The sequence below is a fragment of the Alloactinosynnema sp. L-07 genome, from assembly GCF_900070365.1.
Taxonomy (GTDB): Bacteria; Actinomycetota; Actinomycetes; order Mycobacteriales; family Pseudonocardiaceae; genus Actinokineospora.
Genome location: NZ_LN850107.1, coordinates 6,275,674 through 6,333,344, shown reverse-complemented (window position 1 = coordinate 6,333,344; position 57,671 = coordinate 6,275,674). Strand labels below are relative to the sequence as shown.

Below are 57,671 nucleotides of genomic sequence, written 5' to 3'. Positions count from 1 at the left end.
GTCGCGGCGCATGACCGCCAGGAGTTCGCGGGCGATCTTGGCGAGCACGTCCTCACCCTGCACGGTGACGGCTGACTCGTTGTCGGAGACCGCGTCGTAGAAGGCGAGTTCGTCCTCGGACAGCGGCGGGTCGAACTTCTTGCCGCGGTCACGTTCGTCGGCGATCTCCTTGGCGAGCGCCACGAGTTCGGCGATCACTTCGGCGGAGGTGAGTTGCTGGTTGGTGTAGCGACGCATCAGCTCGGCGATTCGTTCGGAGAACGCGCGCTGCCGGACCAAGTTGTGGCGGCTGACCTTCGCCGACTCCTCGGTCAGCAGTGCCCGCAGCGCCTCGATAGCCAAGTGCGGGTGCGTGGCGGCCTGCGCCTTGGCGAGGTACTCGGGACCGATGTCGGTCAGCGACGGCTTGGGCATCCCGGCCGCCGCGTAGATGTCGATCACTTCGCCGGTCGCGGTCGCGGAGGCGACCAGGGCGGACAGCAGCCGCTGGATCTCCTCGGGCACCGGCTTACCCTCGGCCTGCCGCTGCGCGGCGTCGAACTTGCCCATGTAGATGAGGACTTGCTCGTAGAACTTCGCCGGTGCGCGCAGGTGCTCGACAGCATCCTTTTTGGAGCATAGCGACCAGGCGCGGCCAAGCTGGCTGGCGTACTCACGAAAGCTCTCCCGCAATGGCTTCTCCCCCTCGGCCGCCTTGTTGCCGGGGGTGTCGGGGGATCGCAAATGGTTGGTCAGGCCGATGGCCGCATTGACGTATGACCGGGGGCCGCCGTCGAGCTTCTTGCGCCAGTGGTAGCCCTCGGACAGTTTGTCGAGGCGGGTGATCAGGGCGTTGACGATCGCGACTTCCTCGTCGGTGTCGCGGCCGACCGGCTTGTTCACCTGGTCGGTGTCGGTGTATTCGGCGAGGGCGGCGCTCAGGTTCTCGGCGAGGGGGGCGTAGGCGACCAGTAGGCCGTTGGGCTTGCCCCGGAAGGTCCGGTTCACCCGGGCAAGCGTCTGCATCAGCAGTGCGCCCTTGAGCGGGCGGTCGAGGTAGAGGGTGTGCAGGGGCGGAGCGTCGAAGCCGGTGAGCATCATGTCTTTGACGATCACCAGTTCCAGCGGGTCGTCGCCGGTCTCCTTCCGGATGCGCGCCTGGATGGACTTGTTCAGTCCTTCGCGGCGGACGTGATCGGACACCGGTGGTTCGTCGGTCCGGTCACCGGAGTAGACGACCTTGATCTTGCCCTTGTCGATGGCTTCGTCGTGCCAGTCGGGACGGAGCGCAATGATCTCTTTGTAGAGCTTGGCGCAGATTTCCCTGGTGCCGCAGACGATGAACGCGCGGCCGGGCATCTCCAGGTACTTGACCATCTCGTCGCGGCGGGACTCCCAGTGGGCGACGATGTCGGCCGCGAGGGTCCGCAGACGTTCGGGGGCGCCGTAGACGGCGTTGATCACGGCGACGGACTTCTCGATGCGGGCGCGCTCGGACTCGTCGAGGCCGAGGGTGGCTTCGTCGGCGGCCTGGTCGAGGTCTTCGTCGCTGATCGTGCTCGTGACCTCGATCAGGCGCGGCTCGAAGTAGACCCGAACGGTTGCTTCGTCGTTGACCGCGCGGGTCAGGTCGTAGATGTCGATGTAGTCGCCAAAGACCTCGCGGGTGTTGCGCTCGGCCAGCGAGACCGGGGTGCCGGTGAAGGCGATGAGCGTCGCGTGCGGGAGCGCGTCTTTGAGGTGGCGGGCGTAGCCGTTGAGGTCGTCGTAGTGCGAGCGGTGCGCCTCATCGACCACGACGATGATGTTGCGGCGGTCGGACAGCAGCGGGTGGTCACGGCCCGCTTCCTTTTCCTGCTTGGTGAGGCTGAACTTTTGCAACGTGGTGAACAGGATGCCGCCGGTGTTGCGCTCGGACAGCTTGGCGCGCAGATCGGCACGAGTGATGATCTTCTCGGGCGTTTCGGGCAGCAGCAGCGACCGCTGGAAGCCGTTGAACAGCTGGTCGTCGAGTTCCTTGCGGTCGGTGACGACGATGATCGTCGGGTTCCTGAGCTTGGGTTCCTTGCCGACGCGGTGGGCGTAGAGCTCCATCTCCATCGACTTGCCGGACCCTTGGGTGTGCCAGACGACCCCGGCTTTGCCGTGGCTCTCCACGGCCTGAACCGTGCATTCCAGCGCTTTGCTGACGGCGAAATACTGATGCGGCTTGGCGATGCGTTTGGTGTAGCCGCCTTCGTCCTGGTCGAATGCGGTGTAGTTGCGCTGGAGTTGAAGGAAGCGCTGACGGTTGAACACACCCTCGATCAGGTATTCCAGGGGGGTGTGGAGGTGATCGTCGCCCTCGGGTTCGCGCAGTTCGACCGGTTTGCCGTCGTCGTCGATGTTCCAGGGCGAGAAGTGGTTGAACGGGGTGAAAGGCGTGCCATATCGGGCGAGGATGCCGTCGGAGATCACTGTCAGCAGCGCGAACCGGAACGCCATGGGGAACTCGCGCAGGTAGGTGGCGAGCTGGGCGTGAGCGGCGGCGATGCCCGCTTTCGCGCTGGCCTTCTTCAACTCCATGATCGCCATGGGCAGGCCGTTGACGTAGAGGACGACGTCGAACCGCCGCTCGACCTCACGGGTGCGGACCGTGACCTGACGAACGGCGAGGAACTCGTTGTCCGGTTCGCGGGGGCTGACTAAGCGGATCGTCGGGTTCTGCTCGATGCCGTCGCCGTCGACGTAGGTGACGCCCTGGTAGCCGTTGACCAGGATGGCGTGCAGCCGATAGTTCTCGGCCACCGGGTCCTGGGATCTGGGGGCGAGGATCTCGGCGCGGGCCTGGTCGAGGTACTCGGGTGGAACAAGCGGGTTGAGTTCGCGCATCTTGGCCTGGAGGCGGGCGGGAAGGACAAGGTCCTGCCACGATTCGCGGCCGTTCGGAGCGCCGGGGGCGATATCCGGCCCCCGCAACGGCTCCCAATCCAATTCGGACAGTGCTTCCAGGGCGATGGTCTCCCACTCGTCCTCGCTCACATCAACCCGCTCCCCCATCACACAACCCCCTCCACAAGTCTTTCCGCGTCCCTGACCCGAACCTTCCCCGACATCAACAACGGCAACAACTCATCCCGCGCCGCCGCCAACCGCGCCGACTCCAAGCGGTGCTGGTGACATACCGCCCCAAGGTGCGTGACAATGGAACGCGCACGTCCACCAAGACTCGCAGGATCGCCCACTTGGATTCGCAACATCTCGGCAGGCCTTACACGCTGATGACTACCAGATGTCCCAGCGACAAGGCCTTGCAACGTCACCTCGAAGGACGACTGTCGGAGCAGCGCCCACAGTACAGACGTGCTGAAATTGCGCGGTTCCAGAACAACAAACTCTGTAGATGCCAGCGACATGACGTGGTTGACATCAACCACATCCCACACCCGCGGAATACGTGGATTCAACTTGGACAATAGAACACACGGCCGACTGAGTCGAAATTTGTTACTCTTAATGAGTGCGCCATCAATCACTTCCGGCAGGCCGTTGTCGTCAAACGCAGGCAAGCTGAAATGCGCCACAATGGACGGAAAGACCTCAGGCTTGAGCGAAGCCGTCGACTGTGCTGCGATATCACCCAACGCAACGACACGGGTTGTGGACTCCGCGAGGGTGATCATCGATACCTCGGCGGCAGAAATAAGGCGATCGTTGGCGACGATCTTGTCGTCGAGCGCCCCCAACACCTCCGCAATCGCCCGCTGCGCCACTAGGCCCGGGAAGGTGATTTGAATCCCTCTGAGCGATTGGAGCGGCTGCCCGATACCGGGAGTTCCAACAGTCGAGGCTCGCGCCAATAGTTCATTCTTACCGGGACCACGGAAGTAATAGAAGACATACAGGGGGTCAACAATTCCCGCATCGCATGTCACCTTCATCATGCTAGACGACAGGAGGTAATTCTCGTCGCCGATAATCCCAACCCTGCCGATCGCGCCACGATGAGGGAACACGAGGTCTCCACAACGGACAATACACGCAGGAAATCGAGCCGCAACAGACTCGGGGACATACACTCGATCTGCGGCGCCGACTAGTTTACCGTCACCAATGTCTTGCCCTCGAATAATCGGAACTCCTGACACGGAGTACATGTCGGACTTCAGGGATGACCCGAAGGGCCCGATCGAAATCGCTCGCTTATCAGGTGCGGCGATCTGAGCAATGGTCGATACCGTCCAGCCGTCCACAGTTCCCTCAGCCATCGATGCGCTCCAACTGTTCGCGGACGACCTTTTCCAGCCTGGCCGACTCGTCGAAAGCAGACAGCAGTTCCTTGGTGAGGCGTTCGATCTTCTGGCCGATCGGCTCTCCGTCGTCCTCGACCTCGGCGGCGCCGACGTAGCGGCCCGGGGTCAGGGCGTAATCGGCGGCCTTGATGTCTTCTAGGCCGACCGACTTGCAGTAGCCCGGAACGTCCTCATACGTCAGGCCCTTGGTCGCTGCCGACCTTGTTCCCCGCCACGCATGGAAAGTGTCGGCGATCCTCGCGATGTCCTCATCGGACAGTGCGCGTTCCGCGCGGTCGACCATGTAGCCGAGTTCGCGAGCGTCGATGAACAGCACCTCACCGGACCGGTCCACCGCCCCCTGCTTCCCCGCCTTCTTGTCCTTGGCGAAGAACCACAGGCACACCGGAATCCCGGTACTCCTGAACAACTGCGTCGGCAGCGCCACCATGCACGACACCAGGTCCGCCTCCACGATCCGACCCCGGATGTCCCCCTCGCCGTTCGAGTTCGAGGACATCGAACCGTTGGCCATCACCACACCCGCACTACCGCCAGGCAGCAGCTTCGACAGGATGTGCTGGATCCACGCATAGTTCGCGTTGTTGACCGGCGGCACACCATAGATCCACCGCTTGTCCTCGGTGTTGCGGGCCCAGTCCTTGATGTTGAACGGAGGGTTCGCCATCACGAAGTCCATCTTCACGTCCGGGTGCTGGTCCCGCGCGAACGTGTCACCCCAGGTGGCACCCACGTTGTCGTTGCCGATGCCGTGGATCGCCAGGTTCATCTTCGCGATCCGCCAGGTCTCCTCGTTGAGTTCCTGGCCGTAGACGGCGACGTCCGTCGGATCGCCGTCGTGCGCGTAGATGAACTTCTCCGTCTGCACGAACATGCCGCCCGACCCACAGCACGGGTCGTATACCCGCCCACTCGACGGCTCCAGCACCTCCACGATCACCCGGACCACACTCGGCGGCGTGAAGAACTCCCCGCCCCGCTTTCCTTCCGCGCGCGCGAAGTTGCCCAGGAAGTACTCGTAGACCTCCCCCATGAGGTCGCGCGCCTTATGCTCACCCTGCCTGCTGAACTTGGCGCTGTTGAACAAGTCCAGCAGCTCACCAAGCCTGCGCTTGTCAACGCCTTCCCTGTTGTAGAGGCGGGGCAGAGCACCTTTGAGAGCGGGGTTCACCTCCGCGAGCGCGACCATCGCCTCGTTGATGAGCTCGCCGATGTTCTTGAACCTGCCGTCCTCCTCCAGCCCCTTCGCGTTCGCGGCGAGGAAGGACCAATGCGCCCTGTCCGGCACCAGGAACACCCCGGCACCCTGGTACTCGTCCGGGTCGTTGATCAGCTCGGCGATTTGCTCGTCGTCCATGCCCTCGGCGGCCAGGTCGTCGCGAAGCTGCTCCTGGCGCTCATCGAAGGCGTCCGAGACGTACTTGAGGAACACCAGGCCGAGGATCACGTCCTTGTACTGGCCCGCCGAGAGGGACCCGCGCAGCTTGTCGGCGGCCTTCCACAACGTGTCCTTCAGTTCCTTCATCGTCGACGGCGCCGACGAATCCTGCCTCTTGCGAGGTGGCATTCCCGTTGTCCTTCCTACAGTCCCACAACGTCCGCTCGAACATTCCCCTGCGCCGTCACCGACACCGCCCCAGCCGCGACCCCCTCGATCAGCGCCGCCATCAGCTCCCCCGCCGCTTCCCGCCGCGACCGCAGCCGCTCGTCGTACTCCGCCGCGGCGGCGATCACCGCCTCCAGTTCCTCGGCGTGCGCCTTGTCGAGAACCGGCAGCGTCCATGTCTGCCACTCCCCGGCGTCGGCTGGCAGGTTGTTGATGATCGCAGCCACCGTGCGTGGGCCGATCCCCGCGTTCGCGTCCAACCGAAGGATCTTCGACGGCGACGCCACCAGCGAACCACCGACCAGGTCCACCCGCGCGGCGGGACGCGGCGTGTCCCGGAAGACGACGTCGCCTGCCTCGGTGCGTTGGGCGCGCGAGTAGTGATCCATCGCGTCGAACGGGTCCAGCACCAGCATCGGGTCAACCGCATCGGCTGCCAGCACGGGCACGGTTCCCCTCGCATAGGCGTGGGCTGGGTCGATTCGGCTGCCGCGAACGACACGCGCCCTGCCCGCGTCCTTCAACTCGGCCAGCGACCGGCGGCTCAGCACCACCAAGCCCGGACCTGCCGTGGCCAGCACATCGAACCCGGAGAGTGGCTCGCTGGTGATCACGGTCGCCGCGTGAATCCGCTCCAGGTGCGGGGCCGCGTCCGGCATAACCCACCGCACGGCCCGCACCCCGCGCGGCACGACCGGTTTGCCGCTGAGGATCGCGGTCAGGTCGTGTGGCCTGGCGTAGCGGTAGGACCGGGCATCGTCGGCGGTCAACGCCGCCACGACATCGCCGGTCAAGTCGTCCAAGTCCAGCTCGCCCCGAGGCACGGCGCCGAGATCAGCCACGCGGGGCCTGCCGATCGACACTCCGCCCACGCACACCCACAGTCCCAGTGCCATGCGGTGGGCATCGCGCCACAGACCGCGCGGCAAGCGAGCCGCCAGCGCCAGCCCGCCAGGCCGCAACGTGGTGGCTCTGGCCCGCTCTTCGTCCCGGCGAAGGTCGTCACACAACACGGCTGCCGGACCCAGGATCACCGCGATCTCGCCAGGCGCGAGTTCCAACACCGTGTTGTCTAGTTCGTCCAACACGGCGCCGCGCTCACGTCCGAGCAACGACAGCAGCCGAACCGACCGTCCAGGGTTCCACGTCGTCGTGGCGATGCCGTGGATCGCGGCTCTACGCCGCAGTGCACGCGCCGCCGCGCCGTCACTCGGCACCACCAACTCTGAGAACTCGGCGGCGATCGAGACCGCCAGCGCCGCATCCTCCCCGGCGCTGACCAGGGGCACGCCCTCCGGATCGAGGTGGGCACCGCAGGCGGCAACCACCGTGCGTATCAGGTTCACGGCCTCGGCGTTGAGGTCGCGGTCCGCCGCAGCTCGGCCGATCTCGCCACCTTCCAGCCTGCCCAACGCGTCGTCCAAGCTGAAGGCGGCTTCGACCAAGTCGTCGACGAACCGCAGGTCCGCCTGGTCCACGGTGAGCGCGGTGACCTCGCTCAACAGGAACCTGTCCTCGCTGTCGACCTGCTCCGCGAGGCTGACCCGATGGTCGTGATCGGTGTCGGCCATGTCCTCCTCGGTAAGCGCGCGCAAGCACAGCAAAGTCGTGAGCGCGTCGAGGCCCGCCGTCGCCAAGCCGCCGAGGGCGGGCGCGTCCAGCCTGGCCTCGTCGTTGTTGCCGCGACCCGAGCGCTCCAGCCAGTCGAGGACCGCGTCGCGGCTGAACCGCTCCACGCCGCCCTCCGTGCTCACGGGGAGAGGGAACGGGACGAGCTTTCCCCTGGCCATGGGACGCTTGCGCCACATGCTGACCACCGGCCTGCGCACCCCGGCCAGGGCGGCGATGTCGCGTAACGTCACAGTCACCACCGGCCCTGATCACCCCCTCGCTCGTGGTCCCATGACCATATCGACGACTGGTCGTCGATATCACGTCGGCGCCGATAAGCGGGGTTATCAGTGTTTCGCATTCCGCAGTTGGAGTAATGAGGCCACGCTTGCGGCACGGTCGATCAAGGAGGTCAACGTGCCCACCACCAGCGCAGCCCGGTTCAGCCAAGACGTGACGGCGATCGTCATCGACACGGTCCTCGATGAGGCGGACATCGTTCGCGAGGCCCGCCGGTGGACCACCGGCGAACGCGGTCCGATCGTCGACGACAGCGACGCCCTCCGCCGCGCGGACCTGCGGCCGTTCGTCACCGAGGCGATGCGGATGGGCGCGCACGCCCTGTCCGTGCTCGGCCAGGCGCACGAGGCGCAGGCGGTCGGGCGGCTGCTCGACTCCGTCGGCGACAAGACCACCGAATCGGTGGCGCGGGCGGCCGAACTCACCGACCACGCTATCCGTGCGGCATCGGACACCGTCAGCAAGGCCGCCACAGACGCCAGGACCGCGATCCTGGAAGCCGACGCGACCAGCCGCAAGGAGTTCACCACGGCTGTCGCGCAGGCCAAAGCCGACCTCACGGGCGAACTGCGCAGGCTGTTCGGCGGCGAGCGCCCCGAACTGGTCGACCGCATCCAGCCGCTGCTGGACAAGTTCGGCAGCGACCTGGACGCCAAGGTCGGGTCGAGCGCACGGGAGCTGCTGGACCAGGCGGTCAAGCAGCTCGATCCGGGCGACCCGTCCTCGCCGATGGCCAAATACACCGCGCACCTCACGGCCAACCAGACCGAACTGGCCGATCGGCTCACGAAGAGCCAGGGCGAGCTGACGGCCAAGATCGACGAGCTCGCGACCGTTGTGCGGGTCCGGGAGGCGACCTCGGCGCTGGCGCAGGTCACACCGCTCAAGGGCGAATCGTTCGCCGCGCGGGTCAACCTGGTGATGGCAGGCATCGCGGCCGGGCTCGGCGGCGAATACCTCGACACCAGCACGACCGTGGGCGCTCTGCCCCGCTGCCGCAAAGGCGACGGCCTGCTGAGCACCGACGACGGCGCGGCTCGCGTCGTCATCGAGACCAGCGACTCCACCCGCCGAGACTGGGGCGGCTACCTCGACGAAGCCGAACGCAACCGCGGCGCGGCGACGTCCCTCGGGATCGTCCGCACCCCGGAGCAGAACGGCGGCGCGACCGTGCGCCTCATCGGCAGCCGCCGGGTGGTCTTGGCGTTCGACCCGGACACCGACGACCCCGACCTACTGCGCACCGTGGTCCAACTCCTGCGGATCGCCGCGCTGTCGGTCACCGCGCGCACCGGCGACCAGGAGATCGCCACGGCCGAGGAGAAGATCGGCGAGGCCATGGACCAGTTGGAGCGGATCGACACGATCAAGCGGGCGGCGGGCACCATCAAAGCCGGCGCCGAGAAGATCGACCGCGAGTGCGCGGGCGTGACCTCCGCGATCAGGCGGACCCTGGGCGAAGCACTCAACGCGCTCGCGGGCACCAGCGCCCCGGCCACCGACAGTGCGGCGTGACCGCACAGCAACGCCCATTCGAGTGAATGTTGAAACATCTAGCACCGCGCCCACGACATGAAGGGCGCATCGTGCCTGGCAAACGAGTCTGGGGTAGACGTGCAGGAACAGCGGGGCGTATCCGCCGACATCATCCAGAAGGCCAGGAGCCTGTTCCAGTTCCTCGCCCAAGCACAGGCCCAACGCACGAAGCCGGTGCGGATGGTCGAGAACTACGAATCGGCCCTGTGGTGGCACAGCACCCCAGAACACCCGGCGATCGAGATCGCGGGCCGCCGGGACGCGCCACGGCAGGACGATCCGATCCTCCTGGTACGGCGAGTGCCCCGCGAGCACGCCCCGGAGCCCAACCCCGAGCTGCGGGTGTGGCTGGTCGGCGACCTGGACAAGCCGACCGAACCACCGCGACTGCGCACAACCATCACCGAGCCCGACCCCGACCAGCCCGCCGACGAGGAAGCAGGCCAACCGCTGCGCCGGATCGACCTGGCTGATCGCCCGGACATCCAGGACGCACACCGGGCTTGGTCACGGCGCTGGGAATCGTGGGCCGAGCGAGAACTCATCGACCGACCCGCGCGGGAGTTCTATCAGGCACTGTTCGGCCTGTACATGAAGGCCACCGGGCATCCCGAGGAGCTCGAGCTCGTTCTCGGTGTCGGTCTGCTCTCCTGGCTTCCCGAGAACCACAGCGAGGTCCAACGGCATCTGTTCACCACGCCGGTCGCAGTCCAGTTCGACGACGACACCGCCACTTTGACCGTCGAGCGGGTCGACGCGCCTGACGGTGCGCGGCTGGAAACCGACATGCTCGATCCCGCGTTGACGACCTCACCCCTGCTCGCAGGCGTGCGCGAGGACGCCAGCGCCTACCGCGACCACCCGCTCGACCATGAGTCGGTCGGTGCTCTGGTTCAGCGGGCCGTGCACATCCTCGATCGCGCAGGCGGCTACGCCGACGATCTCACGGTGCCCGCTCCTGATCAGGACGCGGTCGCCGTATTCGCTCCCGCCTTGGTGCTGCGTCGGCGTTCCCAGCAGGGCCTGATCGACATCTACAATACGATCGTCGCGCAAATCACCGAATCCGGTCAGGTGCCCGGCGGGGTGATCCCGCTCGTCGACCCCAATCACGAACCAACGGTGCCCGCGGCGAGCGGGGACGGCGCCTTGGTCATGGTGGAGGACGAGCCGTTCCTCCCGCTGCCTGTCAACGACAAGCAACTTCAGATCCTGCGCAAGGTCGACGCCAGTGCGCACACGCTGGTGCAAGGCCCTCCTGGCACCGGCAAAACCCACACGGCGGCAGCACTGCTGTCGCACCTGCTCGCCCAGGGCAAGCGGGTCCTGGTCACCGCCCAGACCGACCGGGCGCTCAAGGAGGTCCGCGACAAACTCCCGGAGGAGATCAAGCCGCTGGCGGTCTCCGTGGTCGGCTCGTCCCGGGAGGACATGGCGGACCTCAAAGTCGCGGTCAACAAGATCAGCGACGCCGCGGCCAACCATGACGCTGATCGCAACCAGGCGGACATCCGCCAGGCACTCGAGGAGGTCGACCGCCTCGAACGCCTCCGAGCACAGTTGCGCAATGACCTCCTCACCGCACGCACCGCCGAACTCGACGCGCACGAGCGGGCCGGCTACAGCGGGACGCTCGCCGCCATCGCCCAGCAGCATCAGGCCCAGGCGAGCAGCTACGGGTGGGTCACCGAGATGTTCCAGGGCGGGCCGGACACCCCAGCCCCACTCGACGGCGACGAGATCCGGGAGCTGCGAGCGCACCTCACCGACACCCAGTTCCTCGCGGACAAGGGCGAAGCCCAGCTCCGACTCGTCAAGCTCGACAACATCCCCGAACCCGCGGTGTTCGCCCGCCAACTCGAAGCCGAACGCGCCGCCCACGCCCACAGCGCGGGGTATGCGAGCGCTCGTGCCGACGCGCGCTACGCGGGCCTGCGGGCGCTGTCGCCGCGGCAGCGCCGCGACATCCGCGCTTGGGTCAACGAGATCGGCGGGCGTGTCGCCGCGCTCGCCCGCAGGCCGGAGCCGTGGCTGCCCACAGCGCTGCACGAGGCGATCACCGGCCATGGCGCGCGGTGGGTCAGCCGTGATCGACAGATCAGCGAGCTGATCGGCCGATGCCGGCCGCTGGTCGCCTTACTTGGCCCGATGGACCGAGTCGCGGTCGCCGGCAACATCGACCAGTTCCGCCACATGGCCGAGACGCTGCGCGCTCATGTCGCCAAGGCCGGACCGCTCAAAGTGGACGCTGGTGGCCATCCCAAGATCGGCCTGACGACCAGCAAGGTGGTCAAGCAGTCCGCGTCGTTCTTCACCGGGGTCGCCGTGAACGGACTGCCCGCGACCACCGAAGCACAGCTCACCCTGTTCATCGCCTGGGCCCAGGCCAGCGCCGCGCTCGACGCACTGGACCGCGCCTGGCCGGAGAACACGGTGATCCCGGCGGAGGACACGGTTCAGGAACGGCTCACCTGGCACGTGACCGAGTCCGAACAACTGCGTGCGGTGCTGGTGTTGGGCCACGACATCGACCAGCGACGGAAGTTCATCTCGACCATGCCTGGGGTCGCGATGCCCGCCTGGGAAAACCCCCACGACCTCGCGGCGTTCAGTGCGATGATCGAAGCCGCGGACGCCGAGGACGCCGCCGAGCTCGCGGCCAAACCGGTCACCCTCGCGATCGACACCCTGGCCGCGGAATCGAGGTGGGACTCCGCCAGCCCAGCGGTCAAGGCGTTGAGCCAGGCCGCCGCCGACCGCGACCAGAACAGCTACGCGACCGCCTACGAGCGAGTCCGCCGCCTGCTTGACGTGCGCGCGATCGAGCTCCGGACGACTCAGCTGAACCGCAAGCTGATCGCCGGGGCGCCCGCGCTCGCCCGTTCCGTGACGGAGAACCCCGCTGACGCCGTGTGGGATGCCCGGCTTCGAGAGTTTGACCAAGCGTGGCGGTGGGCGGCCGTAGCTCGCTGGATCACCGATCGGACCACTGTGGATGTCAACGCGATCCAGGCCGAGATCAACCAGATCGAAGACCGGCTGCGCCGAGCGGTGGAACACATGGCGGCCACCCGAGCATGGGGGCACGCCGTGTCGAAGGAGCGCCTCAGCCGGGAAGCACGCGCCGATCTGGTGGCCTATAGCCAGGCGGTGAAAAGGGTCGGTCGTGGAGGCGGGAAGTACGCGGCCCAGAAGCGTGCTGAAGTCCGCGAGGCGATGGATCGGTGCCGAGGGTCGGTGCCGGTGTGGATCATGCCGATCTACCGGATCGCCGACCAGGTTCGTATCAGTCCCGACATGTTCGACGTGGTCGTTGTCGATGAGGCATCGCAGGCAGGCATGGAGGCGATGTTCCTCCAGTACCTCGCGCCCAAGATGGCGATCATCGGCGATGACAAGCAGGTCTCGCCCGCCGCGGTCGGCGTCGACCAGCAGATGTTGCGCGATCTGGCCAACACGTGGATTCCCCACGACAAGTACAAGGCCAACTGGCAGGATCCGAAGCGCAGCCTGTTCGAGGAAGCCAGGATGCGCTACGGCGAGGTCATCACCCTGACCGAGCACCGACGGTGCATGCCGGAGATCATCGGGTTCTCCAACAAGATCGCCTACGCGCCTGACGGCATCTCCCTTGTCCCGGTCAGGCAGTACGGCCTCGACCGACTTGACCCGGTGAAACCGGTCTTCGTACCCGATGGGTACACGCGCGGGGACACCAATCCCGCTGAAGTGGACGCGATCGTCGACCAGATCGAGAAGTGCCTCGGCGACCCCGCCTACGACGGCAAGACTTTCGGTGTCATCTCGCTGCGCAGCGGCAGGCAGGTAGCGGCACTGGAGAAGGCGCTGTTGGACCGGATTCCGGAGAACGAGCTGATCGCCCGCGACCTGCGCTGCGGCGAGTCGGCGGACTTCCAGGGCTCCGAGCGTGACGTGATGTTCCTGTCGATGGTCAACGCCCCGGACCCGGACAAGCGCCTCATGCCGTTGACAACGGAGATGTACGCGCAGCGGTACAACGTCGCGGCGTCGCGGGCCAAGGATCAGATGTGGGTCTTCCACTCGATACCGCTCGGGGAACTCCGCAACACCCAGGATCTGCGATTCCGCCTGCTCGACTACTGCTACGGCGTCAGTGCCCGCACCCGCGATGAGGACCTGACCCATCCGAACCGGGTCTCCGACGACATCCGTACGGCGCCGTTCGACTCGTTGTTCGAGCAGCGCGTTTTCAACAAGCTGATCGACCAGGGTTACATCGTCCATCCGCAGTACGAGGTGATGGGCTTCCGCATCGACATGGTCGTGCTCGGCGCCAGCGGACGACTGGCCATCGAATGCGACGGCGACCATTGGCACGGGCCTGAGCAGTACGCCTACGACACGGCTCGGCAACGTGAGCTGGAACGGTTGGGGTGGACTTTCTTCCGGATCCGCGAATCGGACTTCTACATCGACCAGGCAGCGGTGCTCGACGAACTGTGGTCGGCACTGCACGAGCACGAGATCCACCCGTCCGGCTGGATGCCTCCGGAGCCGGAAATCGTCCCGACTCCGGCGCCGGAACCCGCCCCTGTCGCGACACTGCCCACCCCCGAGGTGCAAACGGTCGATGATGAACCCCAGCCCGAAGAGGATGAGCACGTCGTCGAGGACTTTGTTGCCCGCGCGGTGGTCGCCGAGATTCTTGTACCCGCGGCGCCTGCGGCGCGCGCTCGGTTACCCCGGCCGGTCGTGCGGCCCTATACGCCGTTCCTCGGGTCGAATCCACCCGTCTCAGACTCCCGGCCGCTTGGATTGGCCGAGGGCCTCGTCGCCATCGTGGCCGTGGAGGGCCCGATGCTCATCGGAAGGCTGCATTCGGTGTACGTGCAATCTTCCGGCGGGCAACGGGTGGGCCACAACATCGCCGCGACGTTGAACCAGGCGATCGAGAACGCCCTACGCCGTGGTCTTCTGGTGTCAGACAACCCGCTTTACGAACGCGAGATGAGGTCCATGACTGTTCGTCTGCCCGATCAGCCCAAGGCGATCATCAGGAAGGCCGGCCCCCGCGACTTCGACTTGATACCGCCTGCGGAGTTGTCCGAACTGATCACCGGCTTGGCCCACGCGACTGGGCGCGATCACGGCGACGCCCTCCATGGCGAGACACTGCGCGAACTCGGACTGGTTCGACTCACTCAGTCCGTCCGCGCCAGGTTCGATGCTGTGGTCAAGGCGATCGGCCGGTCGCTATGACCTGTGCTCAACGGCTCGTTGCCAGGTATTGACACTGGTCAGAGCTTGATCGACTAGGACCCACGTTTCCACTGGTAGAACGTGGAGCTGGTGAGGGGACTTGAACCCCTAACCTTTCGCTTACAAGGCGAGTGCTCTGCCAATTGAGCTACACCAGCACGACGCCGCGAGGCGCCGGGGTAATCCTAAGCCGACAGTCGACCCGCTTGCGGTCGGCCCCTTGCTCCACCACCGTGGGCCCCCAGGAGGTCGATCACTGTGTGGTTCACGCACCGGGGCAAGCGGCAGGTACCCGGCAGGCTCACCGAGCAAGAGCGAAGCCCGAAGCAAGGCCCGGCCCTGCCCGACGAGCGCACCGTGCACTTCGTGCTCGACCTGGCCCTCAGGATCGGCGAGGTCCAGATGTCCTCGGGCGCGGGCGCCGCCGACGTCACCGCCACGATCATCGCCGTCGCGAACGCCTACGGGCTTCCGCACTGTGAGGTCGACGTCATCTTCACGTCCATCACCGTGGCGTGTCACCGGGGCACCGAGCTCTCCCCCGTGACATCCCTGCGCGTGGTCCAGTCCCGCAGCCTCGACTACACGCGGCTGGCCGCCGTCGAGACGCTGGTCGGGCGCATCACCAGCGGGAAAGCCGAGGTCGAGCAGGCCCACCTTGACCTCACCCGCATCACCGAGGCCGACCATCCCTATCCGCGCTGGCTCGCGACCCTGTCCTACGCCGCCCTGGCCGCCGCCGTGACGGTCTTCATCGGTGGCAACGCGTTGAGTGCGCTGTTCGCGGCGGTCATCACCGCGGTGATCGACCGGGTGGGGCGGATCCTCAACCGGCGGGCGCTTCCGTTCTTCTTCCAGCAGGTGGTCGGCGGCGCGCTGGCCACCGGGGCCGCTCTCGCGCTGCTGGCCAGCGGCCTGCTTCCCGACGTCAAACCGACTGTCCTGGTCGCCGCGGCGATCACCGTCCTTCTCTCGGGACTCACCGTCGTCTCGACAGTGCAAGACGCGATCACCGGGTTCAACGTCACCGCCGCGGGTCGCACCATGGAGGTCTCGCTGATGACCGCGGGCCTCATCGCGGGTGTGGTGGGCGCCCTCAACATCGCCGTCGCGCGGGATGGCTGACACGCCGCTGGCCGACCCGCTGCCGCCGAACGCGCTCAGACTGCCCGTGCAGACCCTCGCGGGTGCGGCGGCCTCGGCGTGTTTCGCGCTCGCCTCCTACGCCACCCCGCGCGCCGTTCTCATCGCGGGTGTCGCCGGGGGTGTGGGGACCGCGGGGTACGGCGCGCTTGTCCTCGGGGGCGCCGGGCCGATCGTGGCCTCGGCGGGCGCGGCGGTGGTGGTCGGGTTCGCCGGTGGGCTCATCTCACGCAGGCTGCGGATGCCGCCGCTGGTGGTCGCGGTGTCCGGCATGGTTCCGCTGCTGCCCGGTCTCACGACCTACCGCGCGCTCTACGAACTCGCGATCGTGCGGACCACCGGTGGCCTCTCGACGCTCATGATCGCCGCCGCTGTCGCGTTGGCGCTGGCAGCGGGGGTGGTGCTCGGCGAATACCTCGCCCACCCGGTCCGCACCGGGCTTGGCAGACTCGAACGGCGCTTCCAAGGTCCCCGGTTGGCCGGGCCGTTGCGCCCCAATGAACATCACACAGAACCGTAGACATTCGCATCACGCGGGACTCGCGCGGAGTGACTAGCCTCAGATCCACCGCATCAGTTCCGAGGAGGCATGCCCCGCGTGAGCGAGCTTGCGAGCGAACCAATGTCACAGTGCGCAGGCGAATTCCACCGAGCGTGCGAGGTGGTCTCATGAGCAGCAACAATGGCTCCGACTTCATTGTCGCGGCCAACCGATTGCCGGTCGACCTCGAACGTCTGCCCGACGGCACCCAACGCTGGAAGCACAGCCCCGGCGGGCTGGTCACCGCGCTCGCACCCTTCCTGCGCAGCCACACCGGTGCCTGGGTCGGCTGGCCCGGGGTCGCCGACGTCGAGGTCGACGAGTTCACCGAGGACGGGCTCCGGCTGCACCCGGTCACCCTGACCGCCGACGAGGTCCGCGACTACTACGAGGGCTTCTCCAACGCGACCCTCTGGCCGCTCTACCACGACGTCGTCGCCCCGCCCGAGTTCGACCGCGGCTGGTGGGACAGCTACGTCAAGGTCAACCACCGCTTCGCCGACGCGTGCGCCAAGGTCGCCGCCCCGAACGCGACGGTGTGGATCCAGGACTACCAGCTCCAGCTCGCCCCAGCCATACTCCGCGAACAGCGCCCTGACCTGCGGATCGGCTTCTTCCTGCACATCCCGTTCCCACCGACCGAGCTGTTCATGCAGCTGCCGTGGCGCGCGGAGATCGTGCGCGGCCTGCTGGGCGCCGACCTGGTCGGCTTCCACCGGCCCGGCGGCGCGCAGAACTTCCTCTGGCTGGCCCGGCGGCTCCTCGGGCTCGAACCGACCCGCGGCGCGGTCGGCGTGCGGACGCGGCCCGGTGTCATCCAGGTCGGCGACCGCGCGGTCCGGGTCGGCGCGTTCCCCATCTCGATCGACTCCAACGGCCTCGACGCGCTGGCCCGCAAGCGCGAGACGGTCGCGCGGACCGCCCAGATCCGCTCCGACCTGGGCAACCCGAAGAAGATCCTGCTCGGCGTAGACCGCCTCGACTACACCAAGGGCATCGACCTGCGGCTCTACGCGCTGCAGGAGCTGCTGTCCGAGGGCCGGATCGACCCGTCCGAGGTCGCCATGATCCAGCTCGCCACCCCCAGCCGGGAGCGCGTCGAGCACTACCAGCGCATGCGCAACGACATCGAGCAGGTGGTCAGCCGGATCAATGGCGAGTTCGCCAAGGTCGGCCGACCAGTCGTGCACTACCTGCACCAGTCGGTCGACCGCGCGGAGCTGGCCGCGTTCTTCTCCGCCGCCGACGTCATGCTCGTGACGCCGGTCCGCGACGGGATGAACCTCGTCGCCAAGGAGTACGTCGCCTGCCGCCACGACCTCGGCGGCGCGCTGGTGCTGTCTGAATTCGCGGGGGCCGCCGCGGAGCTGACGAGCGCCTTCCTGGTGAATCCTCATGATCTTGACGGTGTCAAGAACGCCATGCATGCGGCCCTCACGATCGATCCAGCAGAAGGCCGCCGTAGGATGCGCGCTTTGAGACGTCAGGTGCTGACCCACGACGTCGACCGGTGGGCGCGATCGTTCCTAGACGCGCTGAACCCTGAGCACAGTCCCTAGGAGGTGTTGGAGAGGTGGCGCACGCGATATCCGCGCCGAGGCGGCCCCTGACGGCACGGCCGGATCGCCCGAATACGCCCGGTATGAGGACGATCCGGCCGCACCGCCAGGAACCACCTCGATCACGGATCTCACGCACGCCACCTCTCCAACACCCCTCAGCCCCTCAGGCCACAAGGAGAAGGCGTTGACCGCCGAGTCCCTTCCCGCCGACCTGCGCAGAGCCATCGTGCAGGTCGCCAGGACCCCACGTCTGTTGGTCGCCTGCGATTACGACGGCACCCTGGCCCCCATCGTCGAGGATCCCGAGCAAGCCAGGCCGCACTCCGAGTCGGTGGGCGCGCTGCGGTCGCTGGCCGGGCTGCACGAGACCACCACCGCGGTCATCTCCGGCCGCGCGCTGCGGGATCTGGCGACCCTGTCGCGGCTGCCGTCGGAGGTGCACCTCGTCGGCAGCCACGGCTCGGAGTTCGACGTGGGGTTCGTCCACGCGCTCGACGAGCAGGCGCGCTCGCTGCACCTGCTCATCGAGACCGAGCTGGAGCAACTGATCGAGGGCGCGCCCGGCGTGCACCTGGAGGTCAAGCCCGCCAGCATCGCGGTGCACGTGCGCCGCGCGGACGCCGAGGTCGGCGAGCGGGTGCTCGCCGCGGTCCGCTCCGGGCCGTGCACCTGGGAGGGTGTGCAGGTCACCGAGGGCAAGGCCGTGGTCGAGCTGGCGGTGATCCACACCGACAAGGGCCACGCCCTCGACGTGCTCCGCCACCAGGTCGGCGCGACGGCGGCGGTCTTCGTCGGCGACGACGTCACCGATGAGAAGGCCTTCGCGCGGCTACACGGCCCGGACGTGGGGATCAAGGTCGGCGACGGCGAAAGCCTTGCGGTGTACCGGATCAACGATCCGGTGGAGGTCGCGACCGTGCTCGCGTTCATGCTGGAGGAGCGCCAGAACTGGCTCTACGGCGAGCAGGCGCCGCCGATCGAGCGGCTGTCGATGCTGTCCAGCGAGCGCTCGGTCGCGCTGGTCACCCCGGACGCGCGGCTCACCTGGATGTGCCACCCCGAGCCGGACTCGGCGGCGGTGTTCGCCGACCTGCTCGGCGGCCCGTCGGCCGGGCACTTCTCCATCTCGCCGGAACGCGGTGGCCTGCCGCTGGGCCAGCGCTACCTCCCCGGCACGATGACCGTGGAGACCCGCTGGGCCGGGCTCCTGGTCACCGACTACCTCGACCACGCCGCGCTCTCCCACCGCACCGACCTGACCCGCGTGGTGTCCGGCACGTCGCCCGCGGTCGTGGAGTTCGCGCCGCGGCCGGAGTTCGGGCAGGTGCAGGTCCGGCTCGTGGAGTCCGGTGAGGGCCTGCTGGTGCGCGGGGTGTCCGACCCGATCGCGCTGCTAGCGCCCGGGGTGACGTGGGAGATCACGTCGGACGGGATGCACGACTCCGCACGCGCGGTGATCCACCCGGAGCACGGCCCGGTCGTGTTCGAACTACGGTGCGGCACCAACGATCTGACGCCGCACTCGACCGTCGAGGCCGACCGCAAGGCGATCGCCGGTGCCTACTGGTCGGAATGGCTGGACACCCTGGTCCTGCCGCCCGTCGAGAAGGACCTGGTGGCCCGTTCGGCGCTGACCCTGCGCGGCCTGTGCCACAGCGAGACCGGCGCGATCATGGCCGCCGCGACGACGTCGCTGCCGGAGGAGATCGGCGGTATCCGCAACTGGGATTACCGCTACTGCTGGCTGCGCGACGCGTCGATGACGGCGAAAGCGTTGGTGTCACTGGGTTCCACGGCCGAGGCGGAGGCGTTCCTCGGCTGGGTGCACGGCGTGCTCGCCACTCTGCCCGGCCCCGAGCGGCTGCACCCGCTCTACACAATCGCGGGCACCACCCTCGGCCCCGAAGCCGTGATCGACACCCTGCCCGGCTACGCGGGTTCACGCCCGGTGCGCGTCGGAAACCTCGCCAACCAGCAGGTCCAGCTCGACGTGTTCGGCCCCGTGGTCGACCTGGTCGTCGCGCTGTCCCAGGCGCGCGGCACCCTCACCGACGACGACTGGCGCATGGTCCGCGCGATGGCCGAGGCCGTCACGCGCCGCTGGCACGAGCCCGACCACGGCATCTGGGAAGAGCGGCACCGCCCGCGCCACCACGTGTACTCGAAGGTCATGTGCTGGCTGACGATCGACCGCGCGCTGACCCTGGCCGCGACCTACGGCCGCGAACCGGAGCCCGAGTGGGCCGCCCTGCGCGAGCAGATCTCCACCGACGTGCTCACCAACGGCTGGAACGACGAGGTCAAGTCCTTCACCACGGCCTACGACGGCACGGATCTGGACGCGGCGACCCTGCTGATCGGGATGGTCGGCCTGATCGACCCGACCGACGACCGCTTCCACGCCACGGTCACGGCGGTCGAAGCGGAACTGCGGTCAGGCTCAACGGTCTACCGCTACCACCGCGACGACGGCCTCCCCGGCGACGAGGGCGGTTTCCACCTGTGCGCGGCGTGGATGATCGAGGCGTATCTGCTGACGGGTCGACGCCCGGAGGCGGAGGACCTGTTCGCTCAGATCGTGGACGCGGCCGGTCCGACGGGTCTGCTGCCGGAGGAGTACGACCCGATCGCCGAGCGGTCACTGGGCAACCACCCGCAGGCGTACTCCCACCTGGGCCTGATCCGCTGCGCGCAGTTGCTCAGCGTTTGACGGTTGTGAGGAACGCGGACCATCCGGGGGTGTCGACGGCCAGTCGGGGGCCGTCGACATTCTTGGAGTCCCGGATACCCGCGTGATCATCCTTAAGAGAGATCTCGACGCAGTCGGTCTGCGAGTCGTTGCTAAAGCTGCTCTTCCGCCACCCGCCATGGGTCATCCCAAGTGCCTTCCGCCCGGTCGTACTCATCCGCCAGCGCGGCGATGAGCAACCGGGATTCTTCCTCATCGAGGGCGACACTGACCATCTGCCGAAGGAGTGCGCGCTGCTTGTCCAGGAAGTTGGCGTCTTCGACAAAGAATCCGCCACAGACCCCTGGACATACGTCAGCGGCAAGGACTTCTCGTAGTCGTAGTAGACGAAGGGACCGCCGAAGATGCCGCGATGGCGTGCGACAGCGGGGATCACGCGGATGCTGATGTTCCATCGGTCGGCGAAGAACAGCATCGCGAGTAGCTGCTCTGCCATCACCTTGTTGTCACCTACCTCCAGCCGCAACCCGCGCTCGTGGATGATGAAGGTGAACTTCGCGGGGCGGTTGCGGAAGAGGACCTTCTGTCGTTCAAGGCGGGCGTTCACCCGCTCCTGGCGCTGATCGCTCGGGATGTCCTCGCGGGAAAACAGCGCTTGGATGTAAGGCTCAGTCTGCAGCAGGCCGGGGATCATCTCCGGCTGATAGTTGACGATCCGGGTGGCCCTCGCCTCATGGAAGACGAGCGAACGCAGCGAATCACACATCCATGGACCGGTTGTGGCGAGCCAATATCCCCGGTTGACGTTGACCTCTTTGCAGAACCGAACCAGATCCTCGACCTCCCGGTGGCTCACGCGGCAGGAGGCGAGGTAGTGCACTACCTCGATTTCCGAGGTCTCAGTGCGCTCCCCAGTCTCCAGGCGGTGAAGGAGGGTGGCGGATCGTCCGACCAGCTCCCCCAGGTCTCGAAGGGTCAGTCCGGCCTTCTCACGATGGGCTTTCAGCAGACCGCCGAGTTCACGAGCCTGTCACGATTTCTGTGTAAGCCAGAGGTGAAATGCTTACATCTGTAGGTTATCAGAAAAGTATGCGACCTGGGAAGAGGTTGATCAAGGTGTTGAGCGCCACTTTCCAGCCGTGCGTCCCGGTTCCTGAATCGCCTCCTCGTTGGCTGGAGATGTTACGGAGTCCGAGGTAGAGCAGCTTCATCGCGGCTTCTTTGTCGGGGAAGTGGCCGCGATTCTTGGTGATTTTGCGGAGTTGGAAGTTGATGGACTCGATCGCATTCGTGGTGTACACGATCTTCCGGAGCTCGGGCGGGTAGTCGAGGAATGGAATGAACTCGGCCCAGGCGTTCCGCCACACGTCGACCGCGCCCGGGTACTGCGCGCCGAACTGTGTGTCGAATGCGGCCAGGCCGAGTTCGGCGGCCTCCAGGGTGGGCGCGGTGTAGATCTCCTTCATCGCCTTGACGATCTTCTTTCGGTCGCCGTAGGACACGAACCGCATCGCGTTGCGGATGACGTGGACCACGCACGTTTGCACCACGGTGTCGGGGAAGATCGCGTGAATCGCATCGGGCAGCCCGGTCAAACCATCGCAGCAGACGATGAGGATGTCCTTGACGCCGCGATTCCGCAGGTCCGCGAGGACCTTCTGCCAGAACTTCGCGCCCTCGGTGTCCTGGATCCAGCAGCCCAGGGCGTGCTTGCGGCCGTCCACGTCGACGCCGATCGCCAGGTAGGCGACCTTGGTCGTCACCACGCCGTTGTCCTTGACCCGGATCCGGATACCGTCGACATAGAGAATCGGATACACCTCGTCCAGCGGGCGCGATTGCCATGCCTTGATCTCGTCGACCACCACATCGGTGATGTTCGAGATCAATTCCCGGGACGCGTTCACCCCGTACACTTCCCGCAGGTGTGCCTCGATATCGCGGGTCGTCATGCCCCGCGAATACAACGACAGGATCATGTCGTCGATGTTGCCGATCCGCCGCGCCCGTTTCGGCACGATCGTCGGCTCGAACGAACCATTCCGGTCCCGCGGTACCTCGATATCGACCGGGCCGTTCCGGGTCGACACCGTCTTGGTCGACCGGCCATTGCGCGAATTACCGGTCCCACGACCGGCCGGATCGCCAGCGTCATACCCCAGATGGTCGGTCATCTCCGCCTGCAAGGCACGCTCCAGCACGGCCTTCGTCATCTGATTCAGCAAGCCATCCACACCATCGATCGGCGTTCCCGACGATTTCGCGTCTTTCAACAATGCGTCGATAGCATCGGACGAGAATGCCTCGGCAAGTCGCCGTGCCGCCGCCGTGTCATCCTGACGCGACGATGTGTCCTGAGTCACTCGGTGTCCCTTCCGACCGCCAAACTGGCGAGTCGATCTTGGTACACCTCCGGCTTACACGGTTGTCATGACACGCCCGAGTTCCGTCCGCCCGCCCGACTTTTCGCGTGCATTCCTCACACGGTAGGGAATTCCCGTCTCGCCGCGCGACCGGTGGGCGTCGAATCCACCTGATCGCGGCACGCTGTTTCCACACCTAAAAACGTACGGCGGACAGACAAACGTCGCACGCGACATGCCCTCGGGTGATGTCCGCTACCAACAAAGCACCACAGAGAGCGAACTCCGACTCGCCATCCCGAATGTGCGCACGACGGACATCAAGGACAGAAACTCCCCACGCTGATAGTCGTGCTTCTTCTTCTGAGCGACTCATCAACCTCACCAATCCTGGGCCCCGAGGATGATGTTCAAGCCGCCCACATCCGAATCTCCAGTGCCCGATCGGGCGACACTCGTTCGGCGGCACGGCTCGTGAAACCCAGAACCCCCGACCGACGTCGAACCTGTTGCACAGAACGCAACACACCGGCTCCATAGAGTCGGTAAACTCCGTCGCGGTAGCCAGCAAGGGGGAGCGATGCCAGAGGGAGCCACCGGACCCGGCACGACCGAGCAACAGCTCAACGCCGAAGTCACCGTCGGCCGTGTCATCAACACCGTCAACGACCTGATCCCGTGGGGCACCGGCGGCCACGTCCAAGCAGGCGGCGGCGGCTCAGGCGGCCACTTCAAACTCAGCATCGCCGAACTCGACGCCCTCGTAGCCCAATGGACCGTGGTTCGACAGAAGATCACCGTCAGCAGCCGCAAGCTCGATGATGCCTTCGACCTTGTCGAGGCACCTGCCGACGACGAGATGAGCGACCTCGAAGCCAAGGCCACCCGCGACAGCCTGCAGAAGGCGATCGAGCACAATCGCGCGATGCGCGCCTACGCGCAGGGCTACATCGACAAGCTGACCGATGCCCGCAACCGCTACGAGAACACCGAAGGCCACAACACCTCGACGGTGCGCGCCTCGGATGGAGCCTGAACACCATGCGAACCCGCATCAATCTGGCAATCATCGGTGCCGTTCTCGCTACCTCCGCGCTCAGCGGGTGCACTGAGAAGGGAACCCCGGTCGCGAGAGACACGGGGACACCGACGACCTCGGCCACCAGCCCATCCAAGGACGACGACCCCAAATCAGCGCCCAAGGTCACAAAGCCGCTCGACGCTGCCGGGTTCATCGGCAAACCCTGCACCCTGCTCGCCTCCACCCAATCCACCGGATTGGGCCTGGAAGCCGAGGGTGCGCAAGACCAGGGTGTCGGCGATCCGTTCTGCTCGTGGTCGGACAAGGAAAGGCGGGCGGACTACACGGTCGGGTTCATTTCGCCCAATCGAAACGGGCTGTCCGACACCTACCGGGCCATGCAGAAACCGGGGGAAGCTGCGTATTTCGAGCCCACCACCGTAGCCGGCTACCCCGGAGTGTTCGTGGATGGCCTCGATGACCGCGACCGAGGACATTGCAAGGTGATTGTCGGCGTTCGTGATGAACTGGCGTTCCATGTGTTTTCGCAAGGTGGGCCGGGGCGGGCGGCTTGTGACAAGGTCAAGGACATCGCTGGTGAAGTGATCACCACCCTGAAGGCGGGGGCATGACATGGCATTCATGTCCGGCCAGCAGATCTACGAGAACTTCCACAACGGCCGAGGCGGCGAACGCCTGAACCGGGCCGCCTCAGTCATCAAGCAGGTCGAGACCGAGTACGGCGAGTGGGCTGCCGACATTCGCGCTCTGACCGTCAAGATGGAATCCGCCTGGCAGGGCGACGCGGGTGGGGCGGCCAGGCGTGGGGCCGGTCCTCTTGTCGTGGAACATGAACTCGCCAAGCCTGAGTTGAATACCGCTCAGGATCTCACCAACCGCCAAGTCGGCTCCTACGACCAGGCGCGCAATTCTGTGCAGCCGGTCCCCAATGAGCCCACCAAGCCCGGTTTCTGGGACAACGTCACCTCCCTCGGCGGCGCCAGCACGACTTACGAACAGAAGACGCAGCAATACAACGACGCCAACGACAACAACGCCAACGCGATGCGCGTCTACGAGGACGCGTCGAACTACAACGCCAGCGGGATGCCGAGTTCCTACGGCAACCTCACCCCCGACCAGTCCGCGATCGTCATCACCCAGCCCACCAGCAAGCCGGACGACGGCGACAGCGGCGATGACGGCAACGGGGACGACGGCAACGGCAGCCGCCGGGTTCCGAACGTCGGTGGCCCTGGAAACGTCGACCCCGGCGGCAACACCGGTCAGCAGGGCACAGTCGGTCCGGGGAAGACCTCACCGAACTGGGCGCAGCCGCCGATCGTGGAGCCGGTGCCAAGTCGGCCGGTCCCGCCCGGTCCCGTGCAGCCCCCGATCGGCGGCACGCCGCTGCCGCCCCCACCGATCGGTGGGCTCCCGCCCAACCGGCCCGGCACGCTGCCGCCCGGCAGCCGTCCGCCCGGCGGCACTCCCCCGGGCACGCGCCCGCCCGGAACCCCAGGTACCCGACCGCCCGGCGCTGGCGGTGGGCCTGGTGGTGGGCCGCGAGGCGGTCCCGGTGGTGGGCCGCGCGGCGGATTCGGGCCAGGTGGGGGCACTCCTGGCGGTGGCGCGCACGGCGGGGCGGGCGGATCCGGGATGCGCGGCGGCGCGGGCGGATTCGGGCCCGGTGGCGGGTCGGCGGCGGGTGGCCGGGCAGGTGTGTTCGGCGGCGGTCTCGACCACGGACACGGCCAAAACCGTGGCGGCGCAGGCGGTACCGGTGGTCGCGGCGGGGCGGGCGCGGGCATGGGCGGCGGGATGGGTGGCGGCGGCGGTCAGGGCGAGGACGACTACGAACACCAGACGCCTGCCTACCTGCTCGAACAGGATCCGGAGAGCCTGTTCGGCACCGACGAGATCACCGCGCCCCCGGTCATCGGGGAGTAGCCGTGCTCGACAGACCACTCGTGCTCTCGGCGTCGGCGCTGGCCAGGACGATCGCCGCCGAGAACCTCGGTGAACTCCACATCACCCTGGCACCCACCAGAGGATGGCGGCCCCGCGCCGAAGAACACGCAGCCGACACGGCCGCGCGGGCCGAGATCGCCCGGCACGGCGGCATCGACCGCAGGGGCAGGCTCGACGCCGACCTGGCGGCCACCTTCCGCCTGCTGTGCTCGCCGCACATCGAGTACTACGGCTGGCTCAACGAAGGCGACCGCACCATCGGCGTACTGGTCGCCGCGATCGGGCGCGACACCATCCTCGCCATCCGCGACGGCGACACCGTGCACCTCGCCCAAGCCCAGCCCGATCGCCTGCCCGAGCTGCTGGTCGCCCAGGCCCCGGACATCCCGCCAGGCCGGGGCCACACGCTGACCGTCGCCCTCGCCGACCTGGCACCCGCGCCCAGCGCCCGGCTGTCCGTCGGGGTCCGGCCGCGCAGTGGGCCGCCCGAAGTCCAACAGGCACTGCGGCTGGCCGAGTTGCCGACCACCGGCGGCGGCGAGCTGTACGCGGCCGTCCGCGACAGTTCCGGGCGACGGCACTCGTCGCCGAATCCCGTGCGGTACGCCGACACCGTGCAGGGTCGGTGGCTCAACGTCACCCTCCCCGGCTCGGAGCCGCGTGTGGTCATCGCCCCCGCTGACCGACGCGCGCTGGTCAGCAGGCTCACCGATCTTCACGGAGCGCTCACGAGACGCTGATCGTTCACCCGATATTCACCACGGATCGGTGAATTCCCGCGTCCAACTCCTGGTGCGCCCGAGAAAATCAGGTCACTTGGAGGGGGTTGCATGAAGCGTCAGCTGAGCATTGGCTTGGCCGTGGTCCTGTTGGTCGCCATAGTGATCGTCATCGTGCGCGGATCGGGGGACGACGACCCCGCCGTCGCCGACGGCAAGACCACGGTCCGTGGCGTCATCGGCTCGGAGAAACTCGCGTTCTTCCAGGACAAGCGGGTGATCGACGCCTTCGCCAAGCACGGCCTCACCGTCCAGGTCGACGCGGCGGGCTCGCGGCAGATCGCCACGTCGGTCGACCTCGGCAAGTACGACTTCGCCTTCCCGGCCTCAGCCCCGGCGGCGCAGAAGATCCAGCAGGACAAGAAGATCACCACCGTCTATACCCCGTTCCACTCACCGATGGCGGTCGCGACGTTCACCCCGATCTCCGATCTGCTGACCAAGCAAGGTGTGGTCCGGCAGGGCCCCGGCGAATACGAGGTGCTCGACCTGGCCAAATACCTGGAGCTGACCGCGAACGGGACCCGCTGGGACCAGATCCCCGGCAACTCCGCCTACCCGGCCCGCAAGAACGTGCTGCTCACCACGACCGACCCGCGCAACTCGAACTCCGCGGCGATGTATCTCTCCGCGGTGTCGTTCGTGGCCAACGGCAACAATGTCGTCAGCACCCCGGCCGCCGAGTCCGCCGTGCTGCCCGCGATGAGCAAGCTGTTTCTCGACCAGGGCTACGCGCAGAACAGCAGTGAGGGCCCCTTCGAGGACTATCTGTCCGCGGGCATGGGCAAGTCGCCGATGGTGGTCATCTACGAGTCGCAGTTCCTCGACCGGCAGACCCGCGGCGACGGCTCGATCCAGGCGGGCATGCGCCTGCTCTACCCGTCGCCGACCGTGCTGTCCAAGCACACGCTGATCCCGCTCAAGGGCGCGGGTGACCAGGTCGGCAAGCTGCTGACCAGCGACCCCGAACTCGCCAAGCTGGCCGCCGAACTCGGGTTCCGCACCAACGACCCGAAGTACTTCCGCGAGGTCGTCGGCGACCGTGCCCCGGCCGACCTGATCGACGTGGTCGAGCCACCCTCGTTCGAGACGCTGGAGCGCATGCTCGACGCCATTGGGAAGCAGTACGGATGAGCGAGCTTGCTAGCGACCGCCGAGCGTGCGAGGTGGCCGGATGACCGACTTTGTCCTTACGCCGCCCGATCCTGTCGAGCCGGTGCCGGTGGAACGTGCCGCCGGGCTGATCCCCCTGGACGACAAGGTCCGGGCGGCCGCGGTCGTCCGCGCGGAGAAGTTCACCGCCGACCTCGCCGCGCTCGACCCGCGCTCCCCTGACTTCGCCGACCTGATCGACGGCCTGCTGGCCGTCGGCGAGGCCGACATGCGGGTGGCCGCGTCGATCGCGTCGACCCTGCTCGACCGGTCCCTCAAGACCCCACCCGGCGTCCAGGTCACCACGACGCTGACCGAGTTGCGCCGCACGGTCACCGACCTCGATCCGTCCGGTTTCCCCACCACGCAACGGAAACTGCTGGGTCTGATCCCGTTCGGCAACGACGCCAAGCGGCTCCTCGACCGCTACCGCGCCGCGAACACCCCGGTCAACCGGCTCGTGCTCGACCTACGCGCGCGCCAGGACCAGTTGCTCCGCGACAACGCCGCGATCAAGGGCGAACGGGCGCGGCTGTGGGAGAACATGACGAAGCTGTCCGAGTCCGTCGCGCTGGCCGAGGCCGTGGACACCGCCGTCGACCGGCAGGCGGGTGTGCTCGACTTCGCCGATCCGCTGCGCGCCAAGGCGTTGCGGTCCGACGCGCTGCATCCGATCCGCCAGCGCCACCAGGACATCCTGACCCAGCTGGCCGTGTGCGCGCAGGGCTATCTCGCGCTGGACCTGGTGCGGCGCAACAACGACGAGCTGATCCGTGGTGTCGAGCGGGCCGCGTCGACCACGGTTTCCGCGCTGCAGGTCGCGCTGGTCATCAGTGCCGCGCTGGCCAACCAGCGCGAGGTCCTGGACGAGATGAACGCCTTGCGCGGCACCACCGAAGGGCTGATCAAGGCCAACGGCCACCTGCTCTCGCTGCAGGGCGCGGAGATCCGCAAGATGAGCTCCGACCCCGCTGTCGGCGTCGCCGCGATCCGCGAGTCGTTCGACCAGATCTACCAGGCCATCGACGCCATCGACGACTACCGCGCGGGTGCCACCGCGAACATGGCCACGACCGTGTCGGCGCTGCAGGACGAACTGCGCCGCGCCGAGACCCGGCTCAGCCGGTCGCACGAGGGGGACTCATGAGGAAGCTCGCCACCATCGCGGCGCTCGCGCTGGCGCTGACCGCGTGTTCGGAGGACAGCGCCAAGCCGATCTCGCCGCCCGAGCCGGGCAAGCTCCGGATCCTGGCGGGCAGCGAACTCGCCGACCTCCAGCCTGTGCTCGACAAGGCGGCCCAGGCGACCGGCGTGCGGGTCGAGTTCACCTTCTCCGGGACGATCGAAGGTGCGCAAGCGCTTGCGGGCGGTTCGACCGACGGCCGTTACGACGCGGTCTGGTTCTCCAGCAACCGCTACCTCGAAGGGCTGCCCGACGCTGCCCGCAGGCTGGGCAATCAGACCAAGATCATGGCCTCGCCGGTCGTGCTCGGCTTGGCCGAGTCCAAGGCGAAGGCGCTGGGCTGGATCGACAAGCCCGTCACCTGGGCCGACATCGCCAACGCCGCGGGCGCGAAGTCGTTCAGCTACGGCATGACCGACCCGTCGTCGTCCAACTCGGGGTTCTCCGCGCTGGTCGGCGTCGCGTCGGCGCTGGCGGGCACCGGCCGGGCGATCACCGCCGAACAGGTCGCCGGGGTCACGCCCGCGTTGAAGAAGTTCTTCACCGCGCAGGCGATGAGCGCCGGGTCGTCGGGCTGGCTGTCGGAGGCCTACCAGCGTCGCGTGACCGGCGCCGATCCCGGCGAGAAGATCGACGGGATCATCAACTACGAGTCAGTCCTGTTGACGCTCAACAACCAGCTGCCCGAGAAGCTGAAGCTGATCTACCCGCTCGACGGCGTGGTCACCGCGGACTACCCGCTGACCCTGCTGACCTCGGCGGGCGACGCCGCTCGCGCCGACCATCAGAAGCTCGGCGACTACCTGCGCGGCGCGGAAACGCAGAAGTCCATCATGGACGTGACCAAGCGCAGGCCTGCCGTGCCCGGTGTGGCGCTGAACGGGGAGTTCGAGCAGAAGATCCTCGTGGAGCTGCCGTTCCCGGCCAAGCAGGAGTCGTTCGACGCGCTGCTGTCGGCCTACTTCGACCAGATCCGGCGCCCGTCGCGCACGCTCTACGTGCTGGACACGTCCGGCTCGATGAGCGGCGACCGGATCGAGGCGCTGCGCTCGGCGGTCGCCGGCCTGACCGGCGCCAGCGACGACCTGATCGGCCGCTACCGCAAGTTCCGCGGCCGCGAGGAGGTCACGTTGCTGCCGTTCAACTCCGGCCCGGAGCAGCCCGTGACGTTCGTGATCCCCGAGACCGGCCAGGACACCGAGCTGGAGCGCATCCGCGAGTTCGCCCGCGGCCTGAAGGCCAACGGCGGCACCGCGATCTACGACAGCCTCGACGCCGCGTACTCGGCTCTGGACCGGAACCTGTCGGCCGACAAGTTCACCTCGATCGTGCTGATGACCGACGGCGAGAACTCCAACGGGTCCGACATCGACGACTGGGAGCGCAACCACAAGTCCCGCAAGGCCGAACTCAAGCGCGTGCCGGTGTTCAGCGTGGTGTTCGGCGAGGGCGACAAGTCCGAATTGGAGCGAGTGGCCGCGCAGACCGGCGGCCGGGTCTTCGACGCGCGCGACGGCGCGCTGTCCGACGTATTCCGGGAGATCCGTGGCTATCAGTAGATATCTGGGTTCCACAAAGAACCTAGTTGGGTCGGCGCTCGGGCTCCTTGGCGTGCTGCTGCACGTGTTCGGCGTGGTCGGCGGGGTGTGGCCGGTCGTCGTGGTCGGCCTCTACCTGGTCGGCGCGCTCGCGGCGCCGCCGGAGAAGATCGTGCTGACCACCGATCTGGCCTCGCTGCGGGAGGAACTGGACTCGCTGGTCGCCAAGATCCGCGCGGCGCGGGTGCCCGCCGAAGCGACCCCGCACGTCGAGGCCCTCGCCGACGTGCTCGGGTCGCTGCTGGCTCGGCCGGACCTCGACGCGGACGCCACCTACGGCGTCACCCGGTTGGTGCGCACCGACATCCCGCTGGCGGTGCAGACGTACCTGAACCTGCCGTGGTGGTTCGCGGTGGCGAAGAAGGTCAACGGCACCAGCGCGGCCGACGAACTGGTCGCCCAGCTCGGGCTCCTGGAAGTCGACGCCAAGGCGGTCGCGGGCCAGTTCTTCGACACCGACGTGCGCAAGCAGGCCGACCACACCCGTTATCTGCGGGAGCGCACGCAAGAGGGATGATGCGGCGATCCGGCCACCCGGCAGGCTCTGGTGTGGGAGCCTTGGGCCCACTTGAGTCGGGGAGGACCTGGTGAAGACGCCGGAAGAGTGGATGCGCGATTTCGACGCGACGATCGCCGACGCACGGGCCAAAGCGGCTACCTTCCAGCAGAGTTTCGACCACGCGGGCGCGACGGCGGCCTCCGACGACGGTGCCGTCACGATCACGGTCAGCCCGACCGGCGCGCTGACCGACATCCGGCTCACGGCGGCGGCGATGGGCAAGTCGCACACGCAGCTGTCGAGCGAGCTGATGTCGATCGCCCGCAAGGCACAGCGGTCGGCGGCGGTGAACGTCGCCGAAGCGTTCGAGTCGGTCAACGGCGCGGACTCGCCGACGTACCAGATGATCACCGAGTACCTGCCGGAGCCGGAGCAGAAGGACGAGGCCGTCAACCTCGCGCCCCGCCACAAGTTCGGCCCCGAGGACGAACAGCCCGCGCCCCCGTCGCGCGCGCCCGCGCCCCGCCGGGACGACGACGGCGACTTCAGCGACGAGTCGATCTTCAAGCGCAAGTTCTGGGGGGAACTGTGTCCGAGGAAGCGAGTTCGACCACGTGGTCGTCCGGCGCGGGGGTCGTCGAGAGCGTCGACGGGTTCATCTCCGCGCTGACATCCGACGCGCAAGGCGAAGGAATCGACGTCATCGATGCCACCCTCGCGGGCGCCGGGATGGTCGTCGACGTGGTGTCCTCCGTCGGCGACCCGCTCGGCGCGATCCTGTCGGCCGGGATCGGCTGGCTGCTGGAACACGTCAGCTTCCTGCGCGAACCCCTCGACGCGCTGCTGGGCAACCCCGACGAGATCAATGGCAAAGTCGACCAACTCAAGTCCGCGGCGCTGGAGATGAAGATGATCGCCCGCGAACACCGCCAAGATGTGTCCTCAATGGATGATTGGACCGGCGGTGCGAGCGACGCATTCCGCGTCAACATGGACCAACTGGCAGCGGAGTACGGCGCGCTTGGGTCCACTATGGACGGAACGGCGGCCATCTACGCTCTGTCCGGCGCCCTGGTGTGCGAACTGCGCGCGCTGGTGTTCGAGACGATCGCCGACTTCATCTCGTCGCTGATCACCCCGGCATTGATCGCCGCCGCGTCCGCCATCGTCACGTGTGGCGCCTCGGTCGCCACCTTCGCGGGCTGGGCGGCGGGCGGCAGGCTCTACCTTCTCTCCGCGCCGATCGCGACCTTCCTGGAAACCGGCGACGTCGAGGAGATCGACCTACCCGAACTGCCGCCGGTCACCGACGCCCTGCGCGCCGAGGCCCGACGCAACCCGGGCGGCTGGGTGTGGTGCGCCGACCCGGATGTCGATCCACGTCATATCGAAGGACCGCCGAACTTCGCTCTGCTCGGCGCGTACCGGGCCGACGAGAACGGCGAGCTGACCGGAGAAACCTTCCGTAACGACCAGTACCTTCCCGGCCCGACAAGACGGGGATTCCCCGCGCCGCGAACGGACTTCGAGCTGGTACTGAACTTCGTCTCGGCGGGCTGGCTGCCGCAGGAACGCATCCTCTCCGCCTCGCTGGACGCCGACTTCATCCTCGACACCGACGGCGCGGGCGGCCTGCGTGTCGGTGTGGACGAGCAGGGCAGGCGGTTCCTCGTCGTGTATTCCAGCCCCGGCTACGTCCCGCCGACCGTGACCTTGCCGAAGCAGGCCACCGGCCGCGGTCTGCTTCCGGCGCTCGCGGGCGTCACGTTGATCGTCAACCCCGGCGGGACGATGGGCATCGAGCTGCCCGGCGACGACCTGATCGCCGCGGCGGGTTAGCCCGGAACGCTCGCCGGGGCGACGGGCAAGTACAGGTGTGACGATGGCGAGCACCACCTCGGGGGACCGGCCGGACCTGACCGGTCCACACGGCGCGGCCGCGCTCACCGACCTCTACGACGCCCACGCCCGCGACCTGCACCGCTACCTGGCCCGCAGACTCGACCCGGCGACCGCCGACGACCTGGTCGCCGAGACGTTCCTGATCGCCTGGGAACGCCGCGACGCCTACCGGCCGGACCTGGGCGAGGCCCGCGCGTGGCTGTTCGGCATCGCCACCAACCTGTGCCGCCGCCATGGCCGCCGCGAGGTCCGCCACCTGCGCGCCATGGCCCGCAGCGCGTCCGCCGAGACCCACGACCCCACCGACTCGACCGACGCCCGCGTCGACGCCCAAGCCCAGGTCAGCCGACTCGCGGGCGCCATCGCCGACCTGCGCGACGTCGAACGCGATGTCCTGCTGCTGGTCGCGTGGGCCGGGCTGGCGCCGGTTGAGGTGGCCACGGCGCTGGAGGTCAAGGTCGCCACCGTCCGCACCCGCCTGCACCGCGCCCGCACCACCCTGCGCGCCCACCTGGAGTCCCCCGATGCCTGACCTCGACGACCTCCTGACGAACCTCCGCGCCGCCGTGCCCTCGATGACCGACGAAGCGTTCGCCGATGGCCGCGCGCGGCTGCTGGCCGCCACCGAACCCCGGGAAGCGGTGGTGACCAGGCTGGTCGACGTCCCACCCGCCGAACCTGACCGCCGCGGCCGGGTGTTCGCGCTCGCGGCGGGCATCGTGCTTGTGGCCGTGGCGGCAACCGCCGTTGTGTTCCTGCGCGGCGGCGGCACAACCCACGATGTCGGCGCCCAGCCCTCGGTCATCCGCCCCGAAGGCGGTCTGCCGCCACTGCCGTCGCAACCGCTGAACAACGCCTGGGAACTCGCGGACAAGATCCTCGACCCGACGGTGCCGTCAGGCCAGTACATCTATTACCTGATCACCACCGATCTGCCCGATAACAGGTCGAGCAGCCCGCTGGGCACGGTCAACGAGATCTGGTGGCCCGCGCTGGACGGCCAGGAGTACCTGAGCCGCACCAGCGGCAACGGCACCACCCCGACGGAGATCCGCCAGGTTCGGGGCGCTGAGATCATGGAGTACACCCTGGCGGCCACGCCCGCCGCGCAGTACGAGGCCATGCGGATTCGCTACGGCGACGCCCCGGACGCCCAGTCAACCGCCGCGAACTACCTGCTACAGCGCCTCGGCTCGCCGCTGGCGAGCGCGCACGAGCGCAAGCTGATCTTGGAGACCGTCAGCTACCTGCCGGACGTCGAATTCCACCGGCTCGCGCACACCACGAAACAGGCCGACGCCACCGCGATCAGCATCGTCACCAAGAGTGGGGCCGTCCGCTCGACGTATTACTTCGATCCCGGCACCGGCAGGCTCGTCGAGGTCCAGTACTCGACCCAGGACAGGGCCACTGGCACGCCCATCCGGTCCGGCGCGATCTGGTACGCCGAGCCGGTGATCGTGCGGGACCTCGGCGTGACGCCTTAGGGCGTGTCCTGTGGATCATGGTGGGTGGGATCCGTGATCCGCTTGGTTCCTGGGCGTGCCGCGGGGACGGTCGCGTACTGGTTGTCCGTGGCCGTTCCCGCGGTGCGGCCAGGGGCCAAGCGGGCGCGGATACCGCCCGCCATGATCCGCAGGACATGCCCTAGGGGCGCAGGACCTGCAGGTTGCTCATCGCCGAGCCCAGGTCCGGCACAACGCGCACCTGCATGCCGTCGGGCACGTCGCCGCAGTCCGGCGGGATGAGGGCCTTGGTGAACCCCAGCCGCATCGCCTCGGCCAGGCGGGTGCGCACCCCGCTCACCCGGCGCACCTCGCCCGCCAGGCCCACCTCGCCCACAACCACCAAGTCGTTGGGCAGCGCGACGTCACGCGCCGCGGTGGCGACCGACAGGGCGATGGCAAGGTCGGCGGCGGGCTCGGTGATCTTCATGCCGCCGACCGTGGCCACGAACACGTCCGCGTCGCCCAGCTTCACGCCGCCGCGGCGCTCGAGGACGGCCAGGATCATCGCGATCCGGGACGAGTCGAGGCCGCTGACCGCGCGGCGGGGAGTGCCCAGGGCCGACTTCGACACTAGCGCCTGCACCTCGCCGACCATGGGCCGCTTGCCGTCGACCGCGACCGTGACCGCGGTGCCCGCCACCGCCGTCTCACGCTTGTTGAGGAACAGGCCGGACGGGTCGGTCACCCCGACGATGCCGCTCTCGACCAGCTCGAAGCAGCCGACCTCGTCGGCCGCGCCGAAGCGGTTCTTCACCCCGCGCAGCAGGCGCAGGGTCGAATGGCGGTCGCCCTCGAAGTGCAGGACCACGTCGACCAGGTGTTCCAGGACCCGCGGGCCCGCGATCGAGCCGTCCTTGGTGACGTGGCCGACCAGCAGCACCGGCAGCCCGCGCTCCTTGGCCACCGCCACGAGCGCGGCCGTCACGGCCCGAACCTGGGTGACGCCGCCGGGGGTGCCGTCGACCTCGGGCGAGCCCATGGTCTGCACCGAGTCGACCACCAGCAGGCCGGGTTTGACCGCGTCCACGTGGCCGAGCAGGGCCGAGACGTCGCTCTCGGCGGCCAGGTACATCGACGCGTGCACGTTGCCGGTGCGCTCGGCGCGCAGCCGGACCTGGCCCGCGGACTCCTCACCGGTCACATACAGCGTCGGCCCGTACTCGCCGTCGCGCGCCGCCCAGCGGTAGGCGACCTCCAGCAGCAAGGTCGACTTGCCCACGCCGGGCTCACCTGCCAGCAGGACCACCGCGCCGGGGACCAACCCGCCGCCGAGTACCCGGTCCAGCTCGGAGACTCCGGTGCGCCGCGCCTTGGCCGACTCGACGTCGACCTCGGCGATCGGGCGCGCGGGCGAGCTGGGCAACCCGGCGGTGATCTTGACTAGCGCCGCGCGGGGGACACCCACCTCGGCGAGCGTGCCCCACGCCTGACACTCGGGACAACGCCCGACCCACTTCGGGACGCCGTGGCCGCACTCGGAACAGCGGTAACTCGGCTTCGCAGGTTTGGCCACGAGATCAAGCTAGCGGCCCACCCCGACAGATCTAATGGTCCGCCGCGCCGCGAGGAGCGTTCGGGGAGCCGATGGGGAGTTCGACGGTGATCGAGCCCGCCTTGGCGAAGACGAAGGTGACCGGGATCAGGCGACCCGGGTACAGCTTCTCCTTGAGCCCGACGAGGATGATCTTGAGCTTGCCGACCTCGACCTTGGCCGCGGGCTTGGTCGTCGGGGCGGCGGAGGTGGCGTGCGCCTCGCTCGTCGGGTGGGCCGACGCGGAGCCGGACGGCGTGGCCGAGCCGGACGGGGTGGCGGTGGGGGTCGGCGTCGGGGCGGCTGACGAGTGCGCCTCCACCTTGGCCTCCTCGCCCGGGGTGCCGACCTTCAGCGCCGCGACGCCGGGCAGGTTCTTGTCACCGACCAGTTCGACCTCGTCCGCGAACGGCGTGCTGACCTCGACCAGCTGGTCGGCGGCGGCGGCGGAGTTCACGATGGTGAGGATGAGCGGGGCGTCGGCGTGCTCGGGGTAGAACCCACCGTGCGGGTAGGCGAGCACGGCGTCGCGCACGGCCAGGTTTCCGACCTGCGACATGGCGCCGTTGACAGCCGGCAATTGGGAATCGGTCTGGGTGATCTGCCCGGCACTGCAGCCGACGGCACTCAGGACGGCGGCCAGGCTGAGTCCCAGCGCGGCCGGGGCGAGGCGCAGCCGTCCGGTCGAGTTCTGCTGTGCACGACTCACGAGAGCTCCTGCGTCTGGTGCGGACAATCCAACTGTCGAGCGGAAGCGTAGCCGGGACAACGAATCGCGCTCACGTGTGGTCGGACACCCCGATCAACGCCCGGCCACAATCACGTCCACAGTGGATCTATTCGCGCCGGGATCACCATCACCCGAAATAAGGGTTGAGTACAGACACGCGCGACTTGTCAACCCCCGTCCATCGCATCATCTGCCCGCTGACCTGCGAAGACCCACACCGCTCCCCTCTCGTGAACAAGGGAGCACGTGTTAAGATGACCGTAGCGAAAGGGGCAGAGGACACATGGTTTTCAAGGTCGGAGAGACCGTCGTCTACCCGCACCACGGTGCCGCACTCATCGAAGCGATCGAGACCCGCGTGATCAAGGGCGAGGAAAAGCAGTACCTCGTCCTCAAGGTCGCGCAGGGTGACCTCACGGTTCGCGTCCCCGCAGACAACGCCGAGATCGTCGGCGTGCGGGATGTCGTGGGTCAAGAGGGCCTCAACCGCGTCTTCGATGTCCTGCGTGCTCCCCACACCGAGGAGCCGACCAACTGGTCGCGTCGGTACAAGGCCAACCTCGAGAAGCTCGCCTCCGGCGACGTGAACAAGGTGGCCGAAGTGGTGCGAGACCTCTGGCGGCGGGAGAAGGATCGAGGTCTGTCCGCTGGCGAGAAGCGGATGCTGGCCAAGGCTCGGCAGATACTGGTCAGCGAGCTAGCGCTGGCCGAAGGCACCGACGAAGACAAGGCTGAGGTCCTGCTCGACGAGGTCCTGGCAACCGCCACAGTCTGACCGCACGTCCGACCGGGCCACTCCCGGAAGCCCGATTGAGACCTGCATGACATCCCCAAGCGTGCCGAGGCGGCAGTTCGGCTCCGGCGCCCCGAGTGATGGCCGTGGCCGTCGCGCGGGGCTCGGTCATGGCTCCGAACTGTCGTCTCGATGTGCGTGCGTCTCGCGGTGCCCGGTATGAGTGTTGTCGCGCTCGTGCCCGCCGCCGGGCGCGGCGAACGTCTCGGCGCCGCTGTGCCCAAGGCGCTTGTCGAGGTGCGCGGGGAACCGCTGCTCATCCATGCCGTGCGTGGCCTGCTCGACGCGGGCCGGGTGCGCCATGTCGTCGTCGCGGCCCCGGCCAACCTGGTCGACGCCACCGCCAAGCTGCTGGCCGACGCGGGCCTGGCCGCCGACGTCGTCGCGGGCGGCGCGGACCGGACCGCCTCGGTCGGGCTGGCCCTGCGGCACGCGCTCGGCGTGATTCCCGACACGAGTGTGGTGCTGGTGCACGACGCCGCCCGCGCGTTCACTCCCCCTTCGGTCATCCGCGCCGTGGTCGACGCCGTCGAGGCGGGCGCCCGCGCGGTGATCCCGGTGCTGCCGATGGCCGACACGGTCAAGCAGGTCGACGCCGACGGCGTGGTGGTCGCCACGCCGGACCGGTCCGCGCTGCGGATTGTCCAGACGCCCCAAGGGTTCGACACCGCGACGCTGGTCGCCGCGCACGCGCTGGCGGACTCCGCGACCGACGACGCCGGACTGGTCGAGCGGCTTGGCGTTCCGGTCGCGACCGTGCCCGGCCACGCCTATGCGATGAAAATCACAACGCCATTCGATCTCGTCGTCGCCGAAGCGATCGTCCTACAAACCGAACGTTCACTTGTTGAACAATCCTACGATCGACCGGGCGCGGCGCGGCAAGCCGCAGAGGAGGGGTCGTGAGAGTCGGCATCGGCACCGATGTCCACCCGATCGAGGCTGGTCGCGACTGCTGGGTCGCCGGGCTCCGGTGGGACGGCGTCGACGGCTGCGCGGGCCACTCCGACGGCGACGTCGCCGCCCACGCCCTGTGCGACGCGCTGCTGTCGGCCGCGGGACTCGGCGACCTTGGCGCGGTGTTCGGCACCGGCGACCCGCGCTGGGCGGGCGCGTCCGGGGTGACCCTGCTGGCCGAGGTGCGCACTCGGCTGCGCGCCGAGGGCTGGCAGGTGGGCAACGCCGCGGTGCAGGTCATCGGCAACGAACCCAAGATCGGCAAGCGGCGCGCGGAGGCCCAGCGGGTGCTGTCCGACGCGGTCGGCGGCCCGGTATCGGTCTCTGGGACCACGACGGACGGCCTGGGCCTGACGGGTCGTGGTGAGGGCATCGCCGCCGTCGCCACCGCGCTGATCATCGAGATCCAGTAAAGTCGGTGCCGACCACGGCAACCAGGTCACCGAGCGGGCCCGGTCGCTGGACCAAGACCGTGCACCCAGGGGAGGCGGCCAAGTGCGTGGCGTCCTCCTGGACTTCTCCGGCACCCTCTTCCGCCTTGAGCTGGGTGCCGCCTGGGTTCGCGGGCTGACCAACGCCGACGGCACCCCGGTCACCGAGGCCCAGCAGGCCCAACTGCTCGCCGTGTTCACCGCGGGCCCGTCGAAGCACCTGCCCGCCGAGTTCCGCGCCGACTGGCACCGCCGCGACCTCGACGCCGACACCCATCGCACCGTCTACCTGGCCGCCATGCGCGCGGCGGGCATGGACATCGGCCCCGGCGTCGCCGAGACGCTCTACGACCGCGTGCAGCACCCCGACTCGTGGCAGCCCTACCCGGACACCGTCGCCGCCCTCACGGCGCTGAGAGCCGCGGGCATCCCGGTGGCGGTGGTCAGCAATATCGCGTGGGAGATCGAGCCGGTCTTCGCCCACCACGGTGCGGCCGATCTGGTCGACACCTATGTCCTGTCCTTCGTCGAGGGCGTCATGAAGCCCGACGCGAAGATCTTCCAGACCGCCTGCGAGCGCATCGGCGTCGCGCCGGAGCACGCCCTGATGATCGGCGACGACCTGTCGGCCGACGCGGGCGCGACCGCACTGGGTTGTCGGTTCGAGCGGGTGGAGCCGCAGGCGACGCAGGTGCGCCACGACGCGCTGCTGACCGCGCTGCGAACACACGGGCTCGCCGCCTGAGCAGCGGCCCGTACCATTTCCCGTAAGCTTTGACATTCCCCACAGGAGAACACCGTGTCCCTGCACATCTTCGACAGCGCCACCCGTGGCCTGCGTGAGTTCACCCCCCTGAAAGCCGGGGCGGCCTCGATCTATGTGTGCGGCGCGACAGTGCAGGGGATCCCCCACATCGGACACGTGCGCAGCGGCCTCAACTTCGACGTGCTGCGCCGCTGGCTCACCCACCAGGGCAGCGACGTCACGCTGGTGCGCAACGTCACCGACATCGAGGACAAGATCCTGAAGAAGGCCGCCGCCGCGGGCAGGCCGTGGTGGGAGTGGGCGGCCACCCACGAACGCGCCTTCGACGAGGCCTACGCCGTGCTGGGCTGCGAGCCGCCGACGATCCAGCCGCGCGCGACCGGGCACATCACCCAGATGGTCGAGCTGATGCAGCGACTGATCGACGCGGGTCACGCCTACGCGGCCAAGGGTGACGTGTACTTCTCGGTGCCGTCGTACCCCGCCTACGGCGAGCTGTCCGGGCAGAAGCTCGACGACTGGAACCAGGGCGAGTCGGTGGCCGACGGCAAGCGCGACCACCACGACTTCACGCTGTGGAAGGGCGCCAAGCCCGGTGAGCCTTCGTGGCCGTCGCCGTGGGGCGCGGGCAGGCCGGGCTGGCACCTGGAGTGCTCGGCCATGGCCTCGATGTACCTCGGGCCGCGGTTCGACATCCACGGCGGCGGTCTCGACCTGGTCTTCCCGCACCACGAGAACGAGCAGGCCCAGTCCCGCGCGGCCGGTGACGGCTTCACGAACTACTGGATGCACAACGCGTGGGTCACCATGAGCGGCGAGAAGATGTCGAAGTCGCTTGGCAACGTGGTGTCGATCCCGGAGATGATCAACCGGGTCCGGCCGCAGGAGCTGCGGTACTACCTGGTCGGCCCGCACTACCGGTCGATGATCGAGTACTCGGAGCCCGCGCTGGAGGAGTCGGTGCGCGCCTACCAGCGCGTCGAGTCCTTCCTTCGCAAGATCACCCAGCGCACCGGGACCGTTGAGGTCGGCGCGGCCAGCGATGAGTTCGTCGCCGCGATGGACGCCGACCTGGCCACCCCCACCGCGCTCGCCGCCGTGCACAACGCGGTACGCGTCGGCAACACCGCGCTGGACGACGGCGATGACGCCGCCGCCCGCGAGGCCGCCGCCGCCGTGCGCGGGATGACCGACATCCTCGGCCTGGACCCGTTGTCCGACAGGTGGTCCGACCGGTCCACTATGGACAACGGGCTGCGCGCGGCGGTCGCCGCGCTGGTCGAGGATCTGCTCGATGAGCGCCAGCGTGCGCGGGCGAACAAGGACTTCGCCCTCGCCGACGCCATTCGAGACCGCCTGCTCAACGCGGGCGTCGCCGTCGAGGACACCCCCGGCGGTCCGCTGTGGACAGTGAAGGACTGACGTGGCAGGCAATTCCAGGCGCCAAGGCGCGATGCGCAAGCCGGGCTCCAAGAAGGGTGCCGTCGTCGGCTCCGGCGGACAGCGACGCAAGGCGTTGGAGGGCAAGGGACCCACGCCCAAGGCCGAGGAGCGCCCCGGCCACCACGCGTATCGCAAGGCCAACGCCCAGACCCGGCGCGACCAGGGCAAGTCGAAGGACCGCCCGACCAACGAGATCGTCGCGGGCCGCAACCCCGTAGTGGAGTGCCTGCGCGCGCAGATCCCGGCCACCGCGCTGTACGTGGCGCTGGGAATCGACGCCGACGACCGGGTCGCCGACGCCGTGCGCATGGCCGCCGACCGGGGCATCTCGGTGCTGGAGGTCTCCCGCCCCGAACTCGACCGCCTCACCGGCGGCGCGATGCACCAGGGCCTCGGCCTGCAGGTGCCGCCGTTCGAGTACGCCCACCCGGACGACCTGCTGGAGACCGTCGGCGACGAGCCGCCGCTGATCGTGGCCCTCGACGGTGTCACCGACCCGCGCAACCTCGGTGCCGTCATCCGCTCCGCGGCCGCGTTCGGCGCCAACGGCGTCCTGCTCCCCCAGCGCCGCAGCGCGGGCATCACGGCCGTGGCGTGGCGCACGAGCGCGGGCACCGCGGCCAAGATTCCGGTGGCCATCGCGACCAACCTGACCCGCGAGCTGCGCGACCTGGCGAGCCAGGGCCTGATGATCATCGGCCTGGACGCCGACGGCACCATGGAACTCGACAACCTGACCCTGGCGACGTCGCCGCTGGTCGTGGTCGTGGGCTCCGAGGGCCGGGGCCTGTCCCGCCTGGTCCGCGAGGCTTGCGACGCCACGGTGTCCATCCCGATGTCCGCGGGCGTCGACTCCCTCAACGCCTCTGTCGCGGCCGGTGTGGTCCTGGCCGAGGTGGCCCGCCGCCGCCGAGCGGCGGGCCGCGTCTGACCTACGGCGCGACGGAGAAGTAAGTAGTACGTCTCCTCGGAACCACCCGGGCGCCGACCGGGGCGTCCGGGCCGGTCTTGGTCTCGTGGACGGCGCGGCTGTCGGTGTAGGACCAGGTCTTCGGCGTGACAGTCTCGCTCGCGGCGGTGGCCGCCGACGCGGTGGCCACCGCGTCGGCGACAGCGGACAGGATGACCAACCCCTTCAGGGCGCGTCTGAGCCCCGTGTTCGATTTCATCACCGGAAACCGACATTCGGGGCCGGTTGATACGAGGTCGGCTAAGGTCTTGGCGATTGCCGGTCGAGGGGGCAAGAAAGTGTCGTTCGCCAGTCCGTTGTTCCTGTGGTTCTTCACGCCGATCGTGCTGGCGGGCGTGCTGCTGGCGCCGAGACACTGGCGCAACGGGATCATCGCGGCGGCCAGCCTGCTGTTCTACGCCGCGGGTGCCGGACCGACGACCTTGCTGCTGCTGGTCTGCATGGCCGTGAACTTCCTCGTCGGCCCGTACCTGGAAGCCGACGAGTGGGACACGAACCGGCGGCGCCGGTGGCGGGTGCTGGTGGCGGTGGTCGCCTTCGACGTCGCGGTGCTGGTGGTGTGGAAGTACGCGGGGTTCGCCACCGAACAGTTGGCAGGCTTCGCCAGGCTGCTCGGCGGGGACTTCCCGGTGGTCCACCTGCTGCTGCCGATCGGCATCTCGTTCTACACGTTCCACCACATCTCATATGTGGTCGACATCTACCGCGGCGAACGCCCCGCGCTGCGCAAGCCGGTCGCGTTCATCACCTACATCGCGATGTTCCCGCAGTTGGTGGCGGGCCCGATCGTGCGCTACCGGGAGATCGCCGATCAACTCCCCCAGGTCCGCACCCACCGCCTCGACGACGTCGCGTCCGGCTTCCCGCGCTTCGCGCTGGGGCTGTGCAAGAAGGTCATCATCGCCGACTCGCTGAGCCCGCTGGTCCAGCAGTGCTTCGCCACCCCGGCCGACCAGATGACCTTCGCCGTGGCCTGGCTCGGCGCGATCGCGTACACATTGCAGCTGTACTTCGACTTCTCCGGCTACTCGGACATGGCCATCGGCCTTGGCCGCATGCTCGGGTTCCGGCTGCCGGAGAATTTCGCCCGCCCGTATTCCTCGGTCACCATCACCGAGTTCTGGCGCCGCTGGCACATGTCCCTGTCCCGCTGGTTCCGCGACTACGTCTACATCCCCCTCGGCGGCAACCGCGCGGGCGCGGCCAAGACCTACCGAAACCTCTGCGCTGTCTTCATCCTGACCGGCCTCTGGCACGGCGCCAACTGGACTTTCCTGGTGTGGGGCGCCTTCCACGGCGCGCTGCTGATCGTCGAACGCGGCTACGGCCTCGACCAGACCCCCACCGACCCGATCCGCCGCTACGCCCGCCGCGCGCTGACGATCGTCCTGGTCGTCGTCGGCTGGGTCCTCTTCCGCGCCGCCGACCTCGGCTCGGCCCTGGTCATGATCGGCCACATGCTCCTGCCCGATTTCCAAGGACTGACCGACCAGGTCGACGCGGCCCTGGGCAACCAGGTCCTCGTCGTGCTCCTGGTCGCCCTGGTGATCATGGTGATGCCCGCGAGCCCCGTCACCGGCCCGCTGCTGGAGTCCTCACGCGGCCGCATGGCCACGGCGCTGCGGGTGGCGGTCATGGGGCCGGGCCTGCTGTGGGCGACGATTCTGGTGGCTACCGGCACGTTCAGCCCGTTCTTGTATTACCAATTCTGAGAGCCAATCCAGGTGCTTTACTCACGGGCGAACCTGGGGAGAACACTTGTACCGCATCGTCGCCGGAATTGTCAGTGTGACCGCGGTGGCCGCGCTCGCGGTGGCCATGGCTGGGAACTCCGTCGCGGGGGTGGCGAACCCGATCGGCGACAGCGAACTCATGGCGGCGACCCTGGCGGTGTGCGACTTCCCCGGCACGAAGATCCGCCCGGGCGCGATGGTCCGGGACATCACAGGCGGGTTCTCCGTGGCCGCGACCGCCGCGGACGGCAGCCTGGGCTTCTGCACGAACAGCTTCAACGGGAACACCCTCCGCTCGATACAAACGGAACCGCCCGAACCGGCCGACGCCAAGATCGGCCGCACCCACGGGCACGGCTTGGGCCTACCCGACGCCCCAATCGGCTATACCGCGGTCGGATACGCGGCTCCGGATGTCGCGCGCGTGGAGATCCTGATGCCGGACGGCACGGTGGTGACCGCGGCGACGCGTGCGGGGACCTTCGCCTACACCGTCCGGGGATTCGACCTCGACACCGTGCGGACCACGAACGGCCGCGCGTTCGACACCGCGGGCGGCCTCGTCTACGAAGGCCCGATCTACCAAATGACGCCCTGACCGCCACGCCGGACCACCGCACCGTCGGAAGTCCGCCTGCGTGGTCCAGCGGTCTTCCGGGTCGTGGCCTACCGCGGCGGCGGGTACACGCTCGGCATCAGCTAACCCTGGCTGGGTTTCGCTGGTCACCCGTTCGGCGCGGTGGTCAGCGTGCGATGCTCAGCCTCGAGACGAGGAGGGGCACAGGTGGACTGGCACGCCATCGCGGAGGACTTCGTCGCGCACTGGCATGTCTACGTGTCCATGCCGTTCATCGCCGCGATCATCGGCTACATCACCAAGCGCGCGGCCATCGAGATGATGTACGAGCCGGTGGAGTTCGTCGGGGTCGGGTTCGTCGGATGGCAGGGGGTCATCCCGCGCAACGCGCACCGCATGGCGAGCGTGGCCATGGAGCTGATGACGACCAACCTGATCGACCCGAAGGAGATCTTCGCCCGGCTGGACCCGAAGAAGGTCGCCGCCGAGCTGCGCGAGCCGATCGAGCTGGCCGTCGACGAGATCACCAGGGAGCTGCTGGCCCAGTACCAGCCGAACCTGTGGGAGCTGATGCCCGACCGGGCCCAGCGGCTCGTGCTCGACCGCGTGCGCGCCGAGGCGCCGCGGATGGTCGAGAAGCTGATGGCGGAGCTGGCCGACAACATCGAGGACGTGCTCGACGTCAAGGACATGGCGGTGCGCAACCTGGTGCGCGACAAGGCCATGCTCAACCGGCTGATCCGCGACACCGCCAAGCCGGAGATGCGGTTCATCGCGCTGTCGGGCATCTACTTCGGCTTCGTCATCGGCCTGGTCCAACTCGTCACCTGGGCACTGACGAAGAACCCGTGGGTGATGCCGATCTTCGGCGGGCTCACCGGCTGGCTGACCGACTGGCTCGCGCTCAAGATGATCTTCTTCCCCCGGCAGGAGAGGAAGTTCCTCGGCGTCGGCTGGCAGGGCATGTTTCAGAAACGGCGGATGGAGGTCGCCCGCGACTACGGCGACCTCATCGCCAAGGAGATCCTGACCGTCCACAATGTCCTGGAGGCGATCCTCACCGGGCCCAAGTCCGACCGCCTCTACGCGATGATCCAGCGCGAGGTCCAGCGGTCGATCGACAGCCAGATCAGCGTGGTGAAGCCGTTCGTCGTGGCCGCCGTCGGCCCCCGCCGCTACCAGGAGATGAAGCACGCCGCGGCGCGCAAGGCCATCGAGCGGATGCCCGACACCGTGCGGCACGTGGAGGCCTACGCGACCGACGCGCTCGACATCCGCAACACGATCATCAAACAGATCCAGCAGCTCACCCCGCTGCAGTACGAGGGCCTGCTGCGACCCGCGTTCAAACAGGACGAGTGGAAGCTGATCGCCGTCGGCGCGATCATCGGCTTCCTGGTCGGCGAGCTGCAAGTCCTGCTGATCTTGCACTGAGCTAATCTACCTGCCAGTAGCCGAGGAGGGTCGCGTGATCCAGGACTTCGCGGCCCAATGGCCGGTCTACGTCTCGATGCCGTTCATCGCCGCCGCCATCGGCTACGTGACCAAGCGCGTCGCCATCGAGATGATGTTCCGACCGCTGACCTTCGTCGGCGTCTGGAAGCCCTACCTCGGCTGGCAGGGCGTGGTCCCACGCGGCTCGGCGCGGATGATCCGGATTTCGGCCCGGCTGATCACCACCCGCCTGATCGACCCGCGCGAGATCGCCGACCGCCTCGACGCCGACGAGGTCGCCCGGCGCATCCAGGGCCCGCTGCTGATGACGATCGAGGAGATCGCCCGCGACGTCATGGAGCGCTACCACCCGCAGCTTTGGGAGATGCTGCCGGTGCTGGCCCAGGACCTGATCATCAAACAGGTGCAGGCCGGGGCGCCGGTCATGGTCAAGAAGATCATGCACGAGATCCAGACCGACATCGGCGAGGTCCTCGACGTCGAACAGGTCGCCGTTGACGCCCTCCAGCGCGACTCTGAGCTTCTGGTCCGCCTGGTCCGCGACATCTCCCGCCCGGAAATGGCCTTCATCGCCCGCTGCGGCATCTACTTCGGCTTCGCCCTCGGCATAGTCCAGACAATCGTTTGGGGCCTGACCCAGGAACCGCTGATCCTCCCAATCTTCGGCGCGACTATCGGCTGGGTAACCGACTGGCTGGCCATCAAGCTGGTCTTCTTTCCCCGCGAACGCACCCGAATCCTCGGCATCTTCCCCTTCCAGGGCGTCTTCCAACGCCGCCGCAATGAGGTCGCCAAACAATACGGAGACTTGGTGGCGCGCGAGGTCATGACCGTCCCGAACATCATCGACGGCATCCTGCGCGGCCCCAAGTCCGACCGTTTGCTCACCATGATCCAGCGCATCGTCCAGAAGACCGTCGACGAACAGGCCAGCATCGCCAAACCCTTCGTCGCCATAGCCGTAGGCACCAAACGCTTCCAGGAAATGAAACACGCCGCCGCGGACAAAGCCATGACCTACCTGGGCGACACCGCCCTCCGCGCCGAGCCCTACGCCACCGAGGCACTGGACATCGGCAACACCATAGCCACCAAAATGAACCGCCTGACCCGCATCGAATACGAGGGCCTACTACGCCCCGCATTCCGCCAGGACGAGTGGAAACTGATAGCCGTCGGCGCATTCATCGGCGGCCTGGTAGGCGAACTACAGGTCCTGCTACTGCTGCACTAAGCGCGAACCAGCCGCCGCGACCGGCTGATCATCCAACAAACCACATAGATCAAAAACGAGATCGCCGTGACGAACGCGCTGACCGGCGCCCCCGGAGCCAGCGACAGCACGATCCCGCCCACCGCCGAGATCTCGGCGAACACCACCGCCAACACCGTCGCGCGCACAGGATTGGCGGTCACCCGGCAGGCAGCGGCGGCAGGCGTCACCATCAGGGCCAAGACCAGCAACGACCCCACCGTCCGCACACCCAGCGCCGTCGCGACCCCCACAAGCACCGCGAAGACCACCGCCAGCAGCGTGGTCGGCACCCCCCGGGCCCGAGCCACCTCAGGATCCACGCTCGCGAACAACAACGGCCGATAGATCACCGCGAGCACCACGAACACCCCGAGCGCGCAGCCGATCAGCAGGCTGAGGCTGGCGAAGTCCTGACCGACGATCTGCCCAGTGAGCAGCCCGAACTTGTTCGACGCGCGGCCCCGGTAGAGCCACAGCATGAGCACGCCCAGCCCCAGGCCGAAGGCGAGCACCACGCCGATCACCGAGTCGTAGTCGGAACTGCGCCGCGACAGCAGGCCCAGCACGACGGCGGCCACGATGGCACCCGCCAGCGCACCCCCGCCGATGTCCCAGCCCAGCAAAAGCGCCGCAGCGCCGCCGGTCAGAGCCAGTTCGCTCGTCCCATGCACAGAGAAAGCCATGTTCCGGCTGACGATCAGCGGCCCGAGCACACCCGCGAGCAGCCCAAGGACCGCCGCCGCGAGCAGCGCGGCGAGGACGAAGTCCAAACGCAGCAGCGTCGCGGTCAGCTCGAAGTCGAAGATATTGTCCACGTCAGTGTTCTCCGTGGTGGTGCGGGGTGTCCTCGCACAGGTCGCTGTGTGCCCCGATGACGTGGATCTGGCCGCGCACGCGCACGACCTCGACGGTGGTCCCGTACAGCGCGGTGAGCGTCGCCGAGGTCATGACCTCCTCGGGCGAGCCGACCCGGAAGCGGCCGTCGACCAGGTAGAGCACGCGGTCGACCAGCGGGAGGATCGGGTTGATCTCGTGGGTGACGAACAGGACCGCGGTGTCCGCCGCGCGCCTGCGGGCGTCGATCAGGGAGCTGACCGCGGCCTGGTTCGCCAGGTCGAGCGACAGCAGCGGCTCGTCGCACAGCAGCACCCGCGGGTCGTTGACCAGCGCTTGGGCCACCCGCAGCCGCTGTTGCTCACCGCCGGAGAGCAGGCCGACAGACCGGTCGGCGAACCCGGTCGCGCCGACTTCGGCGAGGACCTCATCGACCCTGGCCGCCCGCGCGCGCCTGCCCGCGATGCCCATGCCCCAGCGGTGGCCGTCGAATCCGAGCCCGACCAGGTCGCGCCCGCGCAGCGCCAGGCTCGGTTCGAGCGCGCGCTGTTGCGGGATGTAGCCGATGTGGCTGTTGCCCTTGCCGGGCGCCGCGCCCGCGACGGTGACCGTGCCCGCGCTGAGCTCCTGCAGGCCGAGCAGGACCCGCAGCAGGCTGGTCTTGCCCGACCCGTTGGGCCCGAGCACGGCGATGAACTCGCCGGGCCGCACGTCGAGGTCAAGCCCGTCCCACAGCCGACGGTCCCCATAGGACAGGCGCGCGCCGCGCAGGGAGATCGCCGGGGCCGCGACGTCGGCTGTGGGCGTCGCTTCCGTGCGCGAACCTCGGTCTACCGTCATGCCACCGCCAAGGCTCCCGAGAGCGATTCGACCTGCTTGGTCATCCAGTCAAGGTAGCTGGTCACACCGGGTGGCAGCGTCTCGGTCACGGTCACCACCGGGATGCCCGCGGCGACGGCCTTGTCCTTGATGGACTTGGTCACCGGGGTCTCGGCTTGCTCGTTGTAGATCAGCGCCGCCACCTGCTTCTCGGTGACCAGCGCCTCGGTCGCGGCGACGGCGGCGGCGGGCGGGTCGGTCTCCTCCTCGATGGCCTCCGCGAATTCCTCCGGCGTGGCGTCGGTCAACCCGGCGTGTTCGAGAAGCAGGCCCGCGACGGGCTCGCTGGCCACGATCTTCACGCCCGGCCTCGCCTTGCCGATCGCCTCGGCCTTGGCCGCCAACTCCTCGATCTTCTTGCCGAAGGCCTCTGCGTTGGCCGCGAACTCGGCCTTGTTGGCCGGGTCGACGGCCGAGAGCTCGTCGGCGATATGGCCCGCGACCACCTCGACGGTGTGGAAGTCGTACCAGACATGCTCGTTGGCGTGGTCGCGCCCGGAGCCGTCCGCCGCGATTTTCTCATTCGAGTCGACCGCGACGATCTTGCGCAGGTCGCCGCCCGCGGTGTTGGCGAGCCCGGCGAAGAAGTCGTCGTAGCCGCCACCGTTGGACACCGCGAGCTTGGCGCCCTGGAAGGCCGCCGAATCGGCAGGCTTGGCCTCATAGCCGTGTGGGTCGCCCGCCGGATCACTGATGATCGACCGCACCGCGACCCGCTCACCGCCGATCGCCCGCACGACGCTGCCCCACACGACCGTCGAGGTGACCACGACTGTCTTGCCTTGCTCCGAGGCCACCGTCGACGGCTCGCCGCACGCGGTCACGCCGAGCAGGGTCAGGACCGCGACGCCCGCCGCGACGGAACGTGATGGACGGATGGTCATGGGCACTCCTGGGGACGATCAGCGCAGGTGGTCGACAATGGAAACCGTTGTCGATTGGAAGCATACGTCACCAAAGCCGCCTGTGGGCACTCGACTGGGTGACCCCCGCCGGACCCGGAGAGCACGGGCCGGACTTCTGCAATTGGTTCTGAACCGTTACGGTCAGCTCCATGGCCCGGTCTATGCATGTGCGACGACCTGCGACGCTGGCATCGCTGGCGGCGGAACTCGGGGTGTCCCGCACCACGGTGTCCAACGCCTACAACCGCCCTGACCAGCTCTCACCCGAGCTGCGCAGGCGGGTGTTGGAGACCGCCCGGCGGCTGGGCTACCCCGGTCCCGACCCGGTCGCGCGGTCGCTGCGCACCCGCAAGGCGGGCGCGGTCGGCCTGCTGCTCACCGAGAATCTCTCCTACGCCTTCCGTGACCCGGCGGCCCTGGGCTTCCTCGAAGGACTGGCATTGGCCTGCGAGGGCGCGGGCCAGGGCCTGCACCTGGTGCCGGTCAACCCCGAACGCGAGGATGTCGCCGCGGTCCACCGGGCCGGTGTGGACGGCTTCGTCGTCTACTCGGTACCCGACGACGACCCCCACCTGGCCGCGGTCCTGTCGCGACCGGTCCCGACCGTGGTCGCCGACCAGCCCACCGTCGAGGGAGTCGACCGCGTCGGCATCGACGACCGCGGCGCGATCATGCGGCTGGCCAACGAGCTGATCACCTTGGGCCACCGCCGCGTCGGTGTGATCTGCATGCGCCTTGCCCGCGACCGCAACGACGGCTTCGCCGCGATCCAGCGTCAGCAGGAAGCCCACTTCCACGTCCAGCGCACCCGACTGGCTGGCCTCTCCGAGGCCTTCACCAGAGTCGGCGTCGACTGGGCCAGGATCCCCGTCGTCGAGCGGTTCGACCACACGACGGCGAGCGGGGCGTCGGCGGCGGCCCAGGTGCTCGACGCGGATCGCGACGTGACGGCGTTGATCTGCACGTCGGACATCCTGGCCCTGGGTGCGATGACGGAGGCCAAACGGCGTGGGCTGCGGGTGCCTCAGGACTTGACGATCACCGGGTTCGACGGCATCACCGAGGCCGAGCGGGTCGGTCTGACGACTGTGCGCCAGCCGGTGCTGGAGAAGGGGAAGGCCGCGGGCAAGCTGCTGCTCGCCAGTCCCGACCCGACTCGGCCGCGGGAGATCACGCTGGACACCGAGCTGATCATCGGGCAGACGTCGGCGCCGCCTAGGACGATCGAGGAGCGCTGGTTCGGCCCGTAGGCCGGTTTACCGCGCGGTGAGGGTCAGCGGGACCGCGGGGCCCACGAGGGTGCCCAAGTGCGGTGTCACGGCGTAGACGCCTGCCTGGACCGTCGTGCGCTTGCGTGGGCAGCCTGGCGCCGATGTTCGGCCTGCCCAGTTCACCGCGAACTCCAAACGCTCCCCGGCCTGCAAGATCCGCGGCTCGGGGCCCTTGGGCGAGTAGCAGTCGTTGCTGGACCAAACCCGCACCGAGCCGTCCGGGGACGTGATCACGAGCTGCCGAGCCTCGTCGCTCACGTCACGCGTGCACGGCACCGGCCCCGCGTTGGTCACGATCAGCTTCAGGGCGGGCCGCTGGCCCACCCGGTAGGCGGGCGCGCCCACTTCCGCCGTGACCCCGATCGCCGCGTCGGGACACGGCAGGTTCGGGTCGGGCGGCGGTGGCGGCGGAGTGGTCGGCGCGGCGGGCGGCGACGTCTCGCCAGAAGACGGAGGCGCGGTGCTCGACGACGCGGGCGGGCTCGACACCGTCGACGGCGGCACGCTCGACTGGATCGCCGCGAGGATGCCCTGCAGCTCCGGGTCGGCCTCACTGCCGATCAAGCCGCCGATCAGCCAGACGAGAGCGACCACGCCGAGCACAGAACCTCCGACGGCGTACGCGCGCCGTCGCAAGTACACACCCCGCGAGACTGGTCCGGATGGGTCGTTCACCCCGGAAACGGTAACGCCACGACCACCCACAGCGATGTTATTCGCCCCCCACGATCGGGCGGTGTCGCGTTCCCAGTTCGTCCACAATCAGTGAGATTCGTCTATTCAGCCTTGTCCGAACCTCGAGAGGGGCGTTCCAATCTCTGTCACATCGTCCCACGACCCGGAGGTGCCCATGGCCGCCACTGACGACCTGCTCCAGCGCCACCTCGACGGACCCGACCACGGTGCTCCGAACATCCTGACGCCGATGCCGAGCCTGCATCTGGCCGTGGTGACCTGCATGGACGCCCGCATCAAGGTGTTCGACGTCTTCGGTCTCAAGCACGGCGAGGTGCACATCCTGCGCAACGCGGGCGGCGTGGTCACCGACGACGTGATCCGCTCCCTGGCGATCAGCCAGCGGCGCCTCAAGACCACCGAGGTGATCGTCATGCAGCACACCCTGTGCGGCCTGGCGACGATCACCGAGGACGACTTCAAGGACGAACTCGAACGCGACACCGGCCTGCGCCCGCCGTGGGCCGTGGAGGCCTTCCGCGAGGTCAAGGACAGCGTCCGGCAGTCGATGGAGCGGGTGCGGCGCAGCCCGTTCCTGCTGCACAACGAGGTGCGCGGCTTCGTCTACGACGTGAACACCGCTCTGCTTACCGAAGTCGACTAACTTATCGAGGCGATGGACGTCATAGCCGTAGTCGACTGGTTCGACGCCAACGCCCGCGACCTGCCATGGCGGAAGCCCGCGACGACCGGCTGGGGTGTGCTGGTCAGCGAGATCATGCTGCAGCAGACCCCGGTCGCCAGGGTCGAGCCGATCTGGCAGGACTGGCTGGCCCGCTGGCCCGTGCCCTCCGCCCTGGCCGCCGAGAGCCAGGGCGAGGTCGTGCGGGCCTGGGGCAAGCTCGGCTACCCGCGCCGGGCGCTGCGGCTGCACGCCGCGGCGGGGGTGATCGCCGCCGACCACGGCGACGTCGTCCCCGCCGACGTCGACACGCTGCTCGCGCTGCCCGGCATCGGCGCCTACACCGCGCGGGCGGTGGCCGCGTTCGCCTACGGCAGGCGCGCGCCGGTGGTCGACACCAACGTCCGCCGGGTGGTCGCGCGGGCTGTCCATGGCGCAGGTGAGGCCGGTCCGCCGTCCACGACGCGCGACCTCGCCGACGTCGACGCGCTGCTGCCCGCTGCCGACGCCGAGGCCGCGCGGGTGTCGGCGGCGCTCATGGAACTGGGCGCTTTGGTGTGCACGGCGCGTTCACCCCGCTGTGTGGACTGTCCGGTGCTGTCCACGTGCGCATGGCAGCGCGCCGGGCGGCCCGCCTACACCGGTCCTTCCAAAGCGCCCCAACGGTTCGCGGGCACCGACCGGCAGGTCCGGGGGTTGCTTTTGGACGTTCTGCGCGGGTCGGCCGAGCCCGCCGCCAAGTCGCGCCTCGACCAGGTTTGGCCTGACCCTGGACAGCGCGACCGGTGCCTGGACTCGCTGTTGGTCGACGGCCTGGTCGAGCAGACGACCGACGGACTGTTCGCGCTGCCCGGCGAACACTGACCTTGGGAGGCCGCCTTGGCCCTCACTCGCCGCGACTTGCTCCGCACCGGTGTCACCCTGGGCATCGCCGCCACGGCCCTGCCCGCGGGCACCGCCGCCGCCGCCGACTTCACCGTCTGGGACACCACGTCCTGGGGTGCCCGCCTGCCCGCCGAGCCGATCGCGCTGCTGGACCACCCGCCGACGTTCATCGTCGTGCACCACACCGCCACGCCGAACACCACCGACTTCTCCCGGCCGCACGCGTTCAAGCTGTCCAGGGCCATCCAGAACTACCACATGGACCGCCGGGGCTGGATCGACACGGGCCAGCAGTTCACCAACAGCCGCGGCGGCCACATCACCGAGGGCAGGCACGGCAGCCTCGACGCGGTCCGCACCGGGACCAAGCATGTCCAGGGCGCCAACGTCGCCAACCGCAACAGCCAGGTCATCGGCATCGAGAACGAGGGTCTCTACACCGCGGCCACGATGCCCGACCAGCAGTGGGCGGCGCTGGTGGAGCTGGTGACGTTCATCGCCCGCGAGTACGGCATCAAGCCCACCCAGATCCGCGGCCACCGCGACTTCTCCAGCACCCAGTGCCCCGGCGACGTGCTCTACCGCCGTCTCCCGGAGCTGCGCGCCAAGGTCGGCGAGCGGCTGGCCGAGCCGGTGGTCGAGCCCGACAGCTGGCCGCTGCTGCGCCCCGGCGACACCGGCGCCCGCGTGCTCGCCGCCCAGCACCTGCTGCGCGACCGAGGCGAGGACCTGCCCACCGACGGCGTCTTCGGCGCGTCCACCTTCGCCGCGATGAGCCGCTACGCCGCGCGCGCGGGCGTGGCAGGCGAGACCTGCTACGGGACCGACACCGAGGACGAGAGCGGCCTCATCGGGTCCGCGGCGTGGCCGTCGCTGGTCCGCCGGGTCGACCCCGCCGACGGCAGCCACGCCGCCTGCGCCGCCCAGGCCCTCGGCGGCCGGACCATGGTCGAGTCGCGCGACTGGCGGGCGTTGCTCGACGGATAATCTAATGCGCATGGCTCAGGGTGTGGTGGTGTTGTTCGACGAGCAGGCCGACGCCGAGATCCGGGCGCTGTGGGCCCGGCTGGACGCCACGGGCCTGCCATCGGCGCGCAAGTTCCCGCCGCACCTGACCCTGGCGATGGCCACCGACATCCCGAAGAAGACCCGCTCGGCACTGCGGGCCGACCTCGGGCTGCTGTCCATCCCGAGCATCTGGCTGGCCGCCCTGTCGACCTTCTCGGCCAGCGAGAACGTGCTGATGCTCGCCGCCGTGACCGACGCCGAGCTGCTGGCGGTGCACTCGGCCGTCCACGACGTGCTCGCGGGCAAGGTCCGCAACCCGAACGCGTACTACCTGCCCGGGTCCTGGATGCCGCACTGCACGCTGGTCCAAGGCGTGTCCGAGGCCGAGGTCGTCACCGGGTTCGGCACGGTGTTCCCCGTCCCGGCGATCCGTGCCAGGGCCAGGCAGGTCGCGGTGATCGACACCGCGACCATGGAGATCGACCCGATAGTGGCGTGTCCATGAACGTTGTCGGGCTATCGGCGGATCCAGGTTTCCGCTGGGTGTGCCGCCGGAATGCCGCTCGTACTGGGTGTACTTGGGCTTTCCGGCGGTGCGCCCAGCCGGAAGCTGGGCCGTCGAGAGCCTGGCGACGTTCGTGGTCACGCCTCTAGCGGCCTAGGACGTCGGACAGGAACGCCTCGACGGCGCCCCGGTAGACCTGGGGCGCGTCGACGTGCACCACGTGGCCCGCGCCGGGGACCACCAGGTGCCGCCCGCCCGCGCGCTGGGCGATCTCGGCCTGCTGGCCGGGCGGCATGATCGAGTACCCGGCCTCGATCGACAGCAGCGGGCACTGGACCTTGTCGACACTGTCCCAATAGTCCTGAGTGCCCCATTCGCTCGCGATCTCGAACAGGTCGTCGATGTCGGAGAGCAGCTCGTAGCCGCGGTCCCCCTCGCGCACGCACTCGGCGAAGTAGGGGCCGAGCACCCCGAAGAAGTCCCGCACGTGCCGCAGCGACGGGAACGGCGTCGGCCACGCGTCGAACAGCGCGCGCCAGCCGTCGGCGGTGCGTCCGCGCAGGTCGACGGCCATGTCCTCGGCCACCACCGCGCGCACCAGGTCGGGGTGTTCGGCGGCGGCGACCACCGCGTGCAGCCCGCCCATCGAGTGTCCGATGAGCACGGTCGGGCCGAGTTCGGAAAGGATCTCGGCGATGTCGGCGACGAAGTCCGGCGTGCGCCACCGGCCGCCGCGGTGCAGGTTGCGGCCGTGGGACCGCGCGTCGAGGCCGACGACGCGGCCGTAGGCGGTGAGCCAGTCCGCGACCGGCCACCAGGTGCTCGCCCGGCCCATCAGACCGTGCAGCAGCAGGATGGGCTGTCCCTCGCCGCCGAACTCGACCCGCATGGCGCCGAGTCTGCCCGAAAGCAACCCTGACAACACAGCGTGCCCGCCATGATGGGGATTCCCCGACGAGTTGGAGTGTCCTAGATGTACCGGGTCGTGCGCGTGTCATGCGTCCTGCTGACCGCGGTGGCGTTCACCGCGTGCGGCACCCCCGCGCCCGACCCCGTCGCACCGCCGACCGCCCGCACAACGGTGGCGCCCGGCCCCGCGTCGGCCGACGGCATCGGCGACCCGTACTACCCGAAGGACGGCAACGGCGGCTACGACGTGGAGAACTACGCCGTGTCGGTCAGCTACGACCCACCCGCCAAGCAGCTCACCGGCGACACGGTGGTCACCGCCACCGCGACCAGCGCGCTGACCACGTTCAACCTCGACCTGATCGGCTTCGACGTGACCTCCGTCGAGGTCGACGGCAAGCCGGCCGAGGCCGCCCGCGAGGGCAAGCACGAATTGGTGATCACCCCGGCCACGCCGATCGCGGCGGGCGCCAAGTTCGCCACCAGGGTCCGCTACGCGGGGGTGCCGGAGCCCAGCGAGGACAAGGGCCTCGGCGCGGGCGGCTGGCAGATCGCCAAGTCCGGCGGCGCGTTCGCCGCGGGCGAGCCGCACGTGGCCAGCCACTGGTTCCCGGTGAACGACCACCCCAGCGACAAGGCCACGTTCCGGCTGGCCGCGCGCGTGCCCGACGGCTGGAGCGTGGTCTCCAACGGCCGCGAGGAGCCAGCGGTGGCCGAGGGCGGCTGGACGACGTACAACTGGGTCGAGCCGACCCGGATCGCGACGTACCTGACCACCATCGGCATCGACAAGTGGACCTTCGAGCGCTCGACGCTGGCCGACGGCACCCCAGTGGTCAACGCTTACGCGCCGGGGACCGAGGACAAGAAGGCGGTCCAGGCCCGGATGCCCGAGGTCTTGGACTTCCTCAGCACCAAGTTCGGCCCCTACCCGCAGAGCGCGGCGGGCGGCATCTACCTCAACGAGAACATCGGCTTCTCCCTGGAGACCCAGGGCAGGCCGATCTACGCCAAGTGGGCCGAGTTGGAGGTCGTCGTCCACGAACTGGCCCACCAGTGGTTCGGCGACACGGTGTCGGTCAAGACCTGGGCCGACATCTGCCTCAACGAATGCTTCGCCTCCTACGCGCAGTGGCTTTGGGCGGAGGCCAAGGAGGGCGTCAACCTCGATGAGCGCTATCGCACCGAGGTCGCGCGCAACCAGGACCGGTCGCGCTTCTGGAACCGCAAGCTCTACGACATGGGCGCGGGCAACGAGTTCACCGCCGTCTACGACAAGGGCCAGCTCGCCCTGCACGCCCTGCGCCGCCAGATCGGCGAGGACGCCTTCGGCAAGGTCCTCAAGGACTGGATCGCCGCCCACAAGGACGGCAACGCCAGTTGGCCGGACTTCGAGGACCTGGCGACGAACGTGTCCGGCCAGAACCTCCGCCCCTTCTTCGACGCCTGGTTCCGCGACGCGAAACAGCCCGCGGACGAGTTCCTCTATCCCGGCACACTGCGCTGACCTCACCGGCACGTTCTTCGGCTGTCTGGCCGGTCAGGAGTGCCACACGCGGCGGGTCTGATGCCGCGCGACAGCGCGGCTAAGCTGGGGGCATGGCCGTGGTGAAGATCAACGCGATTGAGGTCCCGGAAGGCGCGGGCGAGGAACTGGAGAAGCGCTTCGCCGCGCGGCTGGGTGCTGTCGAGGGTGAGCCCGGGTTCCTCGGGTTCGAACTGCTGCGCCCGACCGCCGGGGAGACCCGCTACTTCGTCTACACCCGCTGGGAAACCGAAGCGGACTTCCAGGCCTGGGCCACCGGCTCGGCCCGCGAGGCCCACGCCGGTCAGCGCGCGAAGCCGGTGGCGACCGGGTCGAGCCTGCTGGAGTTCGAGGTGGTGCAGAGCGCGGGTCCGCGCGCGGCCGAGTGAGGGCGGCGCTCGACCAGGCGGCTGATTTAGTCGGCGAGGCTGACGCCGTGCTGGTGTGCGCGGGCGCGGGGATGGGCGTGGACTCCG

At 68.4% G+C, this 57,671-nt stretch carries 48 protein-coding genes, 1 tRNA gene and 1 pseudogene (2 of these 50 only partly in view); 35 read left to right on the top strand and 15 right to left on the bottom strand.

Translation table 11 applies throughout. The features are described from left to right. The 4 genes in view from BN1701_RS28910 to BN1701_RS28900 are tightly spaced (at most 17 nt apart) and all read right to left on the bottom strand, a layout consistent with a single transcriptional unit that may run on beyond the window. Positions 1-3,000: the 5' portion of a type I restriction endonuclease subunit R gene (locus tag BN1701_RS28910; RefSeq protein ID WP_231949743.1), read on the bottom strand. Its footprint begins 162 nt before the window's first position; only the first 3,000 of its 3,162 coding nucleotides appear in the window; its start codon is at positions 2,998-3,000; its stop codon lies beyond the left edge, outside the window. 17 nt (positions 3,001-3,017) lie between these two features. Continuing rightward, positions 3,018-4,226: a restriction endonuclease subunit S gene (locus tag BN1701_RS36115; protein ID WP_157368276.1), complete on the bottom strand. Its 1,209-nt coding sequence runs from the start codon at positions 4,224-4,226 to the stop codon at positions 3,018-3,020. Then, positions 4,219-5,838: a class I SAM-dependent DNA methyltransferase gene (locus tag BN1701_RS28905; RefSeq protein ID WP_054054023.1), complete on the bottom strand. Its 1,620-nt coding sequence runs from the start codon at positions 5,836-5,838 to the stop codon at positions 4,219-4,221. The genes BN1701_RS36115 and BN1701_RS28905 overlap by 8 nt, the downstream gene beginning before the upstream one ends. Positions 5,839-5,852: 14 nt before the next feature. After that, positions 5,853-7,739 (bottom strand): hypothetical protein, encoded by a 1,887-nt coding sequence (locus tag BN1701_RS28900; protein ID WP_054056214.1) that lies wholly within the window; start codon positions 7,737-7,739, stop codon positions 5,853-5,855. Positions 7,740-7,905: 166 nt separating this feature from the next. Between BN1701_RS28900 and BN1701_RS28895 the strand changes: the two genes are divergently transcribed. Then, positions 7,906-9,303, top strand: coding sequence for a hypothetical protein (locus BN1701_RS28895; protein WP_054054021.1), 1,398 nt, complete (start codon positions 7,906-7,908; stop codon positions 9,301-9,303). 99 nt (positions 9,304-9,402) lie between these two features. Continuing rightward, the gene (locus BN1701_RS28890; protein WP_054054019.1) at positions 9,403-14,565 is read left to right on the top strand and encodes an AAA domain-containing protein; all 5,163 of its coding nucleotides are present in this window, start codon (positions 9,403-9,405) and stop codon (positions 14,563-14,565) included. Positions 14,566-14,647: 82 nt separating this feature from the next. Here the strand turns inward: BN1701_RS28890 and BN1701_RS28885 are convergent. Then, a tRNA-Thr gene (locus BN1701_RS28885) sits at positions 14,648-14,723 on the bottom strand. Positions 14,724-14,823: 100 nt separating this feature from the next. Here BN1701_RS28885 and BN1701_RS28880 point away from each other — a divergent pair. From BN1701_RS28880 to otsB, 3 genes and pseudogenes are all read left to right on the top strand, one after another. Further along, a pseudogene (locus BN1701_RS28880) lies at positions 14,824-16,228 on the top strand (threonine/serine exporter ThrE family protein). Between the two features lie 149 nt (positions 16,229-16,377). Then, positions 16,378-17,808: a trehalose-6-phosphate synthase gene (locus BN1701_RS28875; protein ID WP_054054017.1), complete on the top strand. Its 1,431-nt coding sequence runs from the start codon at positions 16,378-16,380 to the stop codon at positions 17,806-17,808. A gap of 187 nt (positions 17,809-17,995) precedes the next feature. Beyond that, positions 17,996-20,521, top strand: coding sequence for a trehalose-phosphatase (gene otsB / locus BN1701_RS28870; RefSeq protein ID WP_054054015.1), 2,526 nt, complete (start codon positions 17,996-17,998; stop codon positions 20,519-20,521). Here the strand turns inward: otsB and BN1701_RS36960 are convergent. Beyond that, the gene (locus BN1701_RS36960; RefSeq protein WP_255364689.1) at positions 20,511-21,509 is read right to left on the bottom strand and encodes a Scr1 family TA system antitoxin-like transcriptional regulator; all 999 of its coding nucleotides are present in this window, start codon (positions 21,507-21,509) and stop codon (positions 20,511-20,513) included. The genes otsB and BN1701_RS36960 overlap by 11 nt on opposite strands. 70 nt (positions 21,510-21,579) lie before the next feature. After that, positions 21,580-22,863 carry an IS256 family transposase gene (locus BN1701_RS28855; protein ID WP_054044899.1) on the bottom strand — a complete coding sequence of 428 codons (1,284 nt, stop codon included), beginning with the start codon at positions 22,861-22,863 and terminating at the stop codon, positions 21,580-21,582. A gap of 580 nt (positions 22,864-23,443) precedes the next feature. Between BN1701_RS28855 and BN1701_RS28850 the strand changes: the two genes are divergently transcribed. The 12 genes from BN1701_RS28850 to BN1701_RS28795 all read left to right on the top strand — a co-directional run bounded on the left by BN1701_RS28850 (position 23,444) and on the right by BN1701_RS28795 (position 34,455). Beyond that, complete coding sequence (locus tag BN1701_RS28850; protein WP_054054010.1) at positions 23,444-23,899, top strand: hypothetical protein; 456 nt, start codon at positions 23,444-23,446, stop codon at positions 23,897-23,899. Between the two features lie 5 nt (positions 23,900-23,904). Further along, complete coding sequence (locus tag BN1701_RS28845; protein WP_054054008.1) at positions 23,905-24,516, top strand: DUF3558 domain-containing protein; 612 nt, start codon at positions 23,905-23,907, stop codon at positions 24,514-24,516. A 1-nt stretch (position 24,517) separates the two neighbouring features. After that, a complete protein-coding gene (locus BN1701_RS28840; RefSeq protein WP_054054006.1) occupies positions 24,518-25,834 on the top strand; it encodes a hypothetical protein in 1,317 nt (438 codons plus the stop codon). Between the two features lie 2 nt (positions 25,835-25,836). Continuing rightward, the gene (locus BN1701_RS28835) at positions 25,837-26,595 is read left to right on the top strand and encodes an ESX secretion-associated protein EspG (protein WP_054054004.1); all 759 of its coding nucleotides are present in this window, start codon (positions 25,837-25,839) and stop codon (positions 26,593-26,595) included. A 90-nt stretch (positions 26,596-26,685) separates the two neighbouring features. Further along, complete coding sequence (locus BN1701_RS28830; protein WP_054054002.1) at positions 26,686-27,768, top strand: solute-binding protein; 1,083 nt, start codon at positions 26,686-26,688, stop codon at positions 27,766-27,768. Positions 27,769-27,808: 40 nt separating this feature from the next. Continuing rightward, positions 27,809-28,933: a toxic anion resistance protein gene (locus tag BN1701_RS28825; protein WP_054054000.1), complete on the top strand. Its 1,125-nt coding sequence runs from the start codon at positions 27,809-27,811 to the stop codon at positions 28,931-28,933. After that, positions 28,930-30,528 (top strand): VWA domain-containing protein, encoded by a 1,599-nt coding sequence (locus BN1701_RS28820; protein ID WP_054053997.1) that lies wholly within the window; start codon positions 28,930-28,932, stop codon positions 30,526-30,528. The genes BN1701_RS28825 and BN1701_RS28820 overlap by 4 nt, the downstream gene beginning before the upstream one ends. Further along, the gene (locus BN1701_RS28815) at positions 30,515-31,084 is read left to right on the top strand and encodes a hypothetical protein (protein WP_369800641.1); all 570 of its coding nucleotides are present in this window, start codon (positions 30,515-30,517) and stop codon (positions 31,082-31,084) included. Before BN1701_RS28820 ends, BN1701_RS28815 begins: the two co-directional genes overlap by 14 nt. Before the next feature lie 70 nt (positions 31,085-31,154). Continuing rightward, the gene (locus BN1701_RS28810) at positions 31,155-31,736 is read left to right on the top strand and encodes a YbaB/EbfC family nucleoid-associated protein (RefSeq protein WP_054053995.1); all 582 of its coding nucleotides are present in this window, start codon (positions 31,155-31,157) and stop codon (positions 31,734-31,736) included. After that, positions 31,655-32,905 carry a WXG100 family type VII secretion target gene (locus tag BN1701_RS28805; RefSeq protein ID WP_054053993.1) on the top strand — a complete coding sequence of 417 codons (1,251 nt, stop codon included), beginning with the start codon at positions 31,655-31,657 and terminating at the stop codon, positions 32,903-32,905. The genes BN1701_RS28810 and BN1701_RS28805 overlap by 82 nt, the downstream gene beginning before the upstream one ends. A 43-nt stretch (positions 32,906-32,948) precedes the next feature. After that, positions 32,949-33,500, top strand: a complete 552-nt coding sequence (locus tag BN1701_RS28800) for an RNA polymerase sigma factor (protein WP_054053991.1) — start codon at positions 32,949-32,951, stop codon at positions 33,498-33,500. Continuing rightward, on the top strand, positions 33,493-34,455 hold the full coding sequence (locus BN1701_RS28795) for a hypothetical protein (RefSeq protein ID WP_054053989.1): 963 nt from the start codon (positions 33,493-33,495) through the stop codon (positions 34,453-34,455). The genes BN1701_RS28800 and BN1701_RS28795 overlap by 8 nt, the downstream gene beginning before the upstream one ends. A gap of 160 nt (positions 34,456-34,615) precedes the next feature. Here BN1701_RS28795 and radA read toward each other — a convergent pair whose 3' ends face one another. Continuing rightward, a complete protein-coding gene (gene radA, locus BN1701_RS28790) occupies positions 34,616-35,989 on the bottom strand; it encodes a DNA repair protein RadA (protein ID WP_054053987.1) in 1,374 nt (457 codons plus the stop codon). A gap of 31 nt (positions 35,990-36,020) precedes the next feature. Next, complete coding sequence (locus tag BN1701_RS28785) at positions 36,021-36,716, bottom strand: hypothetical protein (protein ID WP_054053985.1); 696 nt, start codon at positions 36,714-36,716, stop codon at positions 36,021-36,023. Positions 36,717-37,020: 304 nt separating this feature from the next. Here BN1701_RS28785 and BN1701_RS28780 point away from each other — a divergent pair, with 304 nt between their 5' ends. The 6 genes from BN1701_RS28780 to rlmB all read left to right on the top strand — a co-directional run bounded on the left by BN1701_RS28780 (position 37,021) and on the right by rlmB (position 42,058). Further along, positions 37,021-37,512, top strand: a complete 492-nt coding sequence (locus tag BN1701_RS28780) for a CarD family transcriptional regulator (RefSeq protein ID WP_054053984.1) — start codon at positions 37,021-37,023, stop codon at positions 37,510-37,512. A 177-nt stretch (positions 37,513-37,689) separates the two neighbouring features. Beyond that, positions 37,690-38,436, top strand: a complete 747-nt coding sequence (gene ispD / locus BN1701_RS28775; RefSeq protein WP_082860118.1) for a 2-C-methyl-D-erythritol 4-phosphate cytidylyltransferase — start codon at positions 37,690-37,692, stop codon at positions 38,434-38,436. Then, positions 38,433-38,900: a 2-C-methyl-D-erythritol 2,4-cyclodiphosphate synthase gene (ispF, locus tag BN1701_RS28770; protein ID WP_054053982.1), complete on the top strand. Its 468-nt coding sequence runs from the start codon at positions 38,433-38,435 to the stop codon at positions 38,898-38,900. The genes ispD and ispF overlap by 4 nt, the downstream gene beginning before the upstream one ends. Before the next feature lie 82 nt (positions 38,901-38,982). Further along, complete coding sequence (locus tag BN1701_RS28765) at positions 38,983-39,663, top strand: HAD family hydrolase (RefSeq protein ID WP_054053980.1); 681 nt, start codon at positions 38,983-38,985, stop codon at positions 39,661-39,663. Between the two features lie 54 nt (positions 39,664-39,717). Continuing rightward, complete coding sequence (gene cysS, locus BN1701_RS28760) at positions 39,718-41,106, top strand: cysteine--tRNA ligase (RefSeq protein ID WP_054053978.1); 1,389 nt, start codon at positions 39,718-39,720, stop codon at positions 41,104-41,106. 1 nt (position 41,107) lies between these two features. After that, positions 41,108-42,058: a 23S rRNA (guanosine(2251)-2'-O)-methyltransferase RlmB gene (gene rlmB / locus BN1701_RS28755; RefSeq protein ID WP_054053976.1), complete on the top strand. Its 951-nt coding sequence runs from the start codon at positions 41,108-41,110 to the stop codon at positions 42,056-42,058. A 1-nt stretch (position 42,059) separates the two neighbouring features. On the opposite strand, the gene BN1701_RS28750 is transcribed toward rlmB, so the two are convergent. Continuing rightward, positions 42,060-42,296, bottom strand: coding sequence for a hypothetical protein (locus BN1701_RS28750; protein WP_157368274.1), 237 nt, complete (start codon positions 42,294-42,296; stop codon positions 42,060-42,062). Positions 42,297-42,375: 79 nt separating this feature from the next. On the opposite strand from BN1701_RS28750, the gene BN1701_RS28745 reads away from it, so the two are divergent. From BN1701_RS28745 to BN1701_RS28730, 4 genes are all read left to right on the top strand, one after another. Further along, positions 42,376-43,809, top strand: a complete 1,434-nt coding sequence (locus BN1701_RS28745) for an MBOAT family protein (protein WP_054053972.1) — start codon at positions 42,376-42,378, stop codon at positions 43,807-43,809. Between the two features lie 46 nt (positions 43,810-43,855). Continuing rightward, on the top strand, positions 43,856-44,428 hold the full coding sequence (locus BN1701_RS28740; RefSeq protein WP_054053970.1) for a hypothetical protein: 573 nt from the start codon (positions 43,856-43,858) through the stop codon (positions 44,426-44,428). A gap of 186 nt (positions 44,429-44,614) precedes the next feature. Continuing rightward, on the top strand, positions 44,615-45,841 hold the full coding sequence (locus tag BN1701_RS28735) for a DUF445 domain-containing protein (protein ID WP_157368273.1): 1,227 nt from the start codon (positions 44,615-44,617) through the stop codon (positions 45,839-45,841). A 76-nt stretch (positions 45,842-45,917) separates the two neighbouring features. Continuing rightward, positions 45,918-47,096, top strand: coding sequence for a DUF445 domain-containing protein (locus BN1701_RS28730; RefSeq protein ID WP_054056211.1), 1,179 nt, complete (start codon positions 45,918-45,920; stop codon positions 47,094-47,096). On the opposite strand, the gene BN1701_RS28725 is transcribed toward BN1701_RS28730, so the two are convergent. The 3 genes from BN1701_RS28725 to BN1701_RS28715 are packed head-to-tail and all read right to left on the bottom strand — an operon-like array spanning position 47,093 to position 49,714. Then, the gene (locus BN1701_RS28725) at positions 47,093-47,932 is read right to left on the bottom strand and encodes a metal ABC transporter permease (protein WP_054053968.1); all 840 of its coding nucleotides are present in this window, start codon (positions 47,930-47,932) and stop codon (positions 47,093-47,095) included. The genes BN1701_RS28730 and BN1701_RS28725 overlap by 4 nt on opposite strands. A 1-nt stretch (position 47,933) precedes the next feature. After that, entirely contained in the window at positions 47,934-48,791 is an 858-nt protein-coding gene (locus BN1701_RS28720; RefSeq protein ID WP_054053966.1) for a metal ABC transporter ATP-binding protein, read from the bottom strand. Next, a complete protein-coding gene (locus tag BN1701_RS28715) occupies positions 48,788-49,714 on the bottom strand; it encodes a metal ABC transporter solute-binding protein, Zn/Mn family (protein ID WP_054053964.1) in 927 nt (308 codons plus the stop codon). Before BN1701_RS28715 ends, BN1701_RS28720 begins: the two co-directional genes overlap by 4 nt. Before the next feature lie 170 nt (positions 49,715-49,884). On the opposite strand from BN1701_RS28715, the gene BN1701_RS28710 reads away from it, so the two are divergent. Then, positions 49,885-50,985, top strand: a complete 1,101-nt coding sequence (locus BN1701_RS28710) for a LacI family DNA-binding transcriptional regulator (protein WP_054053962.1) — start codon at positions 49,885-49,887, stop codon at positions 50,983-50,985. Between the two features lie 6 nt (positions 50,986-50,991). Here BN1701_RS28710 and BN1701_RS28705 read toward each other — a convergent pair whose 3' ends face one another. Then, a complete protein-coding gene (locus BN1701_RS28705; protein ID WP_157368272.1) occupies positions 50,992-51,642 on the bottom strand; it encodes a hypothetical protein in 651 nt (216 codons plus the stop codon). A 214-nt stretch (positions 51,643-51,856) separates the two neighbouring features. On the opposite strand from BN1701_RS28705, the gene BN1701_RS28700 reads away from it, so the two are divergent. From BN1701_RS28700 to BN1701_RS28685, 4 genes are read left to right on the top strand one after another with little or no spacing between them, the layout of a single operon-like run. Continuing rightward, positions 51,857-52,345: a carbonic anhydrase gene (locus BN1701_RS28700; RefSeq protein WP_054053958.1), complete on the top strand. Its 489-nt coding sequence runs from the start codon at positions 51,857-51,859 to the stop codon at positions 52,343-52,345. A 12-nt stretch (positions 52,346-52,357) separates the two neighbouring features. Beyond that, complete coding sequence (locus BN1701_RS28695; RefSeq protein WP_054053955.1) at positions 52,358-53,227, top strand: A/G-specific adenine glycosylase; 870 nt, start codon at positions 52,358-52,360, stop codon at positions 53,225-53,227. A gap of 15 nt (positions 53,228-53,242) precedes the next feature. Next, positions 53,243-54,235 carry a peptidoglycan recognition family protein gene (locus BN1701_RS28690; RefSeq protein WP_054053954.1) on the top strand — a complete coding sequence of 331 codons (993 nt, stop codon included), beginning with the start codon at positions 53,243-53,245 and terminating at the stop codon, positions 54,233-54,235. Between the two features lie 10 nt (positions 54,236-54,245). Beyond that, on the top strand, positions 54,246-54,761 hold the full coding sequence (locus BN1701_RS28685; RefSeq protein ID WP_054056210.1) for a 2'-5' RNA ligase family protein: 516 nt from the start codon (positions 54,246-54,248) through the stop codon (positions 54,759-54,761). A 145-nt stretch (positions 54,762-54,906) separates the two neighbouring features. Here BN1701_RS28685 and BN1701_RS28680 read toward each other — a convergent pair whose 3' ends face one another. Beyond that, a complete protein-coding gene (locus tag BN1701_RS28680) occupies positions 54,907-55,650 on the bottom strand; it encodes an alpha/beta fold hydrolase (RefSeq protein WP_054053952.1) in 744 nt (247 codons plus the stop codon). An 84-nt stretch (positions 55,651-55,734) separates the two neighbouring features. Here BN1701_RS28680 and BN1701_RS28675 point away from each other — a divergent pair, with 84 nt between their 5' ends. The 3 genes from BN1701_RS28675 to BN1701_RS28665 form a co-directional block, all read left to right on the top strand. After that, entirely contained in the window at positions 55,735-57,177 is a 1,443-nt protein-coding gene (locus tag BN1701_RS28675) for a M1 family metallopeptidase (RefSeq protein ID WP_054053950.1), read from the top strand. 92 nt (positions 57,178-57,269) lie between these two features. Beyond that, the gene (locus tag BN1701_RS28670) at positions 57,270-57,584 is read left to right on the top strand and encodes an antibiotic biosynthesis monooxygenase (protein ID WP_054053947.1); all 315 of its coding nucleotides are present in this window, start codon (positions 57,270-57,272) and stop codon (positions 57,582-57,584) included. Further along, positions 57,581-57,671, top strand: the beginning of a protein-coding gene (locus tag BN1701_RS28665) for a Sir2 family NAD-dependent protein deacetylase (RefSeq protein WP_054053944.1). Its footprint extends 710 nt past the window's final position; 91 of the gene's 801 nt are visible here — the first part of the coding sequence; the start codon lies at positions 57,581-57,583; its stop codon lies off the right edge, out of view. Before BN1701_RS28670 ends, BN1701_RS28665 begins: the two co-directional genes overlap by 4 nt.

Excerpts from the sequence above, each read along its gene's own strand:
- BN1701_RS28685 (WP_054056210.1), top strand. The coding sequence starts at position 54,246 with ATGGCTCAGGGTGTGGTGGTGTTGTTCGACGAGCAGGCCGACGCCGAG.
- BN1701_RS28670 (WP_054053947.1), top strand. The coding sequence starts at position 57,270 with ATGGCCGTGGTGAAGATCAACGCGATTGAGGTCCCGGAAGGCGCGGGC.
- BN1701_RS28820 (WP_054053997.1), top strand. The coding sequence starts at position 28,930 with ATGAGGAAGCTCGCCACCATCGCGGCGCTCGCGCTGGCGCTGACCGCG.
- BN1701_RS28845 (WP_054054008.1), top strand. The coding sequence starts at position 23,905 with ATGCGAACCCGCATCAATCTGGCAATCATCGGTGCCGTTCTCGCTACC.
- BN1701_RS28780 (WP_054053984.1), top strand. The coding sequence starts at position 37,021 with ATGGTTTTCAAGGTCGGAGAGACCGTCGTCTACCCGCACCACGGTGCC.
- BN1701_RS28715 (WP_054053964.1), bottom strand. The coding sequence starts at position 49,714 with ATGACCATCCGTCCATCACGTTCCGTCGCGGCGGGCGTCGCGGTCCTG.
- BN1701_RS28710 (WP_054053962.1), top strand. The coding sequence starts at position 49,885 with ATGGCCCGGTCTATGCATGTGCGACGACCTGCGACGCTGGCATCGCTG.
- BN1701_RS28680 (WP_054053952.1), bottom strand. The coding sequence starts at position 55,650 with ATGCGGGTCGAGTTCGGCGGCGAGGGACAGCCCATCCTGCTGCTGCAC.
- BN1701_RS28730 (WP_054056211.1), top strand. The coding sequence starts at position 45,918 with ATGCCGTTCATCGCCGCCGCCATCGGCTACGTGACCAAGCGCGTCGCC.
- ispD (WP_082860118.1), top strand. The coding sequence starts at position 37,690 with ATGAGTGTTGTCGCGCTCGTGCCCGCCGCCGGGCGCGGCGAACGTCTC.
- BN1701_RS28840 (WP_054054006.1), top strand. The coding sequence starts at position 24,518 with ATGGCATTCATGTCCGGCCAGCAGATCTACGAGAACTTCCACAACGGC.
- BN1701_RS28800 (WP_054053991.1), top strand. The coding sequence starts at position 32,949 with ATGGCGAGCACCACCTCGGGGGACCGGCCGGACCTGACCGGTCCACAC.
- BN1701_RS28850 (WP_054054010.1), top strand. The coding sequence starts at position 23,444 with ATGCCAGAGGGAGCCACCGGACCCGGCACGACCGAGCAACAGCTCAAC.
- BN1701_RS28875 (WP_054054017.1), top strand. The coding sequence starts at position 16,378 with ATGAGCAGCAACAATGGCTCCGACTTCATTGTCGCGGCCAACCGATTG.
- BN1701_RS28695 (WP_054053955.1), top strand. The coding sequence starts at position 52,358 with ATGGACGTCATAGCCGTAGTCGACTGGTTCGACGCCAACGCCCGCGAC.
- BN1701_RS28720 (WP_054053966.1), bottom strand. The coding sequence starts at position 48,791 with ATGACGGTAGACCGAGGTTCGCGCACGGAAGCGACGCCCACAGCCGAC.
- BN1701_RS28795 (WP_054053989.1), top strand. The coding sequence starts at position 33,493 with ATGCCTGACCTCGACGACCTCCTGACGAACCTCCGCGCCGCCGTGCCC.
- BN1701_RS36115 (WP_157368276.1), bottom strand. The coding sequence starts at position 4,226 with ATGGCTGAGGGAACTGTGGACGGCTGGACGGTATCGACCATTGCTCAG.
- BN1701_RS28905 (WP_054054023.1), bottom strand. The coding sequence starts at position 5,838 with ATGCCACCTCGCAAGAGGCAGGATTCGTCGGCGCCGTCGACGATGAAG.
- BN1701_RS28830 (WP_054054002.1), top strand. The coding sequence starts at position 26,686 with ATGAAGCGTCAGCTGAGCATTGGCTTGGCCGTGGTCCTGTTGGTCGCC.
- BN1701_RS28750 (WP_157368274.1), bottom strand. The coding sequence starts at position 42,296 with ATGAAATCGAACACGGGGCTCAGACGCGCCCTGAAGGGGTTGGTCATC.
- BN1701_RS28825 (WP_054054000.1), top strand. The coding sequence starts at position 27,809 with ATGACCGACTTTGTCCTTACGCCGCCCGATCCTGTCGAGCCGGTGCCG.
- BN1701_RS28700 (WP_054053958.1), top strand. The coding sequence starts at position 51,857 with ATGGCCGCCACTGACGACCTGCTCCAGCGCCACCTCGACGGACCCGAC.
- BN1701_RS28675 (WP_054053950.1), top strand. The coding sequence starts at position 55,735 with ATGTACCGGGTCGTGCGCGTGTCATGCGTCCTGCTGACCGCGGTGGCG.